Source organism: Psychrosphaera sp. B3R10 (assembly GCF_018861025.1).
GTDB classification, from domain to species: domain Bacteria; phylum Pseudomonadota; class Gammaproteobacteria; order Enterobacterales; family Alteromonadaceae; genus Psychrosphaera; species Psychrosphaera algicola.
The window spans coordinates 232392-290062 of record NZ_JAHKQH010000026.1 but is presented as its reverse complement, the minus strand read 5'-3'; the positions used below and the strand labels follow the sequence as shown (position 1 = coordinate 290062).

The following is a 57671-nucleotide window of genomic DNA, read 5'->3' as shown; positions in this document are numbered from 1 at the left end:
CCCATCCGTTGAGACTTGCCTCCTGACATGACAACACCAATAAATTCTGAATGAGACATTAAACGGTTCCAATATTGATTTTACCAAATGATTTATATGCATTAAGACAATACATACTCAACGGCACGTTAGCACTATAAAAACAGCAAATTAATGCCAACGCTCAGTCGAATAAAGTGAGGTTTAAGAGCGACTTAGCCACCTAACATTGCGAGGTGTTTTGTAGCACCGGTTTTATTGTCTTGTAAAAAATGCGTTTCTTTTTTGTCGTCTAATTGTGTTTGTAACCAAACTTTAAGTTGTGACAATTGACTGCTTGATTGCAACAGATGTCTAAAGTTAAGGCCTTCTTCGGCAAATAAACATTTATGTAAATTACCTACCGAAGAAACTCGAAGACGATTGCAACTTGCGCAAAAGTCTTTGCTGTATGGCAATATAAAACCAATTTTACCCTGAAAATCAGGATGACAATATTCTAACGCGGGGCCTGCAACTTTAGATTTAACAATTGGTAACCACCCATCATTTTCAATTTTGTTCTTAAGTTGCTCGCCATTGACATGCTGCTTGGCAAAATACGTTTTATTGTCACCGGTTTCCATCAGCTCAATTAATCTTAAGCTCAGGGGTTTAAATTTTATCCACTGCAAAAAGTCGGTTAATTCGTTTTCATTAAACTGTTTAAGCAATACGGCATTAACTTTTACATTTTTAACGCCCAACGAGATTGCTTTGTCGATACCTTTTAGAATGGACTGGTGTTTATTACTGCCTGTTATGAGTCTAAAGGTGTCTGACTTTAAACTATCAATACTGACGTTTAGAGAATCTAATCCAGCATCGACCCAATTTTCTATTTGGGTTTCGAGATTGTAGCCGTTTGTGGTCAATGCCACGGTATCAACACCGTCGACGTTTTTTACAACGCGAATGATCTCAGCAAGATCTTTTCGCAATCCTGGCTCGCCACCGGTGATCCTTACCTTACTGACACCCAGCTCTGCAAAGGCCGTTACTAACCTTTTTATTTCGTCTATTGTTAAAAACTCCCGCGGATTACTGCAATCGTATCCATCCGGTAAACAGTAGTCGCATTTGAAATTACAGACGTCGGTTATCGATAGTCGCAAATAATGGAACTGTCTTTGGTAACTATCTATCAACATACTGGGGAATTTAACCGTTTCATTTTCACTTCTTTTTCAAATTTTGTTTGTCGTAACTTTGGGACCACAGGGCTCTGTTAATTCGCGCTTCTGTATTTCTACTCTAATAGCACTGCCTTTGTAATACCAGTACTACTGTATTTCTTCGCGAATGAGATAGCCTAGATTTTATTATCGCAGAAAACGAATTTTTAACGGAATTCATTTCCGGTCTTTTTTACAATTACTTATAACAACCATGGCGCGTAAACGTTAATCAGTTGGTGCCTTCAACTTCCATACCAGAAGATGTAATTGACTAAACCTAGGGTGTGTAAGGGATAGAAAAATAACCAAACTAATACAAAAGCAAACGTTGCGTCAAATTGGGGACGTATTCCTATTGTGGTGCATCCGTTGTGGTGCAAGTGTTTTGCATGCGTTTGATAAAAACGACTCATAACATGCCAACATCAATAAAATAGCAGGTTACAGCAGATCTCAAAGAAACCTGCCTATCTGGTGCAAATATTGAAGCATTACTCGCGATCACAATTAACAAAGTAACACATCTCACTATGGCTACTAAAAATAAAACAACAAACACGTTAACCGTGTTAGTCATTGACGATGACATGGAACGCGCGGAAAGTTTCCGGGCAGCGCTGGCAGGTTCTCCTTATGTCGTGAAACACTTAGCTCACACGAGTGCCTCACTTTTAAGGGAAGTTGAAAATACCGAGCCTGACATCATTCTAATTGATATTGAATCACCTAATCGCGACACAATTGAAAGTTTGAGTACGATATCTGAATTTAACCCAAAGCCCATTGTTATGTTTTCTGAAAAAGACCAACCGGACTTAATGCGAGACAGCATTAAAGCTGGTGTTAGTGCTTATGTTTCAGGTGAAACAAATCCCGATAGAGCCAAATTTATTCTCGATGTCGCGGTCGCTCGTTTTAATGAGTTTCAGGGGCTAAAGGCCGAATTAACAGATGCCAAACGGAAATTGCAGTCGAGAAAGTGGGTTGATCAAGCCAAAGCACTATTAATTGAAAAGCAAGGTATGAGCGAGCAACAGGCTTATTCTGCGATTCGAAAAATGGCGATGGATAATGGACAGAAGATGGAAGACGTAGCAAAGAACCTAATCTCCATGATGCAGTTGATAGGCGGAGGTAAATAACATGAGTTCACAAACGCATTTAGAACAAACCCAACTTGATATTGGAATAGTGGCATTAACCGACTGTGCCCCCTTAGTGATGGCGAAACACCTAGGTTATTTTGAACAATGGGGATTAGATGTTTCATTGCATGTTCAATATTCTTGGGCGACGGTAAGAGATAGGTTAAACGCTGGTTTATTAGACGCGGCGCAGGTCTTAGCACCGATGCCAATTGCTAGTTCGTTAGGTTTAAATGGACCAAAATGTGACGTCATTAATGCCTTTAACTTGAGTATGAATGGTAACGGTGTAACGTTATCGACAGCTTTGATGGATAAAGTTAGGGAGTTAAATAACGGAATAACACCACCACTGCCGCTTGAAGCGAAGTGGCTTAAAAGGGTCATAGACCAGTCGGGTGAGGTATTAAAAATAGCGTCTGTTTACCCTTACTCTTGTCATTTTTATCAACTAAGAGATTGGTTGATATCAGGTGATATTACACCTAACAAAGATGTTGAATTGATCATTATTCCACCGACAAGTATGACCACGGCATTGCAAAATAATGACATCGATGGTTTTTGTGTCGGTACTCCGTGGAACGCCCAAGCGGTTCGAGGTGGTATTGGCGAAACAGTCACGACTTCGAGTGACATATGGCAGGAAGCCCCGGAAAAAGTGTTGGCCGTAACTAAGGAATGGCAAGAGACTAACCCCAATACCTATTTGGCATTACTCGCTGCAGTACAACAAGCTTGCGAATGGTTAGAGTCAGTTGCAAATCGATTTGAAACAGCCATTATCCTGCAACAATATTTAGATGCGCCCGTTGATGTAATCGCGCCAAGTTTGATTGGTAGTTGTATTACCGCGAAAGGAGCACCACCAAGAGATATACCTGGCTACAATCAGTTTTTTCGGAGTAATACCAATCAACCGATTGTTGAGCAAGGCATGTTCTTGATAGAGAAAATGAAAGGTGCAGGGCAGTTAGGCGATTGGACAGATACCCAACTTAATGAAGTTGTTAATAATGTTTATCGAAATGACTTATATGAATCGATGTTGGCCTTACGGAACAGTTGAACCATTTAGGTGAAGCTAATAAGTGATGATAAAAAAACGCACCCAAGTAGTGCGTTTTTTTCTGTCTTGAACAAAGTCACCTTTACCTATAGTGCCCTAAACTCCAGTATTTACAGTGGCTTGTAGAGAATAAAGAATAAAGCAGATGCTGGCACGTAACTTGTTTATATAAATGTATAAATTTTGAGTACATAGAATATAAAATAATTTTCAAGACGTCGAAAACAACACTTCGACCTCGACTTCTCAGTGTTGAGAAGCTAATAAAATTAAGCAAAGGCGCTACGGTGAAAACCGTCGCGCCTTTTTTGTGAGTAAAAAATGTCAGTACAACAATTTGAACAGAAAGTTTGCCAAACTACTTGCCCATACTGCGGGGTTGGTTGTGGTGTGGATGCAACTATTGTTAACGGTCAGTTAACTGCAGTAAGTGGCAGCAAACAGCATCAGGCGAACTTCGGTAAGCTTTGTGTAAAAGGGTCTAATTTAGCTGAAACTACGGATTTGGAAGGTCGGTTATTGTACCCAGAAGTAAATGGAGAACGTACCACCTGGGACCATGCCACAGACGTTGTTGCTAACAAATTTAAGCAAATTATTGCTGAACACGGTCCACAAGCCGTTGCTTTCTATGTATCTGGTCAAATTTTAACGGAAGACTATTACGTCGCAAATAAGCTAATGAAAGGTTATATCGGCTCAGCAAATATCGATACAAACTCTCGATTATGTATGTCATCTGCCGTTGCAGGCTATAAACGTGCATTTGGTTCAGATACGGTGCCATGCAGCTATGAAGACTTATCCGCAACAGACTTACTTATTTTGGTCGGATCAAACGCAGCATGGACTCACCCCATTTTATTTCAGCGAATGGAACAGGCCAAAAAAGACAACCCAAATATGAAAGTAGTGGTTATTGACCCAAGACGTAGTGCGACGGCTGAATTAGCAGATCTGTTTTTACCGGTTAAACCGGGTACAGATGTCGCATTGTTTATGGGGATGCTTAATTACATCATTAATAATGGTGGGGTGAATAGGGATTATGTAGAGCGCTATTGTGAAGGTTTTGACCTTACAGCTGTGTCTGTTTCGTCGTGGACAGTGGCAACAACAGCTACCTTCTGTGAGCTTCAAGAAAGTGATCTCCTACTTTTTTTTAATGCCTTTTGCAAAACGCCAACAGCGGTAACGTTTTATTCACAAGGTGTTAATCAATCAAGCCAAGGGGTGGATAAATGTAATGCCATTATTAATTGTCATTTGGTGACTGGTAAGTTGGGACATTTGGGCTCCGGTCCATTTTCAATTACTGGACAACCTAATGCAATGGGCGGCAGAGAAGTTGGTGGATTAGCAAATATGTTAGCCGCTCATATGAATATCGAAGATGAAAGTCATCGTGATTTAGTACAAAGTTATTGGGACTCACCTACTATATGTAACGAACATGGCCCTAAAGCGGTGGAAATGTTTGATAAAATGGCTAAAGGTGAAATTAAAGCCGTCTGGATTATGGCCACCAATCCCATGGTGAGTCTGCCAAATCGAAACGAAATTGAAACTGCACTTAAAACCTGCGAATTAGTCGTTGTATCTGATTGCATGGCAGATACAGATACTATGGACTTTGCAGATGTTAAATTACCAGCGACAACGTGGGGCGAGAAAGATGGTACTGTCACTAATTCAGAACGACGTATTTCACGTCAACGAGGCATTTTAGCAGCCCCAGGTGAAACTCGTCACGATTGGCAGATCATTTCAGATATTGCGGTAAAAATGGGTTTTGAAGACGCATTTACTTATCAACACCCAGCTGAAATATTTGTCGAACATGCAGGCTTATCTGGCTACAAAAATGGGTCTGAAAGTTACGCTGTCCGCGACTTTGATATTTCCGGATTAGCGTCTTTAAGTGAAGCTGAGTATGACGCATTACAGCCCGTTCAATGGCCAGTTAACACAAGATATCCAAATGGTTGTCAGCATATATTTGCCGACAATACATTTTATACACCAAGTGGCAAAGCCAATTTTGTCGCTGTTGAAGCCAAATTGCCACAACAAAAAGCGAGTGCGTTATACCCCTATGGCGTGAATTCAGGAAGAGTTCGAGACCATTGGCATACGATGACACGTACAGGTAAATCAGCTTCTTTGGCTAAACACACAAAAGAACCTTTTATCGCAATGCACAGCACAGACTTAACAAAGGAAGGTTTAACCGACGGCAACTTAGTGAAGGTGACGAGCGAGTTTGGTGAGGTTTTAGTGCCAGTGAAAGTTGATGATGGCCTCAAAGTCGGGCAACTCTTTACGCCAATTCATTGGAATAAGCTGAGTGCGCCAACTGCAAATATCGCCAAACTATATGGTTCGTTTGTAGATCCTATCTCAGGGCAACCTGAAAGTAAGTTCACCGTAGCGAATATTGAAAAAGCACCTGTGGGTCAATTCATGCAATTGTTTTGTTTGGAAGAGGTGCTTATTGAGTCTGATTATTGGGCAAAAAACACTATTCACTCTGGCTTTGAATATGCCTGCGCGACAGCTAATAAAATAGAAGGCCCAATGTTCTGGAGTCGAGATTTAACGGCTATTGAAGGCAATTGGAGTTATTTTGAAAATAGCCAAAGCGGTATTGCAACTGCTTTATGTATTAAAGATAACCGTTTGGTTTTTGTTGGGTTTTTCGCGCAATACAAAACGGAAATAAACAGCGACTGGGTTGATAGTCTTTTTCAACAAGAAGAAGTGTCAGCTGAACAAATAAATCGAGTGCTACGTGCAGTGCCTGGCGCTGATTTTATCAACGGCAAAACGATATGTAGCTGTTATAAAGTCGGCGAAAATCAAATTGTCGACGCGATAGTAAGTGAAGGTGATAACTCAGTTGAAAAATTAGGCGAACGTTTGAAGTGCGGCACCAATTGCGGTTCATGTAAAAGTGAACTCAAAACCCTGATCAAACAACATGGACAGCCACAATTAACTCAGAGTCGATTTGAATCTGAAGCCATTCCTGTATTAGAGATATAAACGGAGTATTTATGACAACAACTAAACTATTTAACTTACCTTTTATGCTTCGTTTACTTAATTTTCCATTTAATAGAATGAATGCTGGAAAATGGACGACAAAACAGAAAGCGGCACACAACTCGGGTCGTAAGCCTATTGGCGACGTATATTTAGTTGGCTCAGGTCCAGGTGATGCGGAATTATTGACTCTTAAAGCATACCGCTTAATTCAAGAAACCGATGTTGTTTTATATGATTGGTTGGTTAGTCCCGAAATTGTCAATATGATCCCAAAACATGTGGAACGCGTTTTTGTTGGTAAAAAATGTGGCCGCCACAGTATGACGCAGCAGGAAATATGTGAACGTATGTCTGAATTTGCCCTACAAGGCAAAAATGTTGTGCGACTTAAAGGCGGTGACCCTTCCATATTTGGTCGAGCGGCCGAAGAAGTTGAGCATCTGCAAAAGCTAAATATCGACTTTGCTATTGTTCCAGGTATTACAGCTGCGTCAGGATGTGGTGCATGGTCTGGTATACCTTTAACGCATCGCGAATGCGCCCACTCGGTACGATTTATTACCGCGCATTTTAAAAGTGAAGATATAGAATCTGATTGGCAGAATTACGCTGACTCAAGCGATACACTCGTCTTCTATATGGGGTTAAACAAGGTTGAGCACATCGCACAGCAACTTATTTCACACGGTAAGTCGAGCAACACACCAATGGCCATCATCGACCAAGGGACAACGTCTGAACATAAAACCTACGTTTCTGATCTAAAAAGTATCGGTAATGTATTAAATTCTGAAAATATTGTCGGTCCTGCTTTAATTGTCGTGGGTGACGCGATAAATTATAGGGCTAACGTCAATGTCGATTTGCTAACGCAGTCGAAACAACAACAAGTAGCTTAAATTTAGTGAACGAATTTAGTCAGTACATAAAAATTATTGGTCGAGGCAAACGCGCAGGACGTTACTTGTCTGTGGATGAGTCATATCAAGCATTCAAACTATTTCTAGCGAACGAGATAGAGCCAGAACAAGCTGGTGCGTTTTTAATGTTGTTGCGGGTGCGGGAAGAATCAGCCGAAGAGTTAGCTGGATTTGTTAAAGCCTGTCGAGAGTATAACCTTGAGGGGTTAAACAATTTAGATGTCGACCTAGATTTAGGGTGTTACGCCGGTAAAAGACGCCATTTACCTTGGTTTTTATTGGCGGTAATGTGTTTGGCTCAAAATGGCAAACGAGTATTTCTGCATGGGACTAAAGAACCTGAGTCAAACAGGCTGTATTTGTCTGAAGTACTTGAAACTTTAGGCTTAGTTGTTGCAAAAGATCCCATACAAGCAAACAAAATGTTAGATGAAAATGGCTTTGCTTACATGGATTTGGATGTTGTAAATCCGGCATTAGATAGACTTATCCAAATGCGTAAGTTATTTAGCTTGCGATCGCCTGCAAATACTTTGGCAAGGATCCTCAATCCTAGTCAAGGAAAAAGCAGTTATCATGGGGTTTTTCATCGCCACTTTGATGAGCGACACGCAAAGGTTGCTGAAATTCTAGGTGATAAACAAATGTCATGTATTCGAGGAGAGGGCGGTGAAGTTGAGGTAAACCCAGAGCGTCCTTTTGTACAATTTATGTTTGTTGATGGCGAACAAAAACAAGTTGAATACCCGGCGTATCTAGAGAATTGGCAAATTAAACCAAAAGAGCTAAACCCAATTGAACTCAAACAAATGTGGCAGGGCAAACTCGATTCTGAATACGGTAAGCAAGCCGTGTTAGGTACACTAACAAGTTATTTGGTTTTGATAGAGCAAGTCAGTGTTGAAGAAGCACATATTAGGGCTAATCAACTGTGGGAGCGTCGCGATAAATCGCGGTTTTTTAGTTGAAACTCAAAAAAGACATATTAAGTTAAAAATCATTTGAAAAGTTATCCAAAAACAGAGCCTAGGCTCTGTTTTGTCGTTTTTGGACGGAAAAATCTTCCTAAGACCTAAGACCTAAGAACTAAGAACTAAGAACTAAGAACTTCTTTGGATTCAGTGGGTGTCCCTGTAACTTATCGGTTTATGTCTGAGTTATTTATCTGGCTCTGAGAAGTAAAGCTGGAGTGGGTGTCTGCGTTATTTTGTTTGGCTCTGAGAAGTAAAACTGGAGTGGGTGTCCATGCAACTTATCGGTTTGTGTCTGAGTTATTTATCTGGCTCTGAGAAGTAAAGCTGGAGTGGGTGTCTGCGTTATTTTGTTTGGCTTTGAGAAGTAAAACTGGAGTGGGTGTCCACGCAATTTATCGGTTTGCGTCTGAGTTATTTATCTGGCTATGAGAGGTAAAGCTGGAGTGGGTGTCTGCGTTATTTTTTTTTGTTTGGCTTTGAGAAGTAAAACTGGAGTGGGTGTCCACGCAATTTATCGGTTTGCGTCTGAGTTATTTATCTGGCTATGAGAGGTAAAGCTGGAGTGGGTGTCTGCGTTATTTTTTCGGTGGGTGTCTGCGCAATTTATCCATGTAACTTATCAGTGGGTGTCCATGTAACTTATCGGTTTGTGTCCGAGTTATTTATCTGGCTATGAGAGGTAAAGCTGGAGTGGGTGTCTACGTTATTTTTTCGGTGGGTGTCTGCGCAATTTTTTTTTCGGTGGGTGTCTGCGCAATTTATCCATGTAACTTATCAGTGGGTGTCCATGCAACTTATCGGTTTGTGTCTGAGTTATTTATCTGGCTCTGAGAAGTAAAGCTGGAGTGGGTGTCTGCGTTATTTTCTATCTACGTTATTTTTTCGGTGGGTGTCTGCGCAATTTATCTATGTAACTTATCAGTGGGTGTCCATGCAACTTATCGGTTTGTGTCTGAGTTATTTATCTGGCTATGAGAGGTAAAGCTGGAGTGGGTGTCTGCGTTATTTTGTTTGGCTCTGAGAAGTAAAACTGGAGTGGGTGTCCAAGCAATTTCTCCAAGCAATTTTCCATGCAATATTCGGTGTTTTTACATAAATAAGAAGGAATGAGCGGGTAGGTTTGGCGAGAAGCGTAAAAAAGAACCCCAAACATCAAAATGAATGGGGTTATTATGAACACCATAATCAAAGTGGAAGTGAGTAGGAAACACCCTCACTTCCGGTAAAACTCGTTTTAGAATGTGTAGCCAGTCCAAACCCACAATTTACTTGTGTCAACTTTAATATCACCAGCAGAATAGCTGGCATACTTAATACCTATTGGGAATTTATTGGCAATTTTTGTCGTATAAATGGCATTAATTTCAGAACCAAGGTCGTCGATAGAATCACTTGCTTCTGCTGCTGAATATGAATGTAAAGTAATTGCCCACTTACCCGAGGAGGCACTTCCAGAAACAGTTGCATATATATCGTTTAAGCCAACTGAAGGAGTGCCTAGAAATTGATCCGACCAACCGTTAAATTTGTGAAGGGTTGCAAGTGGCGTCGAAAATCCCATATTGCCATCATCAGAACCCAATGATTCAAAACCAGCTTTTACATTAACAGAACCTAATTTGGTGCCGCCTTCAATTAACATATATGTCGTGTCGTATTCTAATTCACCAGCTTCTGCAGTTTGGGTAGCCAACTCTACGGTATAAGACACTTCTGAAGCTTTTCCTTCGAATCGAGCGCCAAATGTATTCAGCGCATTGTTCGTATCATTATCTACCTCTAATAAATACCCATATCCAGTTAATTGTCCAAACTCTGTTTTATAACTCGCGTTAAGCAAATGATCGCTAGAATCTAAGTCTTTTTCTTCTGCGAAAATACGGTTACGTTTACTGATATAAGCGTAGGACAGTTTTAGTTTTTCAGAGGCATTAAACGAGGCTGAAACTGCGTCGAATGTCTGTTTATCTTGTCTCCAACCAACATGGCCAACAAAACGGTGGCTATCCATTGTAATAACTTGACGGCCAAGTTTTATGTCCAATTTATCTGTTTTGAAACCAATAAATGCTTGATCTATTTCAGTTGTTTCTGGGTCGGCAACAACAGAAAATTCGCCACCATTTCCGTTTGTATCATTATAATCATCCAATAACGCAAATGAATTTTCTAACTCTACAAATCCGTAAAATCCTTGTTTACTGATAGTTTTAAAGTTTGCTTTAGTACGAAGCGTTAAAGCCGATGCATCTTCAAGTGTATTGTCTTGACTAACACCTTCATAACGTAGTCTAAAATCGACAGATGCTGTGCCTAAATCCGTTTCAATTGCGGCTTTTGCAGTACCAGTACTAACCGCCGCAATGACAGATATTGCTATTATCTTTTTGTTCATTTGTTTTCCCTAAAATTATCAAAGTGTTATATATTTTAATTTTTATTTTTTAGAAACTAAGCTGTAGCTGATTTAGTCGACTGCTCAATTTTGGCTATTTTTTTTGTGTCACGTTTTGTTGAAATAGTTTCAACTTTGCGTTGTTTCTCGTATAGAAACGTTAAAACTTCTGAGCGGTATTCGTTATATTTGGGGTCTTTAGCAAGTGCTAAACGGTCTCGTGGGCGTTCAAGGTCAATATTAAGTATTTCGCCAATAGTTGCAGCAGGACCGTTTGTCATCATCACTATGCGATCTGAAAGTAAAACTGCTTCATCAACATCGTGTGTGATCATGATGACGGTGTTGTTGAGCTCATCCTGTATTTCCATCAAAGAGTCTTGCATATGAGCGCGGGTTAAGGCGTCTAGTGCACCAAATGGTTCATCCATTAATAAAACTTCTGGTTGCATTGATAAGGCTCGAGCAATACCTATCCGCTGTTTCATTCCCCCTGAAATTTCATCGGGACGTTTATGCATTGCGTGTTCCATGTGAACTAATCGAAGGTTATGCTCAATCCAGTCTTTTTTCTCTGCCGCTGATTTACTTTTTGCAAAAACTTGGTCCACAGCTAATTCGACATTTTGATAAGCAGTAAGCCAAGGCAACAACGAATGATTTTGAAATACAACAGCCCGTTCAGGGCCAGGTTCACTGACTTCTCGACCATTCAATATAACGCCACCAGATGTAGCTTGATATAAACCAGCAACAACATTTAGAACCGTAGACTTACCGCATCCAGAGTGACCAATAAGGGAAATAAACTCACCTTTTTTGATCTTTAAATCTACGTCTTTAAGAGCAGTGAAGTCGCCTTTTGGTGTTGGAAAAACCATGTCGATTTTACTTATATCTAACAATGTACTCATAATATTTTCTCCAAATTATGTTCTAACGAACTTCGCTTGTTTTATCCCAAGACAACATGCGTTGTAGCTGCATCATTGTGCGGTCGAGCATAAATCCGATAAGTCCAATGACTATAACCGCAGTCATAATTCGACTCAGTGAATCAGAACTGCCGTTTTGAAATTCGTCCCAAACAAACTTTCCTAAACCAGGGTTCTGAGCTAGCATTTCCGCTGCAATTAATACCATCCAAGCGATGCCTAGCGACATGCGCATGCCGGTAAAAATGGCGGGAATTGATGCTGGAATTACGATTTTCTGAATATGTTTTAACGCAGGCAGTCTTAGAACTCGGCTGACATTTATCCAGTCACTATCTAAAGATGCAACGCCAACGGACGTATTTATGACCATCGGCCAAATACAGCAAAGGGTAACGGTGATCATCGAGACTAAAAAGGATTTAGCAACCATAGGATCTGGGGAAACATAAAGTGCGCTAACCACCATAGTTACTAGGGGTAACCAAGCTAATGGGGATACCGGCTTAAAGATTTGGATCACGGGGTTTATAGCCGTATTGAGGGCTTTACTTAAACCAATGGCAATACCAAGTGGTATGGCAATGATTGCTGCCAAAACAAAGCCACTTAACACTGTGATTAGACTGGTCCCAATTTGATCAACAAAAGTTTCTTTACCAGTAAAGGCACGTGTTTTTGGATTATAAGTTGGGTCTTTCGCTATTCGTGCAGCATTTCTTTTATCTTGACGTTCATAAAATGCGATTTCTTTTTTTCTTGATTCATTGTGTTCGTTATAGAGATTTACTATTTGTTCACTTACTGCAACCGGGCCAGGAAACTTACCTAACGAAGTATTAATGTTGTTCGCCGCGGCTGACCAAATTAGCAAAAATACCAAAATTCCAACGATAGGTAGTGTGACGGCATGTAGAAAGTGGACCAAATATGCGGGCATTTGTGCTTTGATCACTGTTTCGTTTTTCTTTGTTATAAATTGGCTAATTAAACTGGACATAGCGGTCTCATTTTTATTAATAGTTTTAAAATTTTAGTTAGGCAGCGTTGGGAGCCGCTGCCTAATAGGCTAAATTTTATCGTTTGCTTTTAAACCAATAGCGAACTTAGTTAAGTAGTCATTTGGTTGTTTACCGTTATAAACAATGCCATCGATAAAGTGCGTTTGAGGGTCTCTAAATCCATCTTCACCTTTTAAAGATTCAAACTCTTTGGCGTCAACCAACTTTTCTTCAATTAGGGAATTAACGGCTTTCATATATATGTCTGGGCGGTAAACTTTTTTCGCCACATCGAAATACCAGCTATCAGGTTTTGTATCGCTAATTTGACCCCAGCGACGCATTTGAGTTAAATACCAAATCGCGTCTGAGAAATACGGATAGGTAGCGTTATAGCGGAAGAAAACATTGAAGTCGGGAACCGCACGCTTGTCTCCTTTTTCATATTCAAACGTTCCTGTCATGCTATTTGCGATTACGTCGTAGTCAGCACCAACATAGTTGGATTGAGAGAGAATTTTGACCGCTGCAGGTCGGTTTGAATTATTGTTTTCATCTAGCCACATAGCAGCTCGAATTAGTGCACGAGTTAGTCTTATCGTGGTATTTGGATATTTTTCTGAGAACTGTTTTGTAATACCAAATACCTTCTCAGGATTATCTTTCCAAATCTCATAATCTGTTACGACAGGTACGCCAATGCCTTTAAATACAGCTTGTTGATTCCAAGGTTCACCAACACAGTAACCATAGATCGTGCCTGCTTCTAACGTCGCTGGCATTTGAGGCGGTGGAGTTACTGATAGCAAGGCTTGTGCATCAATTTTTCCTGAAGTATCTCCTTTATGTGGGGCGTAATACCCTGGATGTATACCGCCTGCTGCGAGCCAATAACGTAATTCATAGTTATGAGTAGAAACAGGGAAAACCATGCCCATATTGAAAGGTTTGCCTTCATCAGCATATTTCTCAATGACAGGTTTTAATGCATCTGCTTTTATCGGGTGGACAGGGCGACCATCGGCCATTTTGGGAATATTTGGCTTCATTTGTTCCCAAATTTCGTTTGAGACTGTAATGGCGTTACCATTTAGGTCCATCGAAAAAGGCGTGATAATTTCAGCTTTTGTTCCATATCCAATAGTTGCTGCAATTGGTTGACCAGCCAACATATGTGCGCCGTCTAATCGACCGTCGATTACACCATCTAGTAATACTTTCCAGTTTGCTTGGGCTTCAATAGTTACGTAAAGCCCTTCGTCTTCAAAATACCCGTTTTCATAGGCAACAGCGATTGGCGCCATGTCGGTTAGTTTGATGAAACCAAATTTAAGTTCTTCTTTTTCTGGATAGCCTAATTCTGCAATTGCAGAAAAGCTTAATGACATTGCGACTAAAGTTGCAGTGCCATAAACAGCCGTTATTATTTTTTTGATTTTAGTTGTCATTTTTTATCCCACAGTTGTTCTGGTTGTATTGGTCTTTCAGAGCGATTTGTTTAGTTATTGAGTTGTTTGAAAACTTTTTTAAAGGCAAAAAAAAACCACCGCACATTTAGATTCGTTAGATCTAAACGTAGCGGTGGCTGCTTTGCCTGTATTCACTTCCAGCACTGAAAGCGATTTATTTCTCTAAATATTGCATTATAAGTGCCAATTATTATTAATCCTTTTAATACAGCATGTTATCTTAATGCTTTAGTTGTGAACCCTATAGAAATAGACTGGGTTGCACAAATATGAATCATTCATGCACGGAAATAATCATTTAAATCAACGCGTTAGTTAAATTAACTTAATGCGTGAATGATTGTGATGTATATTCTGAAGCGCGGTTTGACCACGTTACTGCGATGCGGTTTAGAGTTTTTAGAACTCTGAATATAAAACCGCGGTGGGTGTGTACTTTCGTTATTTTATTCTGGGGGTGGCAAGTAAAAAAGCGATGGGTGTCTGCGTTATTTTATTCTGGAGGTGGCAGGTAAAATTACGGTGGGTGTCTGCGTTATTTTATTCTGGAGCAGGCAGGCAAAATTGCGATGGGTGTCTGCGTTATTTTATTCTGGAGGTGGCTGGTAAAATTACGGTGGGTGTCTGCGTTATTTTATTCTGGAGTTGGCTGGTAAAATTACGGTGGGTGTCTGCGTTATTTTATTCTGGAGTTGGCAGGTAAAATTACAGTGGGTGTCTGCGTTATTTTATTCTGGAGGTGGCTGGTAAAATTACGGTGGGTGTCTGCGTTATTTTATTCTGGAGGTGGCAAGTAAAAAAGCGGTGGGTGTCTGCGTTATTTTGTTCTGGAGGTGGCAGGGAAAATTGCTGTGGGTGTCTGCTTTATTTTTTCTGTGGGTGTCTGCGTTATATCTGCGTTATATCGAATAAGCTTATCGAGGATCTTGCCCAGTTTATAATCTAGATTAACCCTCAATAATATTTGCATTTATACTTTGTTGAAAACGTTCTCTGTATTCCCTTGGTGTTAATTCAACTAATTCCACAAAAAGTTTTCTAAAAGAACTAACATCTTCATATCCGACTTTTAAAACGATTTGTTCCAATGATAATCCACTGCATTCCAATAAACGTTTTGCACTCTCGACTCTAATTTTTTGTAAATAATTCATAGGGGTATCATTTAGTACCTTTTTGAATCGTCTTATTAGAGTTCGCTTCGTTGTGGCAAATTTGTCTGCAAGTAAATCAAGGCTAATTGGTTGAGAAAGGTTTTGGATCATCCATTGTTGGATTTTTTTGATTAGATCATCATGATGACGCTCAGGTAAATCTAGCAACATAAACGGGCGCTGTGAACAGCGGTTTGGGTCAATTAACATAAGACGAGATATTTGATCAGCAAGTTGACCATCAAATAACTCCTCCACTAGCTTTAAACACAAACTTAAATAAGATGTTGTTGCCCCAGCAGTAAAAATTGCTTTATCTCTAACCACTAATTCATCTAACTGGAGAGTAACTTGTGGATATTTTTGAGTAAATATTTTGACTAGCCACCAAACTGTCGTTGCCTTTTTTCCATTGAGTAAGCCAAATTCAGCTGCAATAAAGGTGGAACTGCAAAACGTTGCTATTGGAACCGCATTTTTTTCACACTTTAGAATATCTTGTTTTAGTGGGGAAATTTTTGTTAAGTATTTAGTAAGTGTTTTATCGTCATAAGAAACACCGCCAACAATAACAGCCGCTGAAGGTAGAGCGACATTTTTTAGCGAAGTGGCGTTAATGACTATTCCGCCATCACAAGTAATATTATTTCCATTTGGTGATATTACGTTGACTGTAAATAGATCGGTATCTTGATTGTTTGTGACTTGCCAAAATCGATTGCAGATCATAAAAAAATCAATGATGCCAGTTAGTTGAGAAGCCATCGCGCCATCTGCCGCAAATAATACAATATTTTTCACAATATCCTCCGCCTAATTTAACAATAATTGGATTGTCACTATTAGCCTGTTTTAAGTCAATAATGACACTTAATCTGCGAAAGTCAAAAAGTTAAAGTGGGTAGACTGAAAATAAAGAGGGATTTGATATGAAAAAAACAAGAATGATTAATGTACTGATTGGTGTAGCTGGATTATTTGCATCATTTTGGATTAACTTTTTTATTGAGCTTCCACTAATTGGGTATCTTGTTGTTGTTCCAATTATTTGTCTACCCAGTATCATTATTTTTTTACAAGGACTTTCAATGTGGTTTTATCAAGAAGAATGATGCATTTTTTCTATAAAAAAAGGCCAACGTCGCGTTGGCCTTATGCTTTCGTTAGGTGTTATCGTTTAAACACGGAGTTGAACTTGTCCATCGTGACTTCGAACTTGGTAGGTTTTTAGTTCTAATTCTTCTTCTATACATCGACCTGTCATTAGACAATATTGTTGCTTATACAAAGGTGATGCAATTACAATTTTACCTTCAATATCACCAACAATTCCTCTAGACAAAACATTAGCCTTGCCAATTGGGTCGTAATTTTGAATTGCAAAAAGATCGTCGTATTTACCGACTTTAAAAATTGCTATTTGTTCACCATTATGGAGTGCACACACACCAGTGTTTTTGTTTATGTCTGAGACATTGCAAATTGTTTCCCAAATTACTTCCGTCATTATTGTGTTCCTTATTCTACTTCTAACGCTGAAATTTCATTGCCTTTTGCTTTAGCAATTCGTTCAGGAGAGGCGATGCGAGCCTTATTTTGACCACGGTCAGCTTCATAAACTAAACGGTCATCGGTCGCTTCAGAGTTAATAAAATGAGCAAATCGTTTTAGACGTTCGGGGTTGTTGAGTGTTTTCTTCCACTCACATTCGTAGGTGTCGACAATACGCTCCATGCTTGCTTCTAGATCAGCACAAATATTGAGTTTGTCGTCTACGACTACTGATTTCAGATACGCTAAACCACCTTCCATATTATCCATCCAGACTGATGTACGTTGTAAGCGGTCAGCTGTCTGACAATAGAACATTAGAATTCGGTCAACATATTTTATTAGCGTTGCATCATCTAAATCGGATGCGAATAAATCGGCGTGTCTAGGTTTCATACCGCCGTTACCACAAACATATAGGTTCCAACCTTTATCTGTTGCGATGATCCCAATGTCTTTGCTTTGCGCTTCAGCACATTCTCTCGTACAGCCTGAAACGCCCATTTTTAGTTTATGTGGAGAACGTAAACCCTTGTATCGCATTTCCAAGTTAACAGCCATGGAAACAGAATCCATCATACCGAAACGACACCAAGTACTTCCGACACAAGATTTAACAGTACGTAAAGATTTGCCATAGGCATGACCGGTTTCAAATCCGGCTTCAACCAATTCATCCCAAATTAATGGGAGTTCGTGTAGTTGTGCGCCAAAAAAGTCAATTCTTTGTCCGCCGGTAATTTTAGTATAAAGGTCGTATTTAACGCCAATTTCACCTAACTTCATTAGGCCTTGTGGGGTAATTTCACCCGCTGCAATTCTTGGAACAACGGAATATGTGCCGTCTTTTTGCATGTTGGCTAAGAATATATCGTTGGTATCTTGTAATTGGATATTGTCATCGGAAAGGATATATTCATTCCAATGAGTCGCTAACATAGAGCCTACCGCAGGTTTACACGTCATACAGCCAGAGCCTGAACCTACTTCTTCAATTAGCTGGTCAAACGTTTTGATGCTTTTAGCACGAATAATGTCGAACAATTCTTGTCGAGAATATTCAAAATGTTCACAAAGGTTGTTATTAACCTCAACGCCCATTTTTTCAAGTTCGGCATTTAAAACCTGGCCAACCATTGCTGTACAACCGCCACAGCCAGTCCCCGCTTTAGTACAGCTTTTCAAGCTTGGTAAATCTGTTGCTCCTGCTTGTATTGCTTCAATTAAATCGCCTTTTGAAACGTCATGACATGAGCAAATTTGAGCGGAATCAGGTAGGGCATTAACGCCAAGTGCACCGCCTGCTTCACCATCAATGGCAGGTAATATGAAAACCTCGGGTGCTTCAGGGAGTTGCATTTTTTCCAGCATCATTGGCAACAACGTACCGTACGCCTCAGTGTCGCCAACTAAAACAGCCCCTAATAGTGTGGATTTATCGTTTGATACAATAAGGCGTTTATAAATGCCTTCAGCGTCGTTAATGTAAGTGTAAGTTTGAGCGCCTTCAGTTCGAGCATGCGCGTCACCAATACTGGCAACATCAACACCCATTAATTTTAATTTTGTACTCATATCAGCGCCGGTAAAAGTAACGTCTCCACCGGTTAAATGAGAAACAGCTGCTTTTGCCATTGTATAGCCAGGCGCCACAAGACCAAAAATACGTCCGCTCCATAACGCACATTCGCCTATTGCGTAGATATCTTTGTCAGACGTTAAACATTGGTCGTTGATGACAATACCACCGCGTTCACCAACTTCAATGTCTGAACTTCGAGCAAGTTCATCCTGAGGACGAATACCAGCAGAGAAAACAATCATGTCGGTTTCAACATGAGTCCCATCAGCAAAGTTCATACGGTAGCGACTTGTTTCACCGGGAACGATTTCTTTTGTATTCTTTTCTGTATGGACATGAACCCCCATAGCTTCAATTTTAGAACGAAGTAGAGTACCGCCACCTTCATCTAATTGAACTGCCATTAAGCGAGGCGCAAATTCAACAACATGAGATTCTAAGTTTAAGTTAACAAGTGCTTTTGCACATTCAAGACCCAATAGACCGCCACCAATAACAACAGCAGATTTACTCTGACCTGCTGAAGCTGTAATTGCCTCTAAGTCTTCAATTGTTCGGTATACAAGACAGTGTTCGCCGTCGCCTCCAGGAATAGGGGGGACAAACGGAAATGAGCCGGTTGCTAGGATCAGTTTGTCATAAGACTCGCTGCGACCACTTTCAGTAACAACGGTTTTGGCTGCTTTATCGATACTGACAATTTTGTCTTTTATGATAAATTGAACGCCGTGTTCATCGTAATAATCTTCTGACGTTAACATCAAATCGTCTGCGGTTTTACCTTCAAAATATGAAGATAATTGCACACGGTCATAAGCTAAACGCGGTTCTTCTGAAAATGTTGTGATGTGGAAGTTTTTATAGTCTGGATGTTCGATGAGTGATTCAATGAATTTGTGACCCACCATACCATTGCCGACGACGATCAGTTTTTGCTGTCCCATAATGAAACCTTTATTAATTTTAGAATTTAGTAAAGCTAGACAGAGCGTTGTAATTTCGTCGTTGAAACTACCGGTCAGATTTGACCACCTTCATTGGTATCAGAATTTCTTCTGGCTTCTAGCGAAGCAGGCATGAGCCTTTATGTTTTGATGACTTGGGTACTGCAAGTAGAATACCAACACAAAATTAAGGGGGATTTATGGCCTTTGTTTTTGCAACTTGCTGTTTTGTATCGCTATTTATTTTTGTGGGGGTTTTGAAGATAAAATAAGCTTGTGCTTGTGTGCACTGAGTTTGTGCAAATTTTGAATTTTTCTCACTATTACCATGCATACTGCCATCTCATGTTTGTTCGTGTATTTTGATTAAAAGGTATGGATCGGGTAATGGAACTTGCGTTGTTGACAGGTAAATAGTTCAGTTTACACGCCTAGCGAAGGGTGTTTATTAAATGTTAAATTGACATGCCATAACAAAGACACCCACCGATTTTTTTGCAATTTCAAACGGCAGACATCCAACGACATGGAAGTAATAACAAAGACAGCCTCCGTAATAACAAATACATCCACCTTAATTAAGTGATTGTGAAGCAGACCTTTTAACGTTGAGACCTTTTAACGTTGACACCCACTGATTTTTTGTAACTTCAAACGGCAGACATCCAACGACAAAGACATTTAACGTTGACATCCACTGATTTTTTGTAACTTCAAACGGCAGACATCCAACGACAAAGACATTTAACGTTGACATCCACTGATTTTTTGTAACTTCAAACGGCAGACATCCAACGACATGGAAGTAATAACAAAGACACCCACCTTAATTAAGTGATTGTGAAGCGGACCTTTTAACGTTGAGACCTTTTAACGTTGACACCCACTGATATTTTGCAACTTCAAACGGCAGACATCCAATTACAAAGACACCCACCGCAATTAAGTGATTAATATCGAATCTAATAATAACAAAGACACCCACCAAACATAACAAAGACCCCACCGATATTAAGTGATTGTGAAGTTGACCTTTTAACGTTGACACCCACTGATTTTTTGTAACTTCAAACGGCAGGCATCCAACGACATGGAAGTAATAACAAAGACACCCACCGCAATTAAGTGATTAATATCGAATCTAAAACATATTTTGTTATTTGCTCAGGTGTGAAATTTTATAGGGGAATTTATTTTGAACAAAAAAATTGAAGGGGCTGAAATTGCTCAGTCAAAGGGGAATGTATTTCTAGTCAGTCCCCTGAGAGTAACTAAACGTTTTACAAAGATTCGAGTGCTTCGTATGTGGTTGATAATAGTTGTAAAAATTCGCTATGTAGATCTGAAATAGTTAATTCGTCTGAGTTTTTTCCTGCTGCTTCTAAAACTGACGATTCTTGCTGAATTTTCACAGCACCAACACTGGCAGAGGCTCCTTTTATAGAATGGCACGTTTTTCCATAACTTTCCCAGTCTGAAAGATCGAATTGTGCTTGAAGGTCAATTACATTTTGCTTCAATTGAGTCACGTACATTCCCACAATAGACAAATATAGCGACTCATCATCCATGCAATTTTTTATTCCCAGTCCAGTATCAAATCCATCAATTTGGGAAATACCATCTATAGCCATTAAACACTCCAAACTTAATTTATCATCCTAACTGATTATAACCTTAATCGTAATTTCTGATAAAACAAACAATTTTAATGAAAAAGTAATTAATTTAAGCGTTTACCAGTCTGTATCCCAAGATTGCAATTCAATAATGTCGTTTATTTGTACATTACTCATAAAGTCGGTGTCTGTAGACTCAGCAATTGCTGAATTTTCGTATACTTTTACAATTCTTACTTTATAAGGACTAATGACGATATTGGTTAATAGATTACCCAAATCATCTATCGTGTCAGAACGATAAGAGACTCGATATTCTTGACCTATAGCAACGCCTTGACCTGCACCGATGTTGATCTGTATTTGCTCACCATCCTTGATTCCAGATATTTTGCTTTGCAGTTTTTGGCAATTTAAATTGCTATGGATATCATCTCTTATTTCAGTTAAGAGTCTTTTGATGGCGTGACCGTATTCTGAGTTCCAAAATTGAGTACTACTAATGTTTACAGACATTTTATGATCGAATGTCCAGTCGGCAGCCGTATGGAATCTGTTTTGGTATAAAATTTCGTGCGTAAGTGCGTTAGCAATGATCAACTCCATCGTAAAGTAACGTTCAAACTGATCGTCTTCCCAAAAACTAAAAGAATTGGTTTTATCGCCAAAGGAAATGTCACTAATGCGACCGAACATCACAAATTGGGCATTTGCGTTTTGTGCTACAGCATCGATTAGCTGATATCTCACTTTACCTTGTTGTTCAAATTCGGCATTTATATTTAGCTTTTTATCAAACCAAGCAATTGGGTAAATGGTATTCGCACCGGCTTGAAACATTTTCATTAGTTGCCTAGGAACTTCTTTTTCTAATCCATAAATTTCGCCAACTTTTGCATCTTGCCAGTGTTGAATTGGAAATTGTGTAATAGCGATTTTTTTGCCAAATTCTGATGCATAACATTCGCGGTCGGAAGGAAATATGTCGGCGCGAATAGTGACGCTTATAAATGAACCTCTTTGCCGTTCTTCTACAATTTCAACAGAATTGACAGCGCCGACAGAATTAATGCTAACTTGATCATCTATTAATAGGCCGTGAGACATTTTTTGAATACTTGAAACATTAGCGCCTGAAAATAACATAGCTTGCTTTAAAGCGTCTTGAACAGCTCGGTTTTTTGCGCTTCGTACGTCGCCATGGCGCACTTTTGCCTGTCCAGTGGCCTCATACCATTCAGAATGGGCAAAAAATGGTAGTGTAAACATCAGTAATACTAGACGAGTAAATAGCTTCATAAAAAGTACCAGGTTATTTTAAGTGACAAAAAAATGTCACTTAATCGATTTTATTCAATAGATGTCAGCGTTTAGGGTTTAAATTAGCAATAACTAGACCACTTGCTCAAAATAAATTGCCTTCACTCTATAACGACTACATTTTTGGCTTAAATATTGTATATGGTAAGGACACTAAATGAGAAGTTTAAGAAATTGAGAGCCATCAGTTTATATTGGAACTGCCTTTATATTTCAGTAGGAGTCGAATAATGAAGTTTATACGAGCAATGTTAATGAGTTTAACGGTGTGTTTTATTGCGTCCTGTTCGAACTTTTTAGACAAACATGTTGTTTGGGAGTACGAAAAACCAGATCATTTTCCTGTTTTACGATCTATAGGCTACGCTCCGATAAGTGCTCAACCGGGTGATAATGAACAGATCAAAAACATTATGGCTATGAGAGCGTCAAAGCTTGATGCCTATCGTGAACTAGCAGAGCAGGTATATGGTCATCAAGTTCAAGGGCAAACAAGTATGAAAAATTTAGTATCTTCTGATGATAAAGCGCGTTCAAGAGTTGAAGGTGTTATTAGAGGTGCAAAAGTGATTAAAGCCTATGCAGTTGGCGATACTTATGCAACTGAATTAGAGTTAGATATGTCACTGGTTTATGACTTATATCGAATTGAAACCCGACCGCGAAAAATTAAGAAGGTCGAATATTATTAGAAAGCTTCAATAGCTATATTGAAGCTTTCTCACTAAATTTTATGAATTTGTAATCTCAACTTTTTCACATAAACTCATCGCCAAATTATTGTCATAATAAGCTGCTTCGTTGATGAACGTCGGATACATCGATACGGCTTCATCAAAATATTTGACGGAACCGTCAAATAAGACAAATAGGGGATCTCCAGGCTTTAATTCCTTAAAATCCCCGCCCTCAACATGTTTATGTACCATTCCGATTCTTTCACCTTTTGAATTTAGCGGTAACTTAATACTTTTTAAATAGCGAAATGCTTCAATACTTGCCGGTAACGTTGGTAAGCTGTCATTATTATAATGCTCGACAAAATCTAAAATATGTTGAGTCATTCTGGCCATTTGGTCGTTAACTTCGTGTTTTAAAACGCCCTGTGGCACAGGACCTACCTCGACAATTACACCATAGCGTCCAACAGTACATAACAAATGGTGTTCATCATTATCTTTGTGATCTTCGTCGAGAAAAATAATAACTTCGGGCATAACACTTTTTAAATACAGCGACAAAAGATCGTAAAATCGACCTTTTTGCGGTACCAATAACGTTGGACCCATATTTGACGTTGTGTTGTGTAAATCAATGACTAAATCTGACTTTGGATCGTGTTTTGGTCCAATTTGTAAGTTTATCGCCTTAGCTCGGGATTGTTCATAATTTGTTAAACTAAAATCGGATAGTGATTCTGCTGAAAACTGCCTGTTTAAATCTGAGTCTTGGTATCGGCGGTTTGCTGAAATTGCATTGGTATTTGCCAGTAATAATTTAGTATCAAACGAGTTCCTCTCACAGTCCTTATTATTTAACCATTCGTTAACTAGATATACCCCGGCAAGTTCATTGCCGTGTGTGCCACCAACAATAGCAACTTTGTCTATTTTGTTATTTTCCATTTTTATACTTCTTCAAATCTATATGGGTTTAGATTACCAGTTTGAATAAAAGGATAACAATAAGAATTTGTATCTGTTTAGGCAGTTTAGGAATAGGTTAAATCATCAAGTTTATAAACTTACTCACGGACCTATTTTATTACTATTCTTCGACGACTTCACTCAAAACTTAGCAGATAAAACTTAGCAGACACCCACTCAAACAAAAAAATTAGCAAAACTTAGCAGACACCCAACTAATGTTTCATTAGGTAACCAACTCCAAATTAACGAAACCGAGTTGCAGTCTAATATTTTTTTAAAAAACTGTACCTAGGTACAGGTGACACAGGTAATAAAATGCATCATTCTGTTATCGCAGGAAGCAAATCGGTTAAATATTTACTTATTTAATTTTGCAGGAAGCAAAAATAACAAGGCGAACAACTTTGTTACAGCAGGAAGCAATATGCTCAAGGATGAGCATCCACACTAAACTGTAAGGAACTCAATGGCACTTGCTCGACATAAACAGGTTTCAATTATCGCTACTCCTTACTATCACTGTATTTCACGCTGTGTTCGACGAGCGTATTTATGTGGTGTCGATAAAACTACTGGGGTTAATTATGAGCATAGGCGTATTTGGGTTGAAAAACGGTTATTAGAACTTCCTAAAATATTTGCAATCGAAGTTTGTGCGTACGCAGTTATGCACAACCATACCCATAGCTTACTGCATGTTAAGACTGATCAGGCTGAAAGTTGGACTACACTGGAGGTATTATGGCGGTGGCATCAAATTTTCAAAGGAACTGTGTTGACCCGAAAATATGCAAAGGACGGAGCTCAAAGTTTAACGAAAACCGAGCGGGATGCTGTAATAGCCACAGCAGAAGTTTACCGCGGGCGTCTATCCTGTATTAGTTGGTTTATGCGTGTGTTAAATGAGGGGATCGCGAGAAAAGCGAATAGAGAAGATAATTGCACAGGACGTTTTTGGGAAGGCAGGTTTAAATCTCAAGCGCTTTTAGATAATTCTGCTATTTTGGCTTGCATGGTTTATATAGATTTGAACCCTCTGCGCGCTGGTGTATGTAAAACGTTAGGTGATTCAAAATATACAAGTATTTTTCACAAACTGAATGCGGCATCGACCGGGAAAACTTTTAGTAAATTGAAAATATTTAGTAAAAACGATAGCTCAGATTTTACTTTGGACACCATAGCTTATATAGATTTAGTGCAAAATACAGCTGATTGTTTTATTGATAAATTGAATGATAAAACAGCAAGAGCTATTCATGAAAATTCACTTTTAGGGCAATTGGGATTTGAAAATACTAAATGGTTGGAGCTGACAAATTCATTTGAAGAATTTTTCAGAGGCCCTGTTGGCTGTGAAAGTTCAATTACAAAATATGCAAAACTTCAAAACCATAAACGGAGACCTAATTTAACCCAGGCAAAATACTTTATGAATGAACAAAAACCTCTAGACGCCCATCTTAATATAGCCTGAACGCTACGCCTGTTTTATTATCTACATCTACATCTACATCTACATCTACATCTACATCTGCTACTAAGAATATTATGAATTTGGTGTAAATCTTGAGCCAATATTCAGGGCATTTGTTACAAAATATTAATATTTTGTATATCAACGCGCATAAACACGCATTCAACTCAATACGGAGAATTGAAATTAGTTCACTATTTAGTAATTCAAATTTTAAGATTAAGATTAAGTAATTATTGAGTAACTTTTGTGGGCAAAGATGAATTTAACGCGGACTTCTCTATCTAATCCGGCCAGTGTAATGGTCATCATTGTTTTAATCATGCTTTTTGGTGCAATTACCATTTTCAAGCTTCCAATACAGTTGACACCCACCATAGAGCAACCACAAATATCTATTTTTGCAGGTTGGAGGCAAGCTGCACCTGAGGAAATAGAGTCCGTAATTATCGAGCCTATTGAAAATGCAGTAAAAAACACACCTGGAGCGTTGGAAGTTACGACTCAAATATCTAGAGGTGGGGGATCAATTAATTTAACATTTGAAGTTGGCGCTGATATGCAACAAGCATTGTTGGATGTATTGACTAGCCTGAATCAAGCCCCACCTCTGCCGATAGATGCTATGGAGCCTATAGTTGTTGCTGGCGGCGGTGGAAATGGAGCTGGCGGTGGAGGGGCCGCGGCAGCGTCATTACTCGTTGTTCCGCAGTCAGGTGATGTAAGCCATGATATGGCGGAATATCAGAAAGTACTGGATGACATTGTAGAACCTAGGTTAACTCGAATACCAGGCGTATCTGCGGTAAATATGCAAAGTCAGCGGCCAAAAGAACTCCGAATTGAGTTTAATCCCCATAAACTTGCTTCGTATGGAATTCCAATCCAACAGGTGGCAAGTACTGTTTCTAGTGCCACTGACGTATCAGGCGGAGTGGCAAATGTAGGGCGCCGACAATTTACAGTTCGTTTCACTGGAAAATACTCTCCAGATAATCTGACCGATATGCGCATTGGATATAGTGATAATCGACCTATTTACCTGCGAGACGTTGCCACGGTTCGTGAAACCTATACAGATAGGCAGTCATTGACGTTACGTAATGGCAAACCAGCCTACTATATTACGATATCTCGTACTAATGAATCTAACACGGTCGCGGTTTTAGATGGAATAAACCAAGCAATTGATGAGCTTAATAATGAGGCTTTGGGGAAGGAGGGACTTAGTATAGAGCTAAGTTACGACGCTTCTGTTCACATTCGAAATGCATTGGACTTAGTCAAGAGCAATTTAGGTTTGGGTGTCTTGTTAGCTTTGGGCATCCTGTATTTGTTTTTTAGAGGGATAAAACCGACCTTGGTAATTGCTTCGACAATTCCTGTTTCATTGATGATGGCCTTTTTAGCATTGGGCGCATTTGATAGAACAATAAATGTAATATCACTAGCTGGTTTAGCGTTTTCAGTTGGTTTGGTTTTAGATGCAGCCATAATCGTTCAGGAAAATATTTCTAGGCTAAAGTCTGAAGGACTTTCTAATAAAAAAGCCGTAATTCGTGGGGCGACACAGGTTTCTGGGGCGTTATTTGCGTCAACATCAACAAGTGTTGCAATCTTTTTACCGATACTATTTATGGCTGGAATAGAAGGGCAACTTTTTTCGGATTTGGCTCTCACGCTTTCAATCGCAGTTGTTGCATCACTAATTAGTGCTTTAACAATAATACCTATAGCTAATCAATATTTATTTTCTGGTTTTTCTGAAAAGGATAGGTTTGCTCTTTACTGGACGAAATTGGCTAATTTAATAGATAAATTAACTAATACAAAATTAAAACAAATAGGGTGGGTGTCTAGCATATTAGTAGGATCTGTCGTTGTTGTTTTTTTGTTATTGCCAAAAACCGACTTCATGCCTCGAGCACCTACAGATGGATTCTTTTATAGTCTAATTACCCCACCTGGTGGCAATATTGAATTTATGGAAGAAGAGATTGCTAGTAGGGTCAAAAAAAGATTAATGCCTTACTATTTAGGTGAAAAACAGCCAAGGATTAAGGATTTTAACTTTTATGTGTTTGGGGCAAATGCCGGTGGCTTTGTTTATTCAGATGACCCTACAAAAGTTGTTGAGTTGATGGATGTGGCAAGAAAAGAAATATTTGCAGATTTACCAGATACACAAGTATTTCTATTTAGAGGCTCAATGATCCAAGTTGCAAATGGTGGTAACGGAAGGATGATTAGCATTGACTTAACCGGTTCTGATTTGGAGCACTTATTTGATGTGGCTAAAACAGGGATTTCTTTGATTTCTGATACGATGCCTGGTGCAACTGCTCAGCCATTTCCAGCGCTAGATATGTCAGAGCCAGAACTTCGGATTGAACCTAATGATCGCAGGATCACACAGGCAGGATTGAGCAGACGAGATGTAGCGCAGGCGATTCAAGCATTTACAAGTGGGATGTTTGTTAATGAATACTTCAATGGTAACGAGAGGCTAAATGTTATTCTGAGATCAAACACGTGGTCCTCGCCGGAAGAGCTAGCTACTTTGCCTATCTTCACGCCTGACGCAGGTGTCCAAACAATAGGTGAATTAGCAACAATTACTCGAACCGTTGGTCCTTCTCAGTTAAGACGAATCAATGGGAAACGAACAGTTTCGATTCAAGTTACGCCACCAGAAGATATGTCCTTACAGGAAGCTCAAGTTATCTTGACTCATCAAGTTATCGAAAAACTTAGTAGCACATTGGAAGGGGACGCTAGTGTCATTCTGGGAGGGAATGCGCAAAAAATGAATTCTGCAATTCAAGACATGGCAATTAACTTTGCGTTGGCGTTGTTTATTTTGTTCTTGCTGATGACTGCTTTGTTTAAGTCTGCTGGGGATAGTTTGCTGGTGTTGCTAGTTATGCCGATGGCAATCGCTGGTGGCATTATTGCAATGGCAATATTAAATATTTTTACGGTTCAGTCATTGGATTTATTAACTATGGTTGGCTTTATTATTTTGCTAGGACTAGTGGTTAATAACGCCATTTTACTGGTTGATCAGACCCGAGTTGCAGAGAAGGAAGGGTTACCAATAAGAGATGCTGTTAAAAAGGCGGTGTTAATTCGCTCCAGGCCAGTCTATTTGAGCACGTTGACAAGCTTGTTCGGAATGTTACCACTTATGTTAATGCCTGGAGTAGGCTCTGAAATATATAGAGGATTAGCTACCGTTATTGTAGGTGGGATGGCTATTAGTGCAGCATTTACATTAATACTTATGCCAAGCTTATTGTTGCTTACGCCACGCGGAAGTCTGGTAGCGACAAAACAAGGCGGTGATATACCGATTATTCAATCGTAAATGGTTAGTCTTGATGTTAATCCAGTCGTGCTTTCTGCAGCAATTTATAAGGCGAAATTACATGCTAACCAAACCTTACAAACATATGACAAAAAATTGGGAAATAGGTAAGTTAATGAATAAGTTAAGTTTTTATAATGCCATGTTATTCATCGCCTTTATGGCCACTTCATTTACTTCAACGAGTGCATCTGTGCCAGTGAAAGTTGACCATATCCAGGAAAAAAGCTTTCAAGCAACCGTGGATGTTCACGGTACTATAGTAGGTAAACGCGATGTAACATTAACGTCTGGTATTTCTGGTAGATTAGAGTATGTCGCAGAACCTGGAATGTTATTGCATAAAGGCGATATAGTTGCGAAATTTGACTTGAAACCTTTAAAGTTAAGTCGTTCAGAGCAATTGTTGATTATTGATCGCGCACAGGTAAATGTTGATTTTCAAAAAATTGAACTGGCACGCTATCAATCATTGGCTAATACCGATGCCACAGCACAATATCAAATTGACCTAACTAAAAATAAACTTGATCTTGCAAAGTCTGATATTGATCTTGCTCGTAATAAATTAGAACAAATAGAAAACCAAATTGAACGTGCGACAATTTATGCACCGTTTACAGGCGTCGTCGGCACACGATTTGAAAAACCAGGTAGTGAAATAAACCGTGCAGATAAACTTGTTCACCTTTTAGATCTGACTAAGCAGGAAGTGAGATTATTTTTGCCAATAAAATACTTAAATCACGCCGCTATTGACCAAAACGTATTTTTGATTGGTGAAACTCTCGGAGCTAATAAAGCCACCACTGGTAAAGTAACATCGATTATTCCACAAACAGATACTCGCTCTCAAACATTTGAAATTAGAGCGTTGTTGCTTGGAGCAGATGCTGCTAAATGGGCTTCAGGAGAATTAGTTGATGTTAGAGTTGAATTCCAAGATTCTACTTTAGTGAAGTTGATAAATCGTGATGCACTCATTATTAGAAAAAACGGAATACATATTGTAAAAATTGATGAAAATAATAAAGCCGTTACTATTCCTGTCGATACGGGAAGTGGGCACGATGAATATATTGAAATTTACCCTAAACTTTCAGATCATGAACTAAACGAAGGCGACAAAATAGCAATTCGCGGCGCTGAGCGACTCACCGATGGGCAAGAGGTAGATGTTCAGCATTAAACCTTGGTGGGTGTCTGCGTTATAAACTGGCGCAGGAGCGTTTGAAGCTTAAAACAACGGTGGGTGTCTGCGTAATAATTTGGCGCAGGAGAGTTTGAGGCTTAAAACAACGGTGGGTGTCTGCGTTATAATCATCTGGGCAGGAGCGTTTGAAGCTTAAAACAACGGTGGGTGTCTGCGTTATAATTTGGCGCAGGAGCGTTTGAAGCTTAAAACAACGGTGGGTGTCTGCGTTATAATTTGGCACATGAGCGTTTGAAGCTTAAAACAACGGTGGGTGTCTACGTTATAATTTGGCGCAGGAGAGTTTGAGGCTTAAAACAACGGTGGGTGTCTACGTTATAATCTGGCGCAGGAGCGTTTGAAGCTTAAAACAACGGTGGGTGTCTACGTTATAATCTGGCGCAGGAGCGTTTGAGGTTTAAAACAACGGTGGGTGTCTGCGTTATAAAAAGCGCATTTATATTGGTAAATACGCTCTCTAGGTCATTATGACGACAGTGTAGTGGACAAGGTAAGCCCTATCATTAAGCCGTTTAAAAAGATTTTAATTGGCAATTTCTAACAGTAAACTTGTGTCCGTATTGCGCATTTTTATCAGGCGTACTGACTAAAATATCAAATTCGCCTATTGATAAAACGCGTTCTTTATCTGTTTTGATGCACTGTGAAAATTTAAATAGTTCGACATTGTGTACAAATATGGCGATGAGGTGATTAAAGGTGAAATCATAATCAAGCTCTTCGTCATCGTCGACCTCTTTATCTGTCTCATTTGTCGCTTTTCCATCTGTAATACCAGTAATATTATCTTCGACGCGTGTCGCCGCTAGGATTTCTTCCGCTATTTCCTGTTCCTTACTTTTGGATAAATCAGCCTCTGTACTGCTATCACCAGCAACATTATTGTCATCGACTCTGTTATTATAAGGCGAACTTTTGCCGATATCTTTTACGGTTTGTTGCATGTTTGCGGACTTAAATTCACCGCTGTAAAATTCGATGGCTGAAGTTAAAGTCGTAAGCATGGCTGGAATTAGAAATAATTTAAGTAAAGCTAATGACAAACTACTTTTTGGGGCCTTAGATTGAAACAACTTATCAAGCCTAATTATTTTGAGAAATATTCTTAATAAAATAAGTGATTGCAAAAAAATCACATAAAAGACCATAACCGTTGCACTTAGTGTCAACATCCATATTGGTGCCATAAGTAGGGTTGCAAATCCAATAGAATAAAACAGCGGGGAAGGATCAATACCAATCACTTCATTCACTTTTTGTGCAGCAAATGCCACCGCAAAATTTGCAACGATTGCATAACTGATAATGATAATGAATCGGCCTAACAAATTGTTCCAGGCGGCAACAAATTTAGGCCATACCTCCATTGCTATACCGATAATTGCGATAAAGCCAATAGTTGAAAATGCAATGAGATCATCAGTTGCAAAAAACAAAAGTTGCAGGAGAAATGCAAATAGATAGATTTTTTGAGGTTGACTCAAATTGTCAAAAAACTTTGCTTTTAAGGAGTCGAATACTTCCATCATGTTTAAATTCCTAACTTTTTTTACAGCATAACAATGTTTTGGTCGCCACCTAAAACATTTTGTTATAATTTAGTATATTGTCAGTATTAAAGAAAAAAGCAGGCTTAATGTCATCATTAAATTTGAGGTTAAGGCGACAAGGATTTTAAATGTTCAAAAACCGAATTATATTGTTAATTAACTTTTTATTGTTGATGTTTATTGTAGCGAGTGGGCAGGGTATTGCAGACCCTATGTCTAAATTGGACTGGAAAATATTTAAAACTGAACATTTTCGGATTCATTACACTGCCGAATATGAGGAGTGGTCTATAGCAGCTGCACATGAAATGGAAGCGTCGCGAACCGTATTATTACAGCAGCAAAAAAGATCCCTACCAGAAGTCGTCAATGTGGTTGTTTTTGACCCTTTAAATGACTCGAATGGCTTTGCAATTCCATATAGTAATAAGCCTTTTATGGCGTTATTTGCAACAGCACCACAATCTGACTCTCAGATTTCTAATTCTTCAAGTTGGCCACAACTTTTATCACTTCATGAATATGCACATTTGTTGCACCTCGCACAACCAAGTCGTAACACATGGACCAACTTTGTGGCGTCTATTTATGATATTTATGATGTAACAAACGGAATTACCGAACGATGGGTCGCGGAAGGTTATGCGACCCTGCTGGAGTCAAAACTTACAGGTCGTGGCCGATTGTACGATGTGCAAGTTGAAATGATGTTACAGCAATTTGCACGTGAAGGTGGCTGGCCGACTTATAATGAACTTAGCAGTACAAGCGGTCGATATCGGATCGGTAATATGGCTTACTTAGTTGGTGGTAGATTTTTAGCCTGGATTGAAGCCAACTACAGTGAGAAAAAATTAGACGCTGTTTGGACACGGATGAAAGGCGCCAAAAAACGAAACTTTGAAAAAGCCTTTGTCGGCGTTTTTAATCAACCCGCTCAGCTTCTATATCAACGTTTTGTTGCCGAATTTACGCAAAAAGTGATGAATCTTGAAAACAAAGACATCATGGATAAATACAGTCTTTGGTTAGATGGTGATTTTGAATTAGCAGAACCAACATTAAGCCCAAATAGTGAACTTTTAGCTGTTGTCGAGAAGTCAAAGGGACCAAACGCTAAAGTCAATCTAGTGGTTTATGAAACCAAAGAAAATATCAAAGCGAAAGAAAAGTTTGAAAAAGCACAAAAAGATTTAATTGAAGCCGATCCAATAGACATTGCTGATACGCCGCCAGTTATTTTTAAACGTAAGAAAAAATTTAACCTTGCGCAGCGTAATTTTAATGGTATTCGCCACCCACGTTGGATGGGAGACGATGCGTTGCTGTTTGTTTCCAGTACAACGGACAGTAATAATTTTAAACACCAAGATTTATTTAAGTGGAAATTATCCACCGGCAATGTAACGCAACTGACTGATGGACTAAATGTCAGACGATTTGATGTCGACATTGCTAGTGGTCGTGTTTATGCCGAATTAAATAAGTTCGGCTATTCTTCGTTGGTGCAGTTTAATATTACCAATTTAAGTGGCACGGTTCAGGCTAATGAAATTGAAACCGCGTCATTACAATACGGGTATGACTTCCCACGAGTGAACCCGACAAACAATAGCCAGCTGGCCTACCTTGAACACAATATAAATCAACCATGGCGAATTAAAATAAGAAATTTGACGACCCAAGAAACAAGTTATGTAGCGTTGCCACACGAATACCAGTTCTTATCGTTTTTAAATTGGTCTCGAGATGGTAAGGCGCTTTATTATGTTGCAGGTAAGGGCGAAGCATTAAAAATGTATCGTTACGAGTTTGAAGATCAAAAATTATTTGCATTAACACAGGGCCATGTCCCGGTTGCCTGGCCGATGGAGTTACCAAATAAGCTTGGCACTACGATTTTATTTTCTTCATATCGTTCAACAGGTCCAAATTTGTATTCGTTTCAAACGTCTAAAGGAAATTGGCATCGCGTATTTGGGATTTCAGACCAACAAAATTGGGAATACCTAGAATCTATTAGCCCATACCCAATTAAAATGCCTGCAGCCTCGTTTAATCAGGACGATTCAATAGGAGAACATTTAGATTACAATTCATCGGAAGGCCTATGGCGTCAAGATAAAACACTTACGGTAGGCGGGCAATTTAATAGTGCCTCCACTAATTTGTTGGAAATTGGTGTTAAAGGCGGTGACTTGTTACAAATTTTGAACTGGCAACTTAATGCGAGTTTAGATTCCTTAAGTAATACTGCTGCGGGAGTAAGTGGTTACCTTAATTTTCGAAAATATCCGATAAATCTGACAGCAGATTTTCATTATTTTAATTTAGACTTTAACGAACAAGGCCATAGTGTCAGAGGCGACAAAACGACGTTTGCAGGTGTCGGATTTAGCGCAGATTACCCTTATCGTTTATTTGAAACTTATAGTGGTGAATTTAATGCGAGTTACGATCACAATGAGTATGAGCCAGATGGTTATGCTGTGGTCTCTGATAAGTCAATGTCGTTTGGTCATAAACAGCAGTTCTGGTTTGACCGACAATCATGGGGCGTTGTGCAGTCGTCTAGTATAAATTGGCTAAGTGGTGAAACTGAACGAGATTTAGTGGCCGGTGTAGATGACTGGACAGGCACAGATTTACAATTGTCGCTTGGTGCTCACTATCAAGGTATCTTGTTTACCACTGACTATTTAAGCGCAGAGCGAAAAGATAGTAGTTATGATTTGTTGTCCATCGGTGGTATGCCATCGACGCTAATTGCAGAAGACATGTTTAGCCATTGGCAGTTTGCACCAGAGTTGCCATTTGGTTATGACTCTGGTGACAAATTTGAGCGGATAACATTTGCGTTGTCTAGCCGTACCGGCGGAACTCAATTTTATTACTCAGAACTAGTAGTCGATAGCTATGTCATAATGGAAATTGTCGGATTAAGAAGCAAAGAAAAAATCAATATGTATGGAACAGGCCTGAGTGACTTGGTTTTCGACTATGGTTTAGCAACATTGATCTCACCCGAAGACGAATATTCGGTACAAGGGTGGTTTGGATTAAGGTATCAGTACTAGTTGAAATTTAGCGAGAAAAAACGATAATGCGCATTATTAAAAATTGGAGAAGTAAGTAGAGTTATGGCTCAGATGTCACTGCAAGAACAGCTATTAAAAGCGGGTTTAACGAACGAAAAGAAAGCGAAGAAGGCGAAAAAAGCCAGTAAAAAGAATCGTGATCTTAAACGTGACATTAAAGCAGCAACTGATTCTAAGAGAACTGAACAGTTAGAGCGTGATAAACAGCTAAACAAGCAGATCCAAGAAGAAGCTAAAAAGAAAGCGATTCAGGCCCAAATTGTACAGCTAATTGAAATGAATCAATTAAACTTGCACGGTGGCAGTTTAGCTTATAACTTTACAGACGGCAGCGCAGTTCGCAAACTTAATGTTGATGACAAAGTTCAACGTCAATTAGCCAACGGTCTGCTGTCAATTGTTCGATTAGCAGACGACTATGCTGTTGTGCCTTCTGTGGTAGCTGAAAAGATTGCTCAACGAGATGACTCGATACTTGTATCACAAAATACCGTTGAAGAAGTTGATGAAGATGATCCATACAAAGACTATGTGATCCCAGACGACTTAATGTGGTAAGCGTTTGAGTTATATTGCTCAGATAAATACGTAATAAAAAGCCTAGAATGAATCTAGGCTTTTTTGTGTTTGCTTATTTTTTAAATAACCGTCCATACAACCTTACATACAATATGGACGGTCTTAGCGATTAACCAGCCATGTCTTCGAGCTCAAGCCCTTTTGTTTCATACACATAGTAAATAACAAAAAATACTGACAGGATTGCGCAAATCGTATAGAAGCCATAAGCGCCAGCAAGTCCGATAGAACCCAGTAACATAGTAAATGTCATAGTAATAATAAAGTTAGAGCCCCATTGTGCAACGCCACTTACCGCTAAACCAGAACCGCGGATTTGATTCGGGAACATTTCCCCTAACATGACCCACATCACCGGTCCCCAAGACATATTAAAGAAGAAAACATAAGCATTTGCTGAAACAAGCGCTAATGTACCCCAGTCGCCCAGAATTAAGTCACCATTTGAAGCTGTATCGGCATTTGTAAATGCAATAACTAACATACCTAAGGTGACAGACATTCCAATTGAACCCCACTTGAGTAGCGGTTTACGGCCGATTCTGTCGATAACTGAAATAGTAATTACTAAAGCTGTGACACTAACTGCACCGCTAATAATATTAATTAATAACGCCTCGGACTCTGCAAATCCTGCAGCCTGCCATAATACCGCACCATAATAAAATACCACGTTAATGCCTACCATTTGTTGGAATACAGCTAAGCCGATCCCAATCCAAACAATTTTACGAATTTTTTGGGTTTTCTTATCAAGGAGATCAGCGAGTTGAGGTTTGTGATCAGCATCTAAAGAGGCTTCAATTTCTGTTAGTTTTTTGGTGCCGACGTCAACGCCATAAAGTTTACACAATACCTGTTTTGCCAGATCCGATTGTCCATTAGCCACTAAAAATCGAGGGCTTTCAGGGATAAAGAACAACATAACGAAAAATAGGACCGCTGGGATCAGTTCAATCCAGAACATCCAACGCCATGCTTCAAAGCCTAGCCATAGAATCTCGGTAGATAAACCTGCTTGTTGAGCAAGTAAGTAGTTACTTACAAATGCCATGAACAGGCCTAGTATTATTGCAACTTGTTGAATGGTGGTGAGTCTGCCGCGGTATTCCGCTGGCGCAATTTCACTAATATACGCTGGAGCCATTACCGATGCGGCGCCAACAGCGAGACCTCCGAGGATGCGATAGACAATAAACTCGACAGAGCTAGTTGCAATACCAGAACCCCAGGCGCTAATGATGAAAAACACAGCTGCGACGAGTAGTAGAGCACGACGACCAAATTTGTCAGCTAATCTGCCAGCAAAAAATGCACCGATAGCACAACCTAACAGCATACTCGATACGTTAAAACCTGTGCCAATACTTTGTGAATTAAAGGCCTGCTGAAGACCGTCAACTGTGCCATTAATTACGCCACTGTCGAATCCAAATAAAAAACCGCCTATCGTGGCAACGACACTGATAAAGGCGATAAAGATATTATTGTTCTTATTCATTTATTTTCCCGTTTGATTTTTGCCTCTTTTCTAAGCGTTATTTTATGTTTATGCAATGCAGTATTTTTGCTTTAGCTTTACTAAATTTATTAGCGTTATCAACGAGGCACAAATAGGTGTATGAAAGTTGGCCTATTGTCGCGCTTCGTGTTTTGGATGAGAGCAGACATAAGTTGGCGGCAACCCTAACGTCTTTAATGTTGATAATGTGTGAGGCTGAAGCGTTTTATGCATGAACCTTAATAATAGACTCCAATTGAACTAATGATATTAGTCTAAAAATTCAGTTCTACATTTGGGGCAATGTCCGATATAATTCACATCACTTTTTACCACCCATATTTTAGCTAAAAAACATGTATCAGATTATAAAATCTAAGTTTAACGCATTAAAAAATAATAAAATTTTTGAGCTTGTAGTTGTCGCAGTTATTATCCTTTCGGCACTCGAAATAGGCGCAAAGACCTTTCAATTGCCAGAAAGTGCCATTTCAATTACTTATATTCTAGATACTTTTATTACCGTCTTTTTCTTAGTTGAATTAACCATTCGATTTATCGCAGATGATGATAAAAAGCAGTTCTTCAAGAAGGGCTGGAATATATTTGATTCTTTGGTTGTTGCAATAAGTCTGATCCCAATTGATGACTCTGAAATGGCACTCTTAGCTCGTCTGGTCCGAGTGTTTCGGGTACTTAGAATGGTTTCAGTTGTCCCCGAACTTCGCGTATTAATTAACTCGTTAATCAAAGCATTGCCGCAGTTGGGCTATGTTGTCTTGTTGATGTTTATCATTTTTTATATTTACGCAGCAATTGGTAGTTTTGTTTTTAATTCCATAAATCCAAAGCTTTGGGGAGACATTGCTATTTCGATGTTAACTCTGTTCCGCATCATGACCTTTGAAGATTGGACCGACATCCAGTATGAGACGATGGAAGTGTACCCAATGTCCTGGATCTTTTACCTAACATTTATCTTTTTTACCGCCTTTGCATTTTTAAATATGGTTATCGGCATCGTGGTGAGCGTCATGGAAAAGGAGCAAGCGCTATTGTATGTTAGCAATGAGCCTTCTATGACTGAATTGCAAACAGAGATCAAAGAGCTCAAAGCTTTGGTTAATCAACTTGTCACTAATCAAAATAAGTTGTAATTGAATATGTTGGCTGTCGGCCAACGTATTTTATTGGTTTGAATGAGTTGCCCATGATTTGTTTAGAAAATATTAATTTTTTCGGCAATATTTTGATTATTTATACTACACTCAAAATAATCACCATTTAGATTTCTTTTTTTGTGAAAATAGTCTAGCTGTCATATTTGCATCACTGTGCTTTATTACACTATTTTAAGGTCATGGGGCTGTAGCTTTTTAACCGAGGTTCTAATGCCACCATAGATGGCTTGGCCAGTAATTTGGTGGACAATATACACTTTGTAGCAAGACAGCACGCTTGATTTATCCCTTTTAATACAACGTGGTTGGATTGTTAAACAGGCTACGGTGTGTGTATTATCTAAACGGTTTAGTAAGAATGTTTTAATCGAAACGCAACTATCAAGGTTAACTTTTAAGGTAAAACTGTATCGTGGACAATCCTCAAATTGAAACTAGCGAAGGTGGTTTATGCTGATTAGACGCCTAGTAGTTGTTTTTGTTATTTTCTTGTTGCCTCTCGCGAGTCAAGCTCGTAGCGAAATTTTGCCTTACCCAGATGTTTTGGATGAGTTAAATTATCTACTGACCAACAAAGATTACGAATCAGCCTATCAAACGGCCGAGCTCTTCGCATTTGATTATGGTGGCGAAGCTGATTTTGATCTGTTACTTGGGTTTGCAGCGTATGGCAGTCAGCGTTTTCAAGAAGCGGTATTTGCTTTTGAACGTGTATCGGTTTTAAGGCCCAAGGTGTTTATAGGACGCTTTTTCTTAGCTCAAAGTTACAATAAACTGGGAAATTACGCCGCCGCTCTAGCGGAGCTAGAAAAGCTAAAAAAATTGACATTAACTGCAGAACAACAAAACAAAATTTCAAGTTTATCCTCAACCATTAATCGCAACGCTTTAAGTCGAAAAACCGTGTGGTACCACATTGTCGGTGCGAATTTATCGTTAGACAGTAATATCAATAGCGGTACTGACCAAGATAGTATTTTGATTCCAGACTTAGGTGAAATCGTATTATTTGAATCTGCAAAAGCAACCTCAGATACAGGCTATAACCTGTCATACATGGGGGGGTATCAGCATCCAATTGATCAAAATCAGGCTATAAAAATCGATGTTGCTGCGAGCCATTATGGTTTTGTGGAAAACAATCAGTTTCAACGTCAACAATTAGCATTAAATATTGCATTAGTTCAGGACTGGTCATTTGGCCAAGTATCTTACTCTGGGTATACACGACCACTATGGTTAGAACAGGATGTTAAAACAGACACAATAGATGATTTAACGTCGGAACCTAAACGCGAAGTGAGTTTGTATCGAGTTGAAACAGGGGCGGGTATTGGATTTAAACAAAAAGTAAATAAACAAGTTAATTACAGATTTGGCGCAAATGTGTCATTTGTGGCTAATCAAATTAGCCCGGAACTCGATTTTTCTCGAATTAAGTTGGCAGCCGGTGTTCAATATAAAAGTAAAATGTTGCACACATTAAACCTGCATTATACCAATGACAGCGCCTCCGACAGCGACTATGGCTACAATGACAAGTCCACAATTGGTCTTATTTATCAAATTGCATTGCCCGTTATGGATAAAGTCATGAGCAGCAGCTATGTCATGTATGAGTCTCATAGTTACGATTTACAACATCCAATCTTCAAAGCGGTTCGTAGCGAATCTATTATTGCTGCGTCATCACAGCTAAATTACCAATATTCTGAGCATCAACAATTTAAATTGCAGTTAAATATTCAACAAAAAGACAGCAATGTAGAGCTATTTAATTTTAACCGTGTCGAGACCGTAATGGGTTGGCAATATGTGTTTTAGGAGCCGATATGTTAATTAGGAAACTGACAGTAATTGCATTATTTATGGGATGTGGCGTGGCGCATTCAGCGGATATCGCGGGTAAGACTATGTTGGTGGTTGGTGCCGTAAACGCCAGCGACATTAAAACCAATGTAAAGCGCAAATTAAAACGTCGCGCAGTTGTTTTCGGACAGGACCTCATCACGACGGGCGATAAAGCAAAAGCTCAATTACGAATGTCTGATGGTGGACTTATAGCGTTAAAAGCGAATAGTGAATTAAAAATAGCCGATTACCAGTATTCTGACGAGTCAGGTAAAGGTTCTGTCGTCATGGAATTGGTTAAAGGGGGCCTGCGCTCGGTTACGGGAAATATTAAGGCGCAAAATGGCGATTATCGATTAAAAACTCCCGTGGGCAGTATTGGGATCCGTGGTACTCATTACGAAGTAGAACTTGTCGCAAAAGAAATGTTTATCGCTGTATGGGATGGGGCTGTAGACGTTTCAATCGGTGTTGGTGATGAGCCTGGTCGACAAGTTTCATTTGGCGCAGGAGAGGCATTCTCTTATGCCTCAATAAGCAGTACGGGTAAAGTGACCATGTTACTTGAACCCCCAAAGAATTTTAATTCAGGTATGTCAACAACGGCAGGTACAGCAGAAGAAAGTTCTGAAGAGGCTGAAAACTCGGAAGAAGTCACTAGTAACGATGAACCGTCAGATAATAGTGAAGAAGAGACCACTGAAGTTGCGCAAACAAGCAATAGTCAAAGCTCAGATGCAGCGGTACCCGAAGCTAACGACATTGGCCAAGATACAGAAATGACAGCAGGTGATGGACAATTTACTGAAATTGCGGTGGATTTAGCCGAAGATGGCTCATATCTCGCAACCGATGAATTTAATACTGCTCAACCAAAAACCGCAGAGCAGCTATTGCCTGACCGAAGTGGAAAATTAACCTATAACAACGCTGAGCTTTTAGATGGCAACTCAACGGCGGGCGGCTTAAAAAACTTCCAGATGTCGATGGACATTGATTTTGACACGCTAGGCGTTACCGCGGGTAATTTAACTTTAGATGATAACGAAGGAGAATGGCGAGCAACGTTCTCTGGAAACATTTCTACGTCTGGTCAAATTGCTTTAGATATAAGTCATGCTTCCCATGGTAACAACTTGGCTGATGGTGAAATAGATACCGCATTTTATGACGGTTTAGACTCAATAATTGGTAATTTTGAGTTAGAAGAAGTTTTACGCCCTAACATCAATACAACGGGTAGTTTTATTATTAAGTAACGGATATGTGGTGGCAGTAATGATTAGCGCAATGACAAAAATAAAGATCGCTTGTAGCTTAGCTGTCAGCCTAGTGCTGTTCGGTTGTGGTGGATCGGACGAAAGTGCGGCAAAAAAAGCACCACTTGATGCGCAAGAACAATTGCAACCAGGGTCGCAAGATGAAGTGCAATTGCAAGCCCGTGATATAAAGCTCGTTCCGTTTTCATATAGCCCTAAAGTTCAAGGGGCATCGTTATCTAGTTCGCAAATTATTGAAGTTGGCCAACTTAATGCTGTTGGTGGCTTTGTTTATCCGCAACCAAATAGTCAATTTGACGGCAATTTAACCTTAGCAATTGATGTTTCTGATGCCCAAGGTATTAGCGCTATATTTCTTGGAAATAACCATACTGAACTTGCCATGGCAGTCTGTGATCTTAACTGTGGTGCAGAATTCAAAGCAACTATCAGTGGTATTAATCCAACCGTTTTAGGCTGGTTGCCAGGGCAAAATACGCTTGAACTATGGGTTGTAGATGGCAATGAAGAACAACAAAGAGTCGCGACATTGGTGTTATTTTGGCAACCGAAAACGATTACTAATGTGGTTGCTGAAATTTCAGAGTCGAGCTCGGAGCTAAATATTTCATGGTCCACTTCAGACGAATTTCTTTGGTATAACGTATATGTAGCAAATGAGCCCGGTATTACAGGCAGTAATATAGCCTCATTAAATGGCGGAATATCAGAGTTAGGGATCAGAGAAAATTCAGTAAGCTTGTCACAAAAATCCATTGAGCAAGATTATTATTTGGTTGTATCAGGGGTTGATGGTACCGGCGAGAGTGCTTTTAGTTCGGAAATTATTTTAGTAGACGGTTTGGATTTCACTCCGCCAACGGCCAATAACGATGAGTTTACAGTTGTAGAAGATGGGACACTAAGCGGTAACTTAATTGCTAATGACACGGCCACTGGCACCAATACCATTTCTATAGTAACGACTCCAATATCAGAAGCCGCCAATGGTCAACTTGACATACATGCTAACGGCACGTTTGATTATATTCCTAATGTTGACTTTTTTGGTACAGACCAATTTAGTTATCAAATTACAAGTTCTAATAGCCTAACTGCAATCGGATTAGTGCAGATTAATGTGACTGGTATTAATGACCTTCCTGTTTCAAATGTTGACGGTTTCGTTATTACTGGAGACACTTTAACGGTTGCCAGTCCCGGACTGCTCGAAAATGATTTTGATGTAGAAAGTGACGACCTAGCCGTAAATTTACCGCTTGTTACTGCACCTTTGTTTGGGACAATTTCTGTAAATACAGACGGTGGTTTTTTATATACCCCCAATGACAGCTTTACGACGTTTGATCAATTTTCTTACCAAGCGTCTGATGGCAACGATTTAAGTGCTGAAACACTTGTTACTATTCAATCACCAGACTTTAATGGTTATCCCCCATTTGCGATTGCAGATTCCTATCAAGTCGATGAGGACGCGCTACTAACGATAACAACTGCAAACGGGGTATTAGCGAATGATTCGGATAATGATAATGACCTGTCTGAACTTATTTTATCGGTAGTAACAACGACAATGCACGGCGAATTAGTATTGGCCACAGATGGTTCATTTTCTTATCAACCAATCGATAATTTCACTGGGTTAGACAGTTTTAGTTATCAATTAACCGACCCGGAAGGCAATCAAACGGTGGCGGTCGCGCAAATAAACGTGCAACCTAAAAACGATCCTCCAGTGGCGAATAACGATGTTTATGTGGTGTCAAATGCGGCAGTAGCAACAATTCCAAGCGCTCTAGGGATTTTGACTAATGACACTGATATCGATGGTGATACAGTTATTATCGATGTTGCAAGCGTGACAACGGCTGGTTCGGGCACGGTGGTAGTCAATGCTAACGGTAGTTTTGTCTATACACCACAGGCCGGATTTATTGGTGTAGATTCATTCAGTTACCGAGTAACAGATGGGAATTTGGTTAGCAGTATTGCAACGGTCCAGTTAAACGTTGTTGCGGCCCACGCAACAACGGACGACTTAACGCCAATTGTAGTTGATCTCGAGCAGATCCTCGGAGATTTACCATCCAATGTTGAAATATCATCTGCATCAGCTTCCGTCGGTAATGTCGTACTTAGCGATGGCGAAATCACGTTTACACCTGCAATAGGGCAAGGCGGTATTTCAATTATCACATTGGAAATATTGGTCGACTCGGAAGTGAATAACTATCAGCTAGTGGTATTGATAACGACGAACAATACAGGTCCAATAATCACATCGGCCGCGTCGGTAGTCATTGCGGAAAATCTAGACGAAGGTTCAGAAATATTCACGGTCACGGCAACTGATTCTGAGCAAGATCCATTAACGTTCGTTATAGATGATGTCACCAATTCGTTTGAAATTGACGAACTTACAGGTGTCATTTCCGTTAAAAACAACGCTTTAATAGATTTTGAGACGGTTGATAAATTTGAATTTACGATTTCGGTATTTGATGTTTTTGATGCGGTTGCGACGCTACCATTTACAATAAATTTATCAAATGTTGATGAAGCCCCCATGCTGACCTCTGCAACTGATTTTGAGCTATTGGAAAACACCACAGAGGGGACATTAGTTTATCAAGCGACAGGCATTGACCCTGAAGCCCAAACAGTCTTGTATTCGTTAAATAGTTCTAGCAACGGATTGTATATCAATGCCGATGGTGAGGTCCGTGTGGGTACGGACGCAGTACTTGATTTTGAGACTACACCGAATATTGAGCTTGAACTTGTTTTATCAGACGGGAATTTGTCGCAAACATATGTTATCGATGTTCGGGTTCTTAACGTAAATGAACCGCCAGTGTTTAGTTCCGCCAGTCAATTTAGTCTAAACGAAAATACCCCAAATCAAAGCGAGGCAGGTTACACCGCAACCATTTTAGCTGACCCAGAAGGGAATGCAGTCCAATGGACAATTAGCGAAGACGAACTTCAAATATTTACCATCGACAATGCAACAGGGGTACTTTTTGTAGAGAATAATACTGCACTGGATTTTGAAACGACAGAAATGTACGACATTGTTATTCGGGCAACAGAAACCAATGGCTCGCCGACGAATCTGTCGACAAACCTAACGGTGACGGTAAATATATTGGATGTTGTTGACGATCTTGATACCGACGAAGATGGCCTGACGGACGATCAGGAAGCGATATTGGGGACAGATATAAATAACCCAGATTCGGACGATGATGGATTAATAGATGGACTCGAAGTTGAGATGGGGACCGATCCATTAGATGAAGATAGTGACGACGATTTAATACTAGATGGCGACGAAGTTGCAGCTGATACAGACCCTTTAAACTCAGACACAACACGACCAATTGTTATCAACGTAACCCCCACCGATCTACAGACAAATGTTTGTACCAATCAGGGCATTACGATTCGTTTTAATGAGCCTATTCGTGCATCAAGTGTAAATAACTCGAGTCTAAGTCTACTGCAGGAAAATGTCGGAGCCATTACCGGCACGGTAACCGCCGTGCTAAATAGCGCCGAGGTATTTTTCCGAGCAACCGATTCGTTAGCAACAGACAGCAATTTTACAATTACGATTTCGGGTGTAAAAGACAGCGCTGGGAACACAATGTCAGGTTCGTTTAGTTCGACATTTTCAACAGGGACATGTGTTGAATCTGACAAACCGGAAGTCTTAAAAGTAAGTCCATGGGACAACTCGGTGAATATTCCTCGAAATACCCAAATCGCTGTCGCTATAAATGAAACTATAGACCCAACAACACTGACCTCTAACAACTTTGTGGTACAAGACCGGCTAACTGGGGAAGACATATCCGGTCAATTAAGTTTATCTGATGATAATACGATTATCCGTTTTGTCGCGGACCAGCTGTTTAAAGCTAGCCGCGAGTATAACGTATATATATCTGCTGGAATTACCGATATATACGGCAATCAGTTGAATGGCTATCAATTTGATTTTAAAACGAACTTTTCAGAGGACTTAGTGCCGCCAGTGGTTCAAAGAACAAGCTCAGCAGAGGGGGATGTAGACTTACCAATCAATAGTCATTTTGCCGTATTGTTTGATTCGCCTATCGACGCCATGCAGCTCAGTGGTATAGAGTTATTTGATGTCGACGGTCAAAAAGTAGATGCAACAGTTAGTGTTGAGGCAGACCGTTCTCGAATAATTTTGCAACCAACGGTCGAATTAGACGCGGGTTCAGATTATCAATTTATGATCGCTGGCGTGAGTGATTTAGCTGGAAATACATTAACCGAAGCACTTTCGTTAAATTTCACAACTGGGCAATTACTCGATACGGAATTTGGTAGCATCGTTAATTGGAGTATCCCGAATAACTATGCTACGGATTTGCCACTCAATCCTGTCATTGAAGTGACACTATCAAAGCCTGTTGACCCAACAACTGTGGTTTCTGCAGGATTTTATTTGTATGACAACAATGTAAGTGAACTTGTTGCTACCAGCCAATCTATTAGCGATGACTTAACAACAATTCGTCTCGAGCCAAGCAGTTTATTGACGCCAGAACACTCTTATACAATCAATGTCGGCCGGGTCACTCCTATTACTGATATTGCAGGAAATACAGTTGTAAATAGTGCAACGCGGAACTTTACAACAGGCTTAGATGAACTTGCGACAACCCCTCAATTAATGACAACAAATGTTGTTAATGGCTCTTTAACGATGCCAATCAATCCACAATTTATATTTGAATTTGACCGAAAAATCTCTGAAACGTGTGCGTTAGATCAAGCTGCGACGTTAACAACTGGGCAAGAAACGGTAGCGATTTCAGTTACTTTAGGCGGTAGTGGGGACCAGATCACCATAGAAAGTGATGAACAGCTCTTACCAAGTACAAGTTACCAGTTGGAACTAAACCAAATATGCGACTACGCCGGTAACGTATTAGAGAAACAAACAATTAGCTTTACCACGTCGAGTAACTCAAGTCCGGATACAACGGGTCCTAGTTTGGTTAGCATCTCACCTTTACATCAAGCGGTAGATGTTCCAAAAGATACTTCAATTGTTTTAGAGTTTGATGAAGACGTTTCTTTGATGGCAAGGCCTAAAATAGAGCTCGAAATATCAGGAACTGATCTAGAAGTGGCGGGGAGCTATGAAATTGTTGGTAATGTAATTACTTTTACACCTAGTGAGCCACTGTTGGGGTCAAATAGATACCGAATAGAAATCTATAATAATGTTCCAGACCTTGCTGGCAATACAACGTATGGTGGAACACAATATTTCAATACAGTGTCTGAAATAGATACGACCCCTCCGGAGGTGACATTAGTTTCTCCTGAAAACGGTGCAATAGGGGTCTCACCAGATAGTACAGAGATTGTTTTATCGTTCAGCGAGCCGATCACTCAAAATACCTTAAATAGCAGCAACATTGTCTTGTATGCAGCAGGCGAAATTGTATCGCCAAGCGTATATCGTGGCGTAAATGGTAAAGAAGTTACATTAATAGCAAGCTTACCAGCCGATTCCATTGTCAGCATAATTGTATCTAGTAACGTGGTTGATCTCAGTGGCAATCCATTAAATCACTTCGTCAGTTCGTTCACGACAGGTGCCGAAAGCAATAATTACTCTCGACCTTCACTAATTCAAGAGAGTCCAGAAAATGGTGTTTCTGAAGTGACGGAACGAAATAACATTTATTTCCATTTTAATCAGCCGCTTGACCCTAGTACCCTAGCTGAAGGTGTTAAAGTTGTTGAGAATGGCCAACCAATTGATGTTGAGGTGTCTCTTTTAAATGATGGTAAAACAATTCATGTTTATTATGCTGACGGGTTTGCCTATGGCGCTGAAATAACCAGCTTCTTAGATGATTCGATAAGAGATCTTTCTGGTAATCGAATTTACTCAGCCAGTGCTTATTTTACGTTAGCGTATTTAGACGGTCGAGTTGGTTATAGCCCTTATGTAATAGGTTATACACCGCAGAGCAGTTACGAAGGCGTGCCATTGAATAGCTCCTTTATGGTCAAGTTTAATGAGCCAATGGATCAATCCACCTTTAATGAGCAAACCGTTAACTTGCAAGCCGTTGGTGGTGAATTTAGCTCAGATTGGGAATCAATAAGCTATCATCTTGATTGGGACGAAACAGGCAAGCTCTTAACCATTATTCCGTCAGCGTTACTTGAGGTCGGTAGATCATATTATTTATCTATCGAATCTAGTGTTTTAGACACGGATGGCGATTCATTAAATTTCAGTTTTTCTAATTACATCTATACCGACAGTGACTCTATAGTTGATGATAGACAACCAATGATTACGGCATTTAGCCCAGCAGAAGGCACGGTTGGCATAGGTACAAATGCAACGTTTACTGTTGAATTTGACGAATACATTAATAGTTTGAGGTTTAATCGCTTGGGTCAGGCGAATATTCAGTTTGATGCAGACAATAAGCAATTACGATATAGTTACTACCAGCCATTACCTGCTTTGACAGAACATACAGAGACAATATCGGAAGTTTACGATCTAGTCGGTAACAAAGTCGTTAGTGCGTCGACGACGTTTACTACAGCCGGTGGACCTGACATTGCCGCACCAACAATAGTGGATTCTACGTTTTTTGATTATGACGTCGTCCAACGCGATGCAATATTGTCGGTTACATTTAATGAACCAATCGATCCGTTAAGTGTGCATTCAGGTTCGGTCTATTTGTATGATGGCTCCACAGGCAAAAATATTGCAGCGAGCGTTGAACTCTCCGCTGATGGCCGAAAAATCACATTAATTCCAACGGCCTTATTGCCCGTTTATCGTCGATTATATTTCTATATTTATGGCGTGCGCGACCTAAGTCATAACGTGTTTAGTTATACTTACTATCGAGTCGATACCGACCGGAATGTCACAGAACAACCGCTGGCGATTAGCGCAACGACAGTAGAAGATAACGCGACTTCGGTACCGAGAAATGTAAAATTAAATGCTCGTTTTAATCAATCAATCACAACAGATTATGAACAGCATATTAGCTTGCAAGATGATCAAGGTAACCCTGTCGATTTTGAACTTGAACTGAGCAGAGAACGTAGATTACTTACGTTGACCCCAAAAATGTTACTCAAATCGAATAGCCAGTACACCTGGTCAATAGGTTTGGTTGAAAATAGCAGTGGCGGTACTTTAAGCACACCGATGACGACACATTTTACTACAAGTGCGTTAACGGACATCGAAGGCGGCAGTATTGCAATATGGGGTGCACCGACCCATGGAGCAGAAAACGCACCTAGAAATCCCAAACTATCTGTGACGTTTGATGAACCTATCGACCCTGCAACTGTCGATGAAGAAACTTTCTATTTGTACGACAATACCACGGGTATTGATGTCGAGGGTGATTGGCAAATATCTAATGATAAAAAAACCATTACTTTTATTCCTAGTGAGGCATTAAGGGCTGGTGTTCGTCATTACTTCTACCTTGGGTATTCGCCTTATATAAAAGATTTAGCCGGAAATAGGGTAAGCAATAGCAATTATCGCTACTTTACTACCGCCTATGAAACGGATGATGTTGCGCCAAATGTGTTATCGACAAATATCACCACAAACGCAACAAATATGCCTATTAACGGTGCCGTAGAGCTTACGTTTGACGAAAGACTAAACCGTGGTTGTCTACTCGACGAAGGCATTAAAGTTGAAGCAAATGGTATTGCGATTGATATCGATTTGGCGTTAAGTTCAGATGATAAAACACTTAGTATCACACCTGTCGAAAACTTTTCTGCAGCGACAAGTTATGTCCTGACAATGTCAGATATTTGTGATTACGCAGGTAATACAAATGACTCTTATCAACTTGAATTTTCAACGCTTAGTAACACGGAAGTAGACAATGACGCACCGGGGCTAGTATCAATTTCACCTGACCATCAGGCAACGGAAATCACAACGTCGCTCTCTACTATAACAATGGAATTTGATGAGGATATTGACCAACGCACCGCACCCGAAGTGCGTGGGGCCGGAATTACCGTCCCAGGATCGTATCAGGTAACTGGTAATACAGTCGTCTTTACGCCTTCGGTTAATTTAGTCGGAAATACAACGTATACCATTTATTTGTATAGTACGGTTGCTGATTTAGCTGGGAATACACGGAGCCTTGGTACTCGACAATTTGTCACTGCGGAATCGGTTGAAAATACGTCACCGACCATAGTGGCAATTTCGCCAGCGGATCTCAGTATTGATACAAATTCAGATACAGACATTGTTCTAACATTTAGCGAACCTATGGATGCCTCGCAATTAACTTCATCTAATATCGCGGTATTTAGTGGTTCAGAAACGCTCACGACGTCAATAAGTCGCTCAGTGGACGGGCAGTTTGTCACGATTAGTGCAAATCTACCTGAAAACAGCCTAATTTCTGTTGTCGCTAATGACAAGATCGTGGATTTATCAGGTAACGCATTGGTGCCGTTTGTGAGTTCTTTTACAACAGGACTTGATCCAACAGGTAATGTTCGTCCCAGAGTTTTGCAACAAGTACCGAGTTATAACGATGATACTTCGTATGATATTGACACGATAACTCTTTATTTGTCGAAACCAATATCTGCGGCAAATTTAGCGGATGGCGTAACTGTATTGGAAGATGGTGAGTTAGTGGAAGTTGACGTCAGTTTATCTTCATCTGGCTCTACACTGACATTGACGAAAGCTGGTGGACTTACTCCTGGTGCACGTATTGAGGTCTATGTGGATGGCCTAACCGATCTAGTTGGTAATCGGATTTATTCCTACGACAGTAATTTTGAAATGGCTGAAATTTCTGAGCAAATAGGTATCGCTCCTGCATTGACATCGACTTATCCACAGGGTGGCACTCATTTACCTTTGAATTTGACCATTATGGCGCAATTTTCAGAGCCATTGGATGAATCTACAGTGACATCTGAAAACGTCAAATTGTACACAAACAACCTTGAAGCACAACTTCATCCCGCGACAGTGCAACTTGATCCTACTGGCACAATTATTTCTGTTTATCCTGACGAGCCTCTCGAGGTCAATAATAGTTACTATGTGCAGTTTACATCGGACATTATTGATACCGACGGAGACATAAAATATGGTAATCACTACATTTCATTTACAACGGATGATTTGTCGATTGTGGATGATGTTGGCCCTACTATAGTTGCAATGAATCCGCCAAATGGCGCTGAGAATATAGGGGTGAACGCGCTATTTTCGGTTAGATATGACGAAAGCATCAATCCAATATCATTTGTTGCGAATAACCCATCGGCAACAAATGTAATGTTTGATGAAGAAGACAAAGTCATTACTTATCGCCACCAACAAAGCCTTGCGACAAGCAGCGAAATTACGGAAGTGGTTAGTGGTGTCACTGACGGTGCAGGTAATGTGGCTGTATCCGCCCAAACAGTATTTAATACTGGCGATAGCGCAGATGTTACGGCACCGACGGTTGTAGATGTCTCAATATCAAATAATCAAATTAATATACCGATTAATGCGGTAACTCAATGGCATTTTTCTGAGCCGATTGATCCAACAAGTTTATCTAATGAAGGCATTTATTATTGGAATTCAAGTGACTTGAGGATTGCCTCTACATGGGAGTTGTCGTCAGATGGCACCATACTTACAGTTACACCTGCTTCTGCGTTAGTCGCCGATACGTTGCATTATACTTATGCAACTGGCTTGCGTGATTTGAGTGGCAATCCAGCAGGGCACGAATATCGATACTTTACGACAAATAGCGATATCGATGTGACATCCCCAACGTTGCTCTCAATTAATGTAGATAATGAGCAAACTGGTCTGCCATTGAACCTTAAACTGCGAGTTCGAATCGACGAAGCAATTTCAAGTTTTGACTCAAATATCGCAAATTTGATGGATAGTGAGGGCCTGAATATTCCATTAGCTATGAACCTAACTCGTGAGCGAACACTGATAACCTTCACACCAAAACGGCTTTTAGATCCGGACGAAACATATACATTTACGATCTCTGGGCTCTATGATTTAAGTCGTAATGCTATGCAGGAGTCAATGACAGTAACCTTTACAACAGGTAATAAAGTCGATACTGCCAAATCGGAAGTTAGCGCATGGAGTATTCCTATTAATTACAGTGTTGACATACCACTAAATCCATTGTTGCAAGTGACGTTTGACGAACCTGTTGATGTTACAACAATAGATACGGATACGTTTTATCTATTAGACTTTAGCGCACAGGAAAAAGTTGCTTCTACGTGGGAGTTAAGCAATAACGGGCAGACATTAACGTTATTGCCTGATTCGGTATTGGTAGCAAATTCTCGCTATGACTTTTATGTTGGTTACTCTCCCTATCTATTAGATAACGCAGGGAATATTTTGGCTCAGTCGCAACGACGTGTGTTCACTACAGCTGATGCTTTAGATGCGACAGCTCCTATTTTAGTGGCGACAAATTTACCTGATGGATATACAGATATGCCCTTAAATGGCCAGGTCGTTTTAGAATTTGACGTTGCCCTGAGCGATTCTTGTCCTATTGAAACAGGTGTGACTTTAAGTACCGATGATAGTTCAGTCGATATCTATGTCTCATTGTCGTCGGACAGAAAAATCGTGACGATTGAAGGCCAGGAAAACTTATCGGCTGATACAACTTATTATGTTTCGGTTAATGCGTTTTGTGACTATGCTGGTAACCAGTACGCAGCAAGCAATGTACTGACATTTACGACATCGCTTTCTGAGTCAAACGATACAACGGGTCCATCTCTGGTCAGTCTTGACCCAGCAAGTAATGCAACAGATGTTGATGTTAATACAACAATAACCATCGTTTTTGATGAGGTCATTGATGGTCGCTCGTTACCTGAAATCAAGCAAGGTACCGATGTTATAGAAGGTGAATATGAGGTAGTAGGTGACACAATAATATTTACCCCAAATTCGGCACTGTTAGGATCAACAACGTATCGAATTAGCATTTTATCAAGCGTTAGGGATATGGCGGGCAATACCAAGAATTTAGGTACACATACTTTCTCAACGGGTTCAAACTAAGGTCATTGACAATGAAAAAGAATAAAATTGTGTTAATTGGCGCGTTTATTGTTGCCTTCTGTGTCGCGATATTTGTCATTTTTAGTCATCATCTGGAGCAAAATGTTTCACCAGAAGCGGAACTTAAAAAAACAACTCAATTAACGAAGCCGACGAGCTTGCAACAAGTGAAATTAGCGCAGAGCCAAGCAAGAGCGATGGCGAAAGTAGCTCAGGTTCGTCAAGCCGAGCAATCACAAGATGTGACCTTGACCGTTTCAGATAAAGCAAATTTAGAGGAACTGGCAACGAATAAACGTATTGAAATTGAGCAGGCAACACTTGATTACAATGATGAATCGTTAGATGAAGATGAACGGGAGTTAATTAAACTGCAGATCCAAAACTTAATGAATGAATATAATCAATTGATATTACCATTGGCAATATCAAAGATGTCTCAGACATCAAATTCGGGCTAACGACAGTTGCTGCGCCGCGGTTTGCTAAAGACGTTAATTAACTCACATAGAATTGGTTAAGACGTTTCTAATATATTTGTATTAACCTTTTATTCATCAATGACTAAATCAATGCTTTTTGACGCAATGGCATTTTGTAATTGTTGCAAGCCTTCACTTGGAATAAGCCCTGTCATTGTTACAGACTCAGCATATTCAACATCTAAAATAGTGCCATTCAATAAATCAAGTTGGTGGCGAACCCATTGTTCTTGAGCAAAATCAAACTTCGCCGTAAAACTATCTACAGGGACAATAGGCGCTAATTCCGCCTCACCAAACGCTTGTTCAACAGATTGCGAATATGCTCTTACAAGCCCTCCGGCCCCAAGTTTAATACCACCAAAATAACGAATGACAATTGCCATAATATTATTGACAGGTTTATGTTGTAAAACATTGAGAATGGGCTTTCCAGCGGTACCAGAAGGTTCTCCATCATCGGACATCGCGGCGGTTTGAGATTGTGCGTTGGCGCCCATGATATACGCCCAACAATGGTGTCGCGCGTCAGGGTAAGTTTGCTTGGCGATAGCAAGAAACGCCATGGCATCTTCACGAGAATCCACAGTTTTGAGCCAGCAAATGAATTGGCTTTTTTTGATTTCTAATGTTTTATGTACTTCATTGGTGATTGCAAATTGTGTCATTGGTATTTTTGCCTTGATGTACATCGTTTTATGTGGAATGCTAGGTTTATCGTTGATTTTACCGCACTATTACGACTTATTTGTGTGGAAGTTTGAAAAAAAACTGAGAATATCAGTGATTTTACATTTCAACATGGTCTGAATTTAAGTTTAACAGAAAGGAAAATGTAGGTTAATGCGAGCGGCTGGTTTTCTACTATTAGTCTTTGGTCTGTTTATGTCTGCAAACATTAATGCAGAGGTATACCGGTGTATCGAAGATGGTGTAACGAAGTTTTCGGCATTGCCTTGTGGAGACGAGTCAAAGATGACGTTTTATGACGTTAGCAGAGCTGAATCCATTGAAACTTATTGGGCGAAACAAAAAAAGAAGCAACAAAAACAACTAGATGAGCGGCAAGCTCGAGCTGAAAGTTATATTGCTGGTTATCCTAAGTTGTCAAAAAAGATCAAGAAAGCGATATTAGAATGTCGAATTGTACGGGGCATGACCAAAAAACAAGTGTATTTGTCGTGGAACGTGTTGCCAGAATCTGAAAAAAAAGAAGTTAGTCGTGAGTCTTCATTAACTTTTTATAAATATAAAATGGCTCCAATTTGCCAAACCGAAAAATTTAAAGAAGCCGACCTTACCTTTAACAATCGTACTCACTTATTAGTTGGCTGGAATATCCGCCACTAGGGTGTTTTCATCCTTTGCCGAGAGTTTCTAGTTTTATGGATTTCAAGAAGAAAATCACTGCGTTGCGTTCATATGGACGAGCAACCCCTCCTTCCGATATTAGTTATTTAGCTGAACAGTTTGAAAGTGACAGAGGCCGAATTATTCAGTCAGCTGCGATCCGTCGTCTTCAACAAAAAACACAAGTTTTTCCATTAGAAAATAACTCTGCAGTACGCAGCCGTTTAACGCATTCGTTAGAAGTACAGCAGACGGGTCGACATATTGTTCGAACAATTTTCAAAAAATTAAACCAAAATCCGTTAGATATCGGTTTGCTGCCATTCGAAAGAGAAGTTGAAACATTAGTAGAAATGGCGTGCTTGATGCACGACATTGGTAATCCGCCTTTTGGTCATTTTGGTGAAGCGGCGATTAACCATTGGTTTGAAAAACACCTTGATAAACATGTTTTGTTTGCGCAGTCGTCGAACAAAATGTTGGCGTTGCAACTTAAACACGAACTTAAAAATTTCGAAGGAAACGCTCAAGCATTTCGGATCATCTTTAATTTGTTACGTTTAAACCTAACGTACTCGCAAGCGGCCAGCATACTAAAATATACGCGTTCGGGGCTTGAACAAAGACCTGACAAAAGCAAACCACTGTCTTATTTGAAGAAGAAAGTCGGGTTTTATTATTCTGAAATGGAAGACATCAAGTCGATGTCAACCCATTTAGAAATAAAGCCCGGTCACAGGTATCCTTTAGCCTATTTAATGGAAGCGGCAGATGACATAAGTTACTGTTTAGCAGACATTGAAGATGGTGTTGAAAAAGGACTACTAGATTGCCAACAGTTGTCTGCTCATTTAATCGAGACGTTTAATCGGTACGCTGGTGAAACAAGTACTCAAAGGATCACGAAAAACAAGACATTTGAAGAGGCCGTAGAATATGCACTTGGCAGAAGTGAAAAAGAGCCGATAAACAAGACTCATGAATTTTTTGTTTGGTTGCGGGTGCAGCTCATTCATCCTCTGGTCGATCATGCTGCTGTGCAATTTATCGATAATATTGAAAGCGTCTACGAAGGCGATTTTAATCGTGCCTTACTCGAAGACGACAGTATTTTTCATAACGTTATTTCGACATTTAAAGATGTCGCGATTAAATACATATTCTCAACACATGAAGTTGAGACAAAAGAACTACAGGGTTATCAAATTATATCGGGGCTACTGCAAGCTTTTGAACCTTTGTTATTATGCAAAACAGACAAGTTTCAAGACATGGTATGGGACCGAAAACGCGGTGGGCTTTTAGAAGCTAGGCTTTATAAACGCCTTGCAAACAAACATTTAAAAGCCTATCGAGTGGCAATTGAACCTTTGATTAACCAGCCCGACTTTGTATTACTGGAGTTTTATTACCGTTGTCGATTGATCCAAGATCACGTTAGCGGTATGACAGATCAGTACGCATTTGAAGAATATCGCAATTTGTACCTAGCTTAACATTCAAAAAAGGGACAAATTGTCGTAAACTCCGGCGATTCTATTTTTAACCTGACTCTTCGAGTAGTAATTTACAGGCGATAACATGACCGACATCCAAAACGCTATAGCTGAGATCAAACGTGGCACAGATGAAATTTTGCCAGAAGACGATCTGATCAAAAAACTAGAAGAGGGCAAACCTCTTCGCATCAAGGCCGGTTTTGATCCTACAGCTCCTGATCTTCATTTAGGTCATACTGTTCTAATTAATAAACTAAAAACATTTCAAGACCTAGGCCATGAAGTTATCTTTTTAATTGGTGACTTTACTGGACTCATTGGCGACCCAACGGGAAAAAATGTTACGCGTAAGCCGTTAACTAAAGAAGACGTGCTAAGAAACGCAGAAACCTATAAAGAACAGGTTTTCAAAATTTTAGATCCAGCTAAAACCACCGTCGCTTTTAACTCGACATGGTTTAACGAGTTTGGTGCGTCAGACATGATTAAGCTAGCTGCTCGTCAAACCGTTGCACGTATGTTGGAACGAGACGACTTTAAAAAGCGCTACGCGGGTGGTCAGTCAATCGCAATTCATGAATTTTTATACCCACTTGTACAAGGTTGGGATTCAGTTGCACTTAAAGCTGACGTTGAATTAGGTGGTACAGACCAACGATTTAACCTATTAATGGGCCGTGAGTTGCAAAAAGACGAAGGTCAGCGTCCACAATCTGTTTTGATGATGCCTTTGTTAGAAGGATTAGATGGTGTTCAAAAGATGTCTAAGTCTTTGAACAATTACATCGGCATTACAGACGCGCCGCAGGATATGTTTGGTAAAGTAATGTCTATTTCTGACGAGCTAATGTGGCGTTACTATGACTTACTTAGTTTCCGCCCAATTGCTGAAATTGAGCAATTTAAAGCAAATATTGAAGCGGGCAGCAACCCTCGTGATGTCAAAATTGAATTAGCAAAAGAACTAATTGCACGTTTCCACAGTGAACAAGCTGCGGATGATGCTTATGCCGATTTCATTAAGCGATTCCAAAAAAATGCGTTGCCTGACGAAATTCCAGAAGTTACGGTGACATCAGGTGAACCAATTGCTATCAGTAATTTACTTAAAGAAGCTGGTTTAGTGGCAAGTACCTCTGAAGCGATGCGCATGATCAAGCAGGGGGCTGTTAAGTTAAACGGCAAAGACAAAATCAGTGATACTAAGTTGATTATTGAAGTTGGCAGCAGTGAAATTTATCAGGTCGGTAAAAGAAAGTTTGCCAAAGTAACAGTTAGCTAATCTTCTAATAGCTCTTCCTATATTAAAATTAACCCCAGTCGCCTGGGGTTTTTTGTTAATTATGAACTGGAAACGTGTTTGTTTACCGTCTGTTTTAGTTAAACTTACACTTCTTAAGCGTATCCACTTAATCCGAGCAAAGGAATATTTGTATGTCACTAAATAGAATCACTGTCGCTGGAACTAAGAACATACCTAATAAAGTTGTTTGTGTTGGGCGTAACTTTGTAGACCATATTAAGGAGTTGAATAATGTGGTTCCTGACGAGATGGTGTTGTTTATAAAACCCAATTCTGCAATATCTGACAGTTTTGTTTTTAAGCTTGGGAGCGCTCAAAGCGGCGATGAAATTCATTTTGAGACAGAAATATGTTTTGTCGTAAAAAACGGGTTTTTAGATGCGGTCGGGGTTGGCTTAGATTTAACAAAACGAGAAATTCAAACTAAGTTGAAGCAGAATGGGCTTCCGTGGGAGCGAGCTAAAAGTTTTAAAGGTGCCGCTGTGTTATCTCCCTTTGTTAAGTTGGATTTCGATTTAGAAAAGCTTCATTTGAAACTCTGGATAAATGGCAAGCTACAACAAGCTGGCGGTGTAGAACACATGATCCACTCTCCAACCGCGATATTATCGGAAGTCGAAACGGTGTTTTCGCTAGACGATGGCGATGTCATTATGACCGGCACGCCAAAAGGTGTTGGGAAAATAAATCAAGGTGATGTTTTTGTTGCGGAGCTGTTTGCTGACGAAATAAAGCTTATGAGCCAAGAGTGGCAAGCATAAATAATTGAATTTACCTCACGTTAGGCGGTTAAAACAACGGTGGGTGTCTGCGT

The 57671-nt window shown here is 39.8% G+C and carries 36 protein-coding genes (1 of these 36 only partly in view); 21 read left to right on the top strand and 15 right to left on the bottom strand.

Annotated elements, in window-relative coordinates; all coding sequences use genetic code 11:
- Positions 1–59, bottom strand: the 5' end (the start) of a protein-coding gene (locus KO525_RS10680) for a molybdenum cofactor guanylyltransferase (protein WP_215963792.1). It extends 526 nt beyond the left edge of the window; the window shows 59 of its 585 coding nt (coding positions 1–59); its start codon is at positions 57–59; its stop codon lies beyond the left edge, outside the window.
- Between the two features lie 135 nt (positions 60–194).
- Positions 195–1169 (bottom strand): GTP 3',8-cyclase MoaA, encoded by a 975-nt coding sequence (gene moaA, locus KO525_RS10675; RefSeq protein ID WP_215963791.1) that lies wholly within the window; start codon positions 1167–1169, stop codon positions 195–197.
- Between the two features lie 557 nt (positions 1170–1726).
- Between moaA and KO525_RS10670 the strand changes: the two genes are divergently transcribed.
- From KO525_RS10670 to KO525_RS10650, 5 genes are all read left to right on the top strand, one after another.
- Positions 1727–2338, top strand: coding sequence for an ANTAR domain-containing response regulator (locus tag KO525_RS10670; RefSeq protein ID WP_215963790.1), 612 nt, complete (start codon positions 1727–1729; stop codon positions 2336–2338).
- Between the two features lies 1 nt (position 2339).
- On the top strand, positions 2340–3410 hold the full coding sequence (locus tag KO525_RS10665; RefSeq protein ID WP_215963789.1) for a CmpA/NrtA family ABC transporter substrate-binding protein: 1071 nt from the start codon (positions 2340–2342) through the stop codon (positions 3408–3410).
- Positions 3411–3731: 321 nt separating this feature from the next.
- Positions 3732–6455: a nitrate reductase gene (locus tag KO525_RS10660; RefSeq protein WP_215963788.1), complete on the top strand. Its 2724-nt coding sequence runs from the start codon at positions 3732–3734 to the stop codon at positions 6453–6455.
- Between the two features lie 11 nt (positions 6456–6466).
- Positions 6467–7357, top strand: coding sequence for a uroporphyrinogen-III C-methyltransferase (gene cobA, locus KO525_RS10655; RefSeq protein WP_215963787.1), 891 nt, complete (start codon positions 6467–6469; stop codon positions 7355–7357).
- Between the two features lie 5 nt (positions 7358–7362).
- Positions 7363–8346, top strand: a complete 984-nt coding sequence (locus KO525_RS10650; RefSeq protein WP_215963786.1) for a glycosyl transferase family protein — start codon at positions 7363–7365, stop codon at positions 8344–8346.
- 1240 nt (positions 8347–9586) lie between these two features.
- On the opposite strand, the gene KO525_RS10645 is transcribed toward KO525_RS10650, so the two are convergent.
- The 5 genes from KO525_RS10645 to KO525_RS10625 form a co-directional block, all read right to left on the bottom strand.
- Positions 9587–10747 (bottom strand): alginate export family protein, encoded by a 1161-nt coding sequence (locus tag KO525_RS10645; RefSeq protein ID WP_215963785.1) that lies wholly within the window; start codon positions 10745–10747, stop codon positions 9587–9589.
- 56 nt (positions 10748–10803) lie between these two features.
- Positions 10804–11661 (bottom strand): ABC transporter ATP-binding protein, encoded by an 858-nt coding sequence (locus KO525_RS10640; protein ID WP_215963784.1) that lies wholly within the window; start codon positions 11659–11661, stop codon positions 10804–10806.
- Positions 11662–11683: 22 nt separating this feature from the next.
- On the bottom strand, positions 11684–12622 hold the full coding sequence (locus KO525_RS10635; protein WP_215963868.1) for an ABC transporter permease: 939 nt from the start codon (positions 12620–12622) through the stop codon (positions 11684–11686).
- A gap of 129 nt (positions 12623–12751) precedes the next feature.
- Positions 12752–14131, bottom strand: coding sequence for a CmpA/NrtA family ABC transporter substrate-binding protein (locus KO525_RS10630; protein ID WP_215963783.1), 1380 nt, complete (start codon positions 14129–14131; stop codon positions 12752–12754).
- 968 nt (positions 14132–15099) lie between these two features.
- Positions 15100–16107: a helix-turn-helix domain-containing protein gene (locus tag KO525_RS10625; protein WP_215963782.1), complete on the bottom strand. Its 1008-nt coding sequence runs from the start codon at positions 16105–16107 to the stop codon at positions 15100–15102.
- A 128-nt stretch (positions 16108–16235) separates the two neighbouring features.
- On the opposite strand from KO525_RS10625, the gene KO525_RS10620 reads away from it, so the two are divergent.
- On the top strand, positions 16236–16418 hold the full coding sequence (locus tag KO525_RS10620) for a hypothetical protein (RefSeq protein WP_215963781.1): 183 nt from the start codon (positions 16236–16238) through the stop codon (positions 16416–16418).
- A 65-nt stretch (positions 16419–16483) separates the two neighbouring features.
- Here KO525_RS10620 and nirD read toward each other — a convergent pair whose 3' ends face one another.
- The 4 genes from nirD to KO525_RS10600 all read right to left on the bottom strand — a co-directional run bounded on the left by nirD (position 16484) and on the right by KO525_RS10600 (position 22301).
- A complete protein-coding gene (nirD, locus tag KO525_RS10615; RefSeq protein ID WP_215963780.1) occupies positions 16484–16813 on the bottom strand; it encodes a nitrite reductase small subunit NirD in 330 nt (109 codons plus the stop codon).
- A gap of 11 nt (positions 16814–16824) precedes the next feature.
- On the bottom strand, positions 16825–19383 hold the full coding sequence (gene nirB, locus KO525_RS10610; protein WP_215963779.1) for a nitrite reductase large subunit NirB: 2559 nt from the start codon (positions 19381–19383) through the stop codon (positions 16825–16827).
- Between the two features lie 1280 nt (positions 19384–20663).
- Positions 20664–21017, bottom strand: coding sequence for an Hpt domain-containing protein (locus KO525_RS10605; protein ID WP_215963778.1), 354 nt, complete (start codon positions 21015–21017; stop codon positions 20664–20666).
- Between the two features lie 102 nt (positions 21018–21119).
- Entirely contained in the window at positions 21120–22301 is a 1182-nt protein-coding gene (locus KO525_RS10600; RefSeq protein WP_215963777.1) for a flagellar assembly protein T N-terminal domain-containing protein, read from the bottom strand.
- A 251-nt stretch (positions 22302–22552) separates the two neighbouring features.
- Here KO525_RS10600 and KO525_RS10595 point away from each other — a divergent pair, with 251 nt between their 5' ends.
- Entirely contained in the window at positions 22553–23014 is a 462-nt protein-coding gene (locus KO525_RS10595) for an LPP20 family lipoprotein (protein ID WP_215963776.1), read from the top strand.
- A gap of 39 nt (positions 23015–23053) precedes the next feature.
- Here the strand turns inward: KO525_RS10595 and KO525_RS10590 are convergent, their stop codons facing one another.
- The gene (locus KO525_RS10590; RefSeq protein WP_215963775.1) at positions 23054–23947 is read right to left on the bottom strand and encodes an aspartoacylase; all 894 of its coding nucleotides are present in this window, start codon (positions 23945–23947) and stop codon (positions 23054–23056) included.
- A gap of 490 nt (positions 23948–24437) precedes the next feature.
- Between KO525_RS10590 and KO525_RS10585 the strand changes: the two genes are divergently transcribed.
- The 3 genes from KO525_RS10585 (at position 24438) to KO525_RS10575 (ending at position 30004) form a co-directional block, all read left to right on the top strand.
- Positions 24438–25448 carry a transposase gene (locus tag KO525_RS10585; protein ID WP_215963774.1) on the top strand — a complete coding sequence of 337 codons (1011 nt, stop codon included), beginning with the start codon at positions 24438–24440 and terminating at the stop codon, positions 25446–25448.
- Positions 25449–25707: 259 nt separating this feature from the next.
- Positions 25708–28815 (top strand): efflux RND transporter permease subunit, encoded by a 3108-nt coding sequence (locus KO525_RS10580; RefSeq protein WP_215963773.1) that lies wholly within the window; start codon positions 25708–25710, stop codon positions 28813–28815.
- Between the two features lie 115 nt (positions 28816–28930).
- Positions 28931–30004: an efflux RND transporter periplasmic adaptor subunit gene (locus KO525_RS10575; protein ID WP_215963772.1), complete on the top strand. Its 1074-nt coding sequence runs from the start codon at positions 28931–28933 to the stop codon at positions 30002–30004.
- Between the two features lie 536 nt (positions 30005–30540).
- Here KO525_RS10575 and KO525_RS10570 read toward each other — a convergent pair.
- On the bottom strand, positions 30541–31557 hold the full coding sequence (locus KO525_RS10570) for a hypothetical protein (protein ID WP_215963771.1): 1017 nt from the start codon (positions 31555–31557) through the stop codon (positions 30541–30543).
- Positions 31558–31706: 149 nt separating this feature from the next.
- Here KO525_RS10570 and KO525_RS10565 point away from each other — a divergent pair, with 149 nt between their 5' ends.
- Positions 31707–34655, top strand: coding sequence for a hypothetical protein (locus tag KO525_RS10565; RefSeq protein WP_215963770.1), 2949 nt, complete (start codon positions 31707–31709; stop codon positions 34653–34655).
- Positions 34656–34718: 63 nt separating this feature from the next.
- Positions 34719–35234: a DUF2058 domain-containing protein gene (locus KO525_RS10560; RefSeq protein WP_215963769.1), complete on the top strand. Its 516-nt coding sequence runs from the start codon at positions 34719–34721 to the stop codon at positions 35232–35234.
- Positions 35235–35364: 130 nt separating this feature from the next.
- Here KO525_RS10560 and KO525_RS10555 read toward each other — a convergent pair whose 3' ends face one another.
- Positions 35365–36756 (bottom strand): sugar porter family MFS transporter, encoded by a 1392-nt coding sequence (locus KO525_RS10555; RefSeq protein ID WP_215963768.1) that lies wholly within the window; start codon positions 36754–36756, stop codon positions 35365–35367.
- A 356-nt stretch (positions 36757–37112) separates the two neighbouring features.
- Between KO525_RS10555 and KO525_RS10550 the strand changes: the two genes are divergently transcribed.
- From KO525_RS10550 to KO525_RS10530, 5 genes are all read left to right on the top strand, one after another.
- The gene (locus KO525_RS10550; RefSeq protein ID WP_215963767.1) at positions 37113–37913 is read left to right on the top strand and encodes an ion transporter; all 801 of its coding nucleotides are present in this window, start codon (positions 37113–37115) and stop codon (positions 37911–37913) included.
- A 474-nt stretch (positions 37914–38387) separates the two neighbouring features.
- A complete protein-coding gene (locus KO525_RS10545; protein ID WP_215963766.1) occupies positions 38388–39761 on the top strand; it encodes a lipopolysaccharide assembly protein LapB in 1374 nt (457 codons plus the stop codon).
- Between the two features lie 8 nt (positions 39762–39769).
- Positions 39770–41047: a FecR domain-containing protein gene (locus KO525_RS10540; RefSeq protein WP_215963765.1), complete on the top strand. Its 1278-nt coding sequence runs from the start codon at positions 39770–39772 to the stop codon at positions 41045–41047.
- 31 nt (positions 41048–41078) lie between these two features.
- On the top strand, positions 41079–52223 hold the full coding sequence (locus KO525_RS10535; protein ID WP_215963764.1) for an Ig-like domain-containing protein: 11145 nt from the start codon (positions 41079–41081) through the stop codon (positions 52221–52223).
- Between the two features lie 11 nt (positions 52224–52234).
- Positions 52235–52684 (top strand): hypothetical protein, encoded by a 450-nt coding sequence (locus KO525_RS10530; protein WP_215963763.1) that lies wholly within the window; start codon positions 52235–52237, stop codon positions 52682–52684.
- Between the two features lie 89 nt (positions 52685–52773).
- Here the strand turns inward: KO525_RS10530 and KO525_RS10525 are convergent, their stop codons facing one another.
- The gene (locus tag KO525_RS10525) at positions 52774–53373 is read right to left on the bottom strand and encodes a YigZ family protein (RefSeq protein ID WP_215963762.1); all 600 of its coding nucleotides are present in this window, start codon (positions 53371–53373) and stop codon (positions 52774–52776) included.
- Positions 53374–53590: 217 nt separating this feature from the next.
- Between KO525_RS10525 and KO525_RS10520 the strand changes: the two genes are divergently transcribed.
- From KO525_RS10520 to KO525_RS10505, 4 genes are all read left to right on the top strand, one after another.
- Positions 53591–54055 (top strand): hypothetical protein, encoded by a 465-nt coding sequence (locus KO525_RS10520; protein WP_215963761.1) that lies wholly within the window; start codon positions 53591–53593, stop codon positions 54053–54055.
- Positions 54056–54090: 35 nt separating this feature from the next.
- Positions 54091–55551: a dGTPase gene (gene dgt / locus KO525_RS10515; protein WP_215963760.1), complete on the top strand. Its 1461-nt coding sequence runs from the start codon at positions 54091–54093 to the stop codon at positions 55549–55551.
- A gap of 85 nt (positions 55552–55636) precedes the next feature.
- Positions 55637–56836 carry a tyrosine--tRNA ligase gene (gene tyrS / locus KO525_RS10510; protein WP_215963759.1) on the top strand — a complete coding sequence of 400 codons (1200 nt, stop codon included), beginning with the start codon at positions 55637–55639 and terminating at the stop codon, positions 56834–56836.
- A gap of 152 nt (positions 56837–56988) precedes the next feature.
- Complete coding sequence (locus tag KO525_RS10505; RefSeq protein ID WP_215963758.1) at positions 56989–57618, top strand: fumarylacetoacetate hydrolase family protein; 630 nt, start codon at positions 56989–56991, stop codon at positions 57616–57618.
- Positions 57619–57671 lie beyond the last annotated feature (53 nt).

Bases quoted from the DNA above. Each gene is read 5' to 3' on its own strand.
- moaA (WP_215963791.1), bottom strand. From the start codon at position 1,169: ATGTTGATAGATAGTTACCAAAGACAGTTCCATTATTTGCGACTATCG.
- KO525_RS10670 (WP_215963790.1), top strand. From the start codon at position 1,727: ATGGCTACTAAAAATAAAACAACAAACACGTTAACCGTGTTAGTCATT.
- KO525_RS10665 (WP_215963789.1), top strand. From the start codon at position 2,340: ATGAGTTCACAAACGCATTTAGAACAAACCCAACTTGATATTGGAATA.
- KO525_RS10660 (WP_215963788.1), top strand. From the start codon at position 3,732: ATGTCAGTACAACAATTTGAACAGAAAGTTTGCCAAACTACTTGCCCA.
- cobA (WP_215963787.1), top strand. From the start codon at position 6,467: ATGACAACAACTAAACTATTTAACTTACCTTTTATGCTTCGTTTACTT.
- KO525_RS10645 (WP_215963785.1), bottom strand. From the start codon at position 10,747: ATGAACAAAAAGATAATAGCAATATCTGTCATTGCGGCGGTTAGTACT.
- KO525_RS10640 (WP_215963784.1), bottom strand. From the start codon at position 11,661: ATGAGTACATTGTTAGATATAAGTAAAATCGACATGGTTTTTCCAACA.
- KO525_RS10635 (WP_215963868.1), bottom strand. From the start codon at position 12,622: ATGCCCGCATATTTGGTCCACTTTCTACATGCCGTCACACTACCTATC.
- KO525_RS10630 (WP_215963783.1), bottom strand. From the start codon at position 14,131: ATGACAACTAAAATCAAAAAAATAATAACGGCTGTTTATGGCACTGCA.
- KO525_RS10620 (WP_215963781.1), top strand. From the start codon at position 16,236: ATGAAAAAAACAAGAATGATTAATGTACTGATTGGTGTAGCTGGATTA.
- nirD (WP_215963780.1), bottom strand. From the start codon at position 16,813: ATGACGGAAGTAATTTGGGAAACAATTTGCAATGTCTCAGACATAAAC.
- nirB (WP_215963779.1), bottom strand. From the start codon at position 19,383: ATGGGACAGCAAAAACTGATCGTCGTCGGCAATGGTATGGTGGGTCAC.
- KO525_RS10605 (WP_215963778.1), bottom strand. From the start codon at position 21,017: ATGGCTATAGATGGTATTTCCCAAATTGATGGATTTGATACTGGACTG.
- KO525_RS10600 (WP_215963777.1), bottom strand. From the start codon at position 22,301: ATGAAGCTATTTACTCGTCTAGTATTACTGATGTTTACACTACCATTT.
- KO525_RS10595 (WP_215963776.1), top strand. From the start codon at position 22,553: ATGAAGTTTATACGAGCAATGTTAATGAGTTTAACGGTGTGTTTTATT.
- KO525_RS10590 (WP_215963775.1), bottom strand. From the start codon at position 23,947: ATGGAAAATAACAAAATAGACAAAGTTGCTATTGTTGGTGGCACACAC.
- KO525_RS10585 (WP_215963774.1), top strand. From the start codon at position 24,438: ATGGCACTTGCTCGACATAAACAGGTTTCAATTATCGCTACTCCTTAC.
- KO525_RS10580 (WP_215963773.1), top strand. From the start codon at position 25,708: ATGAATTTAACGCGGACTTCTCTATCTAATCCGGCCAGTGTAATGGTC.
- KO525_RS10575 (WP_215963772.1), top strand. From the start codon at position 28,931: ATGAATAAGTTAAGTTTTTATAATGCCATGTTATTCATCGCCTTTATG.
- KO525_RS10570 (WP_215963771.1), bottom strand. From the start codon at position 31,557: ATGATGGAAGTATTCGACTCCTTAAAAGCAAAGTTTTTTGACAATTTG.
- KO525_RS10565 (WP_215963770.1), top strand. From the start codon at position 31,707: ATGTTCAAAAACCGAATTATATTGTTAATTAACTTTTTATTGTTGATG.
- KO525_RS10560 (WP_215963769.1), top strand. From the start codon at position 34,719: ATGGCTCAGATGTCACTGCAAGAACAGCTATTAAAAGCGGGTTTAACG.
- KO525_RS10555 (WP_215963768.1), bottom strand. From the start codon at position 36,756: ATGAATAAGAACAATAATATCTTTATCGCCTTTATCAGTGTCGTTGCC.
- KO525_RS10550 (WP_215963767.1), top strand. From the start codon at position 37,113: ATGTATCAGATTATAAAATCTAAGTTTAACGCATTAAAAAATAATAAA.
- KO525_RS10545 (WP_215963766.1), top strand. From the start codon at position 38,388: ATGCTGATTAGACGCCTAGTAGTTGTTTTTGTTATTTTCTTGTTGCCT.
- KO525_RS10540 (WP_215963765.1), top strand. From the start codon at position 39,770: ATGTTAATTAGGAAACTGACAGTAATTGCATTATTTATGGGATGTGGC.
- KO525_RS10535 (WP_215963764.1), top strand. From the start codon at position 41,079: ATGACAAAAATAAAGATCGCTTGTAGCTTAGCTGTCAGCCTAGTGCTG.
- KO525_RS10530 (WP_215963763.1), top strand. From the start codon at position 52,235: ATGAAAAAGAATAAAATTGTGTTAATTGGCGCGTTTATTGTTGCCTTC.
- KO525_RS10525 (WP_215963762.1), bottom strand. From the start codon at position 53,373: ATGACACAATTTGCAATCACCAATGAAGTACATAAAACATTAGAAATC.
- KO525_RS10520 (WP_215963761.1), top strand. From the start codon at position 53,591: ATGTCTGCAAACATTAATGCAGAGGTATACCGGTGTATCGAAGATGGT.
- dgt (WP_215963760.1), top strand. From the start codon at position 54,091: ATGGATTTCAAGAAGAAAATCACTGCGTTGCGTTCATATGGACGAGCA.
- tyrS (WP_215963759.1), top strand. From the start codon at position 55,637: ATGACCGACATCCAAAACGCTATAGCTGAGATCAAACGTGGCACAGAT.
- KO525_RS10505 (WP_215963758.1), top strand. From the start codon at position 56,989: ATGTCACTAAATAGAATCACTGTCGCTGGAACTAAGAACATACCTAAT.